Consider the following 57,671-nt stretch of genomic DNA (forward strand, 5'->3'; position numbering starts at 1 on the left):
AGGTCCACTTCGCCGACTGCCAGCTCCGGGCTGTCCGCCAGCGCTTCAAGCATGGTGACGTAATGGCCGGCCAGCCGTGTGATCGTCGCGGGCTCGAACAGCGCTTCGGCATAGATCAACGTCGCCGCGATCCCGCCGTCAGCGTCCTCGATGGTCTCCAGGCTGAGGTCGAACTGTGCGTCGCCCTCGCTGATATCCAGCCGCCGCACGGCCAGGCCGGGCCACGTTGCCAGCGACCGGTGATCGCGGCGCAGGTGGTTGAACATGACCTGGAACAGCGGGCTCTGGCTGAGACTGCGCTCAGGCTGCAGCGCCTCCACCAGATGTTCGAACGGCAGGTCCTGGTTCGCTTGCGCGCCAAAACCGGCTTGCCTTGCCTGGTCCAGCAACTGCGCCAGGCTCATACGCGCAGTCACTTCGGCGCGCATAACCTGCGTATTGACAAAAAAGCCGACGATGCCCGCGGTCTCGCTGCGGTTGCGATTGGCGTTGGGCACGCCGACGCGGATGTCCGACTGGCCGGCATGGCGAAACAACAGGCCCTGGAACGCCGCCAGCAATGCCATGAAGACCGTGCCGCCCATGGCCCTTGCCTGCTGCCGCAACCGCCCGGCCAGCGCCGGCGGCAGCGCGAACCCGTGCTGCGCGGCGCGGGGGCTGGCAAACGCCGCCAGGGCTTTGCGCGGCCGGTCGGCCGGCAGGACAAGCGCGGGTTGCGAGCCGCCGAGCTGCGTGCGCCAGTAGCGCAACTGCTGTCCGCCCTCGCCCGCCGCGAGCCAGCCTCGCTGCCACACGGCGTAGTCCGCATACTGCAAGGGCAACGGCGGCAGCGCGCTCGCTTGGCCAAGCACCTGCGCCCGGTATAGCACCGCCAGCTCGTCCAGGATCAACTGCGTGGACCAGGCGTCCGACACGATATGGTGCAGGCAGACCAGCAGCCGGTGCTCGTCCACGCTGACGCGGATCAGGACCGCCCGCAGCAAGGGACCGGCCTGCAGGTCGAACGGCGCCTCGCACAAACGCGTCTCTTCGTCGAACAGGCGCTGCGCGAGTTCCGGCGGCGCATGCGGACTGAGATCGGCCAGCGGGACATCAATGCGCACGCCGGCCAGCACCTCCTGCTCCGCACTGCCGTCCTCGGTCGCACGGAACACCGTACGCAGCGACGGATGGCGAACCACCAGCGCCTGCAGGCTGGAGCACAGCGCCTGCACATCGAGCCGGCCCGTAAACCGCAGGCCGCCACGCAGATGGTAGGCGGAGCCCTGCGGATCCAGTTGCCAGAGGAACCACTGGCGCTGCTGGGCAAAAGATAGCGGAGCCGAGCCGCCCTGGGTGCGTGGGGCGATGCGCGCCACGGGGCGGGCGCCGGCCCCGCCCAGGCGGGCGTCGAGCAAGGCGCGTTGCTCGACGCTCAGGCGCGCGCGGCGTTCGGAAAGTTGTCGGGATTCAGGCATGGCGGGCATGTTCATACGTTCGCGGGAGACGCCTCGGGAGCCGATGCCCCCGCCGCAGCGCCCTCGATGTCTTCGATCATCTTGGTTTCAACGAGCACGGCCGCATCGCTGACGCATGGGCTCAGGAAGAACTCGGTGGGTAGCACGTCCACCCCGAACTCGCCGCGGATGCCGGCGAGCAACTGGATCGCCAACAGCGAATCGCCGCCCAGTTCGAACAGGTTGTCGTCGACACCGACCGGGAAAATGCCCAGGCTCTCGGACCACAGGTCCGCAAGGCGTTGCTCCAGCTGGCTCGCGGGCGCGGCGAACGCGGTCGTCAACGCGGGGCGCGGGTGCAACTGCCGCGCGGCAGCTGGGGCCGGCAACGCGTGGTCCGCCAGCGCCAGGCTACGGGCGCGCTCCATCTGGCGGCCTAGATCTAGCGTGGACACCAGGGTCTGCGCGGCGACCGGCCCGTTGACGATGCGCTCGAACAGCGCGGCGCCATCGGCCGGCGCGATGCCGCTGCCCTCGGGCAACCGTTGTGCCCCCGCCATCCCGACACCGCGCCAGGTATCCCAGTTGATGGCAAAGACCGGCACGCCGCCCTGCCGACAGGCTTGCGCAGCGAAAGCGTCGAGATAGGCATTGGCCGCGCAATAATCGATCTGCCCGAAGCCGCCCGTGAGTGCGCTCAGCGATGAGCACAGGCAAACGAAATCCAGTGGCTCGCCGCGCACGGCCGCCATCAGCGCCACGGTGCCGGCGAGCTTGGGCGCAAACACGGCTTGGACCTGCGCGCGCCGGCGCGTTGCGATCATGCCGCCGCCCGCCACCCCGGCGGCATGGATCACGCCGTGGATGGCGCCAAAATGCTCACGCGCTTGCCGGACCGCGGCCCGGACGCTGGCGGCATCGGCCACGTCGGCCTGGAGCGTCAGCACCTCGGCACCGCGCTCCTCCAATGCGACGAGGCGCTGCAGCGCCTCGCGCAGCGTCGGCTCGCTCGTTTTGCTCTGCGCCAGGCGTCGCCACTCGGCGCGAGGCGGCATCTGCCGCCGCGTCAGCAGGACCAGCCTGGCCTGCCATGCCTCGGCCAGGTGTTGCGCCAGGACCAAGCCGATCCCGCCCAGGCCGCCGGTGATCAGGCAAACTCCGCCCTTCCGCAAGCGCGGCTGCGCCGGGATGGCGAGGGGCGCCGGCGCCCAGGACCGCAGCCAGCGATGCGCGCCACGATAGGCCACCAGTGCCTGGCGCGCATCGCCGGACGGCGCGCCCATCTCCGCCATCACGTGGTTGACGGCCTGGCTCAGCGCCACTCCGTCCGCGGGCGGCAGCAGCACATCGACCAGCCGGCATGCCACGCCCGCCATCTCCTGCGGGATCACCTTGCAAGGGCCGTGCAGCGTGGCCTTCTCCGGGCATAGCGGCTCGCTGCCGGTGACGTCCTCCAACTGGTCGGTCACCACCGTGAGAGCCAGCTCGCCGGCGCCGGTGGCTTGCAGGGCCTGCGCCAGCGCAAGCAAGCTGTAGAAGCCGCGCTGCTGTGCATCGTCCTGCGCCGCCTGCGTCAGGCCGAGGCTCCACAAGTGGCAGATACGGGATACCGGCCCGGTTTCGGCGGCAATCGCGCGCAACGCCTGTTCGTGGTCGGCGGCTTCGGCTGGGCGCAGTACGTAGCGTGTCCCGTCGACGCGGGCGTAGTCCGCGCCGGGCGCTGCGCGCACCACGCGCGCCCCGCCGGCGGCCAGGCGCTGGCTGAGCAGATCGGCGAATGCGTCCGGGCCACCGAGGACCAGCGTGCAACCCGCTGGCGCTTTGCCCGCCGGCGAGAGCGGCGCGCTGCGCTGCCAGCCCGGGACGTGCAGCCAGTCCTTGCGCTCGCGCCTGCCGTCGTCCGTCACGGCTACCGCGGCCGTGTCCGGGCCGCTCGTTGCCGCCACCCAGTACGACTGGCGCTCGAACGGATAGGTGGGCAACGCAACCCGGCGGCGCGGCGCGGCACCAAGGCAGGCGGCTTCGGCCGGCTCGACGCCGGCTACCCAGAGCCGTGCCAGGCAGCGCGCCGGCTGGCCCATGTTCGATGCCAACCGCTTCGGGTGGCACTGGCTGGCCAGCACGGGACGCAGCGGCCCCAGTGCCGGACTGCCGCGCACCAGGCTGCTCAGCGTCTCGCCGGGCCCGACCTCCAGTGGAACTCGCCCGGGCTGGGCAAGCAGCACCTCCAGACCCTCGGCAAAGCGCACGGTCTGGCGCAGGTGCCGCACCCAGTAGGCCGGGTTGCATGCCTCGCCGGCCGTGATCCATTGGCCGGTGACATTGGAGACGAAGGGGATCGTGGGCTCGTGCAGTACGAGCCTGTGCAGCAGGGCCTCGAACTCTCCGAGAATCGGCTCGGCCAGCGCGGAGTGGAACGCGTGCGAGACATGCAGCGCCCGCACGGCCACGCCCTGGGCAGTCAATGCCCGGCTGGCGGCTTCGATGGCCTCGAGTGGCCCGGACAGCACGCACAGGTCGGCCGCGTTGACGGCCGCCAGGTCACAGCCGGCATCCAGGTAAGGCCGCAAGGCCGCCTCCGGCAGGCTGACCGCCAGCATGGCGCCCGGACGGGTGGCCTGCAGCAAGCGGCCACGTGCGGCCACCAGCGCGAGCGCGTCGTCCAGCGAGAAAACACCCGCCAGGCAGGCCGCCACATACTCGCCGATGCTGTGCCCCAGCATCGCTTCGGGCTGCACGCCCCAGCTTTTCCAGAGCTGTGCCATGGCGTACTCGATGACGAACAGGGCCGGCTGCGTCAGCGCGGTCTGCGCCAGCCGCGCCGAGGCTTCGGCCTCGTCTTGCACGGCGGGATAGAGCAGCCTGCGCAGGTCCAGGCCAAGTTCACCGGCCAGCGCCGCGCAGCAGTGGTCCACCATGTCGCGGAAGACAGACTGGGCTGCGTACAGCTCGCGCCCCATACCAACGTGCTGCGCGCCCTGGCCGGGAAACAGGAAGGCCACGCTCGGCGCGTCGCACAGCGCAGTGCCGCTGACGAAGTCGGGGGCCTGGCGCGCATTGAGTACCGCAACCGCCTGCGCCTGGTCCTGCACGATAGCGACCGCGCGGTGCGCAAACCGCTTGCGCCCGGCCATCAAGGTATGGGCGACATCGGCCAGTGGCAGCGCCGGATGCTGCGATAGATGCCCGGCGAGCCGCTGTGCGGCGGTCGCCAATGCCGCTTCGCTGCGAGCCGACAGCATCAGCAGCCGCTGTCCCGCCAGGTCCTCGGCGGTGGGCGCCCGCGGCGGTGCTTCTTCCAGCACCACATGCACATTGGTGCCGCCCATGCCGAACGCGCTGACGCCGGCACGGCGCGGCGTGGCGCCGGCGGGCCAGTCGCGCGCCTCGGTGTTGACATAAAAGGGGCTGCCGTCGAAGTCGATGCGCGGGTTCGGCGTCACGAAGTTCAGGCTCGGCGGCAGCGTGCGGTGCCCGAGCGCCAACACGGTCTTGATCAGCCCCGCCACGCCCGCGGCGGCGTCGAGATGACCGATATTGGTCTTGACGGCGCCCACGGCGCAATAGCCGCGCCGCGCCGTGCCGGCACGAAAGGCTTGCGTGAGTGCCGCGATCTCTATCGGATCGCCCAGGGTCGTGCCGGTGCCATGGGCTTCCACATAGCCGATGGTATCGGCGCCCACACCGGCGATAGCCTGCGCGGCGCGGATGACGTCGGCCTGGCCATCAATGCTCGGCGCGGTGTAGCCAACCTTGCGGGCACCGTCGTTGTTGGCTGCCGAACCCTTGATCACGGCGCGGATGGCATCGCCGTCACGCAGCGCCTCGTCCAGGCGCTTGAGCACAACGATGCCGGCGCCGCTGCCGAGCACGGTGCCGTCCGCGCTGGCGTCGAAGGCACGGCAATGCCCATCGGATGACAGGATGGCGCCAGGCTGGTGGCGGTAGCCGCCGTCCTGCAGCAGGTTGAGCCAGACGCCGCCGGCCAGCGCCATATCGCACTCGTGACTAAGCAGTGCCTGGCAGGCGATGTGCACTGCGGCCAGCGAGGTTGAGCAGGCGGTTTGCACGGTGACCGCCGGGCCGCGCAGGTCCAGCTTGTAAGCCACCCGGGTGCTTAGCGAATCGGCCGAATTCCCGTTGAGCATGCTGATCAGCCCGGCGATTCCGTCCGCGCCCAGCGCATGGCGCGGCAGCAGATGCCGCATCAGGTAGAGATTGGCGCCCGCGCCGGCATAGACCCCCACCGGGTAGTCCACCCGGGCGGCGTCATAGCCGGCGTCTTCCAGCGCCTGCCACGCGCATTCGAGGAACAGGCGCTGCTGCGGGTCGAGCTGCTCGGCCTCGCGGGGGGTGTAGCCGAAGAAGCCGGCGTCAAACTGGTCGAAGTCGTCGAACCGCACCGCCGCCTTCACATAGGCCGGGTCGTCCAGGCTCGCCTGCGGAATCCCGCGATCGCGCAACTGCGCATCCGTGAGTGCGGCAACGGACTCAACGCCAGCTTGGATATTGCGCCAGAATGCTGCGGCGTCGTCGGCGCCGGGAAAGCGCCCGGCCAGCCCCACCACCGCGATCTCGATGCCGCTGTCTTGCGGCAATGCTTCGTGTATCGGCATCAGTTCACCCTTTGTGCCGCATAGCGGCGCCGCTGCAGCGCCGCGCGTTGCCGCAGCGCCCGTTCTTCGCTATCGGCCGCGCCCGGCGCCGGCGCCGCTCCTTGCTCGATGCGGCGCGCCAACCCGTCGATGGTCGGATGACGAAACAGGTCCACCACTGAAATGCCCGCATGCAGCCTGTCCTCCAGCAGCCTGTGCACGCGTATCAGCGTCAGCGAATGGCCACCCAGATCAAAGAAATTGTCCTGCGCACCAACGCGCTCGACGCCTAGCACTTCCGCCCAGATCGCGGCCAGCGCCTCGGCCGCCGCGCCGCGCGGCGCTTCGTAAGGCTGGCTGCTGGCGGCCTCGGGCGCGGGCAGCGCGCCGCGGTCGACCTTGCCGTTGGCGTTGAGCGGCAGCCGGTCAAGCCGCACGAACAGTGACGGCACCATGTAGTCGGGCAGCAAGCGACCCAGTTGCGCCTTCAGCCGGATCGGATCGGTGGCGGCCGCATCGGCCGCCACATAGGCCAACAGGCGCGCCCCGCCGCTGTCCTGCCGCGCTACCACCACGGCCTCGCGCACGCCGGGCTGGGCCAGCAGCGCGGCCTCGATCTCGCCCGGCTCGATGCGCAAGCCGCGGATCTTGACCTGGTGGTCGATGCGGCCCAGGTACTCGAGTTGCCCGTCAGCACGCCAGCGCACCAGGTCGCCGGTGCGGTACAGCCGCTCGCCCCCGGCATCGAGCGGGTCGGCCACGAAGCGCTCCGCCGTCAGCCCCCGCCGACCCAGGTAACCACGCGCCAGGCCGGCGCCGCCCAGGTAGAGCTCACCGGCCACGCCCTGCGGCACGCGGTTCAACTCGGTATCCAGCACACAGGCGCGCGTGCGGGCGATGGGCCGGCCAATCGCCACGTGGCCGAGCCCGTCGTCGCGGCAGGTCCAGTGCGTGACATCAATGGCGGCCTCGGTCGGGCCGTAGAGGTTGTAGATCGTGGCTTGCGGCAGTTGCTCGCGCGCCTTGCGCAGCAGCTCCGCAGGCAGCGCCTCGCCGCTGCACACGATGCGCCGCAGGCTCGTGCAGTCCGAGCTGCCCGGGTACGCCAGGAACGCCTGCAGCATCGACGGCACGAAGTGGATGGTGGTGACGCCGTGGCCCCGGATCTGCGCGGCCAGGCGCGCGGGATCGCGATGATCCTCCGGTTGCGCCACCACCAGGCGCGCGCCCAGCATCAGCGGCCAGAAGAATTCCCATACCGACACGTCGAAGCTGAATGGCGTCTTCTGCAGCACCGTGTCGCCCTCATCCAGCTGGTAGGCGGCCTGCATCCACGCCAGGCGGTTGAACAGCGAGCTGTGCCGGTTGGCCACGCCCTTCGGCTGGCCGGTGGAGCCCGAGGTATAGATGGCGTAGGCAAGGTGGTCGCCGTGCAGCGCCACGGCGGGGTTCGCATCGGGCCCGGCCGGGCGCGCAGGCCGGTCCAGCGCGACTACGTGCACGCCGGCCAGCTGCGGCAGCCCGGCGACCACCTTTGCCTGTGTCAGCAACAGCTTCACGCCGCTATCCTTGGCCATATAGGCGATCCGCTCGCTCGGGAAAGCCGGATCGATCGGCACATAGGCGCCGCCGGCCTTGAGGATGGCCAGGAGCCCTGCCACCATCTCCACGGAGCGCTCCACCGCGATGCCCACCAGCGTATCGGGGCCCACGCCGAGCGAGACCAGCCGATGCGCCAGCCGGTTGGCCATGGCGTTCAGCTGCGCGTAGTCCAGCGACGCCTCGCCGAACACCAGCGCGGTGGCCTGCGGCGCAACGCGCGCGCGGCGCTCGAACGCGGCATGCACGGTGTCCGCGATGTCACAGGCGGTCTCGTCGCGCTCCCAGCCGTCAAGTGCGGCTCGTTCCGCGTCCTCGAGCAGGTCTACGTCGCCCACGGCCAGGCGCGGCTGCGCGGCGAGCGCCCCAAGCATGCGCAGGTAGTGCGCGCCCAGCCGCGCGATGGTCGCGGGTTCGAACAGCTCCCTGGCGTAGCAAAGCCGCGCGGAGAACCTCCCCCCCGCGCGTTCTCGGATTTCCACAGAGAGTTCGAACTGGGCGGCCTGGCCTTCCACCAGAAGACTGGTTGCGGCAAGGCCAGTCAGCTGCTCGAATGCCCGGAAGTCCTCGCGCAAATAGTTGAACAGCACCTGGAACAGCGGCGTGTGCGACAGGCTGCGCGCGGGCTGCAGCGCCTCCACCAATTGCTCGAACGGCAGGTCCTGGTTGGCCTGCGCGCCCAGCGCGGCGGCCCTTGCCTGCGCCAGCACTTGCGCCAGCGGCATCCTGCCACCGATGACGTTGCGCGCAACCTGCGTGTTGACGAACAGGCCGATGGCGGACTGTGTGGCGGCATGGTGCCGGTTGGCGACGGGTACGCCGAGCCGGATGTCTTCCTGCCCGGTATGGCGAAAAAGCAGCGCCTGAAACCCGGCCAGCAAGGCCATGAACAAGGTCGCGCCGTGCTCGGCGGAAACCCGCTGCAGGCCCGCCAGCAGTTCGGTGGGCAGCTCGATCGCGTGGTGTGCCGCCCGGTAGCCGGCCACCGCGGCGCGCGGATGATCGGTGGGCAGGGACAGCACCGGATGCACATTGCCCAACTGCTCGCGCCAATAGGCCAGTTGCCGCTTGCCCACGCCGCCGGCCAGCCACTCGGCCTGCCACTGCGCATAGTCGGCGTACTCGATGGACAGGCCGGGCAGCGGCGCGTGCGTGCCGGGGGCCGTGCGCTCGCGGTAGAGCACGCCAAGTTCATCTACGAGGGTCTGCATCGAGACGCCATCGGAGATGATGTGGTGCATGACAAGCACCAGCCGGTGGACGTCGTCCGCCAGCCGGATCAGCGCCACGCGCAGCAGCGGACCACGCATCAGATCAAAAGGCTGCCCATTGAGCTGGCATGCTTCGTCGCGCGCGCGAGCCTCGAGCATGTCGCAGGCCATGCCGGACAGGTCGAGCGTGGTCATGGCGACAGCGGGATGCGGTTCTGGAATCCACTGCTGCCCGGTGCCGTCGGGTGCCGCCCGGAACACCGTGCGCAGGGCGGCATGGCGGACCACGAGGTCACTGAACGCGCCGCGCATCGCGCTGGCATCCAACTTGCCCGCAAGGTCCAGCACTGCCGCTACGTGGTAGGCCGTGCTGGCCGGATCCAGGTGCCATTGGAACCACTGGCGCTGCTGGGCGTGCGACAGCGGCAGCGGGCCCGCGCGGCGCAAGGCTGGCAGCGCCGGGATGGTGGTCCGACCCTGGCGTTCGCCCTCGGCCAGGCGCCTGCGCACCGCGTCCGCGCACTGATGCAGTAGCGGCTGCTCGAACAGCTCGCTGACGGGGAACGCGATCTCCCAGTGATCGGCAATGCGAGCGGCAGCCTGCACTGCCGCCAGCGAGTTGCCGCCGCTGGCGAAGAAATGCGTGCCGCGGTCCGCGACATGGCTGGCGTCCCAGCGGGCTGCCTCCTGCCAGATTCGCGCCAACGCGATCTCCAGCGGATCGGCGAGCGGATCGCCGCTGCACACCTGCGCGCCGTCGCCATGGACCAGCCTGCCGTGTTCCAGGATAGCGTAGGAATCGAGCGTGCCATCCTGCCAGCCCCGCCTGCACGCCCCGCGCTGGAGCTTGCCGCTCGACGTCTTGGGCAACGCGCCCGCGTTGAGCAGCACGACGACCGCCACCGGCTCGCCGACGACCTCGCCAACCACCGTGCCGAGCGCATCGGCCAGGGCTTGCGGGCTGGCCAGCTTGCGCATGCTGCGCGATACCTCCGCGGCCACGCCGATGCCCTCTCCCCAAGGCCCCTGCACGGCAAACGCCGCCACACGGCCCGGCCGGACCGCGTCGACCCTGGCTTCGATGATGCGCTCGATGTCCTGCGGATAGAGGTTGTGGCCGCGGATGATGATGACGTCCTTGATCCGGCCCGTCACGTAGAGCTGTTCGTCATGCACAAAGCCTAGGTCGCCGGTGCGCAACCACTGGCTGCCGTCGTGCTCGACGAAGGTTTCCCGCGTGGCCTGGGTGTTGCCCCAGTAGCCGTGGCCGATGCTGGGCCCGCTAGCCCAGATCTCGCCAATCTGTCCCGGCGCCTGCGCCCGCAGCGTTTCCGGGTCAATGATTTCGACCCGGTGGGCGCAAGCCACCGTGCCGCAACCGACCAGCGTGGTGTCCTTCTCGTCTTTCTCGTCTTTCTCGTCCAGGCGGGCCGGCACCCCGGCGCCCTGCGCCAGCCCGTCGGCGGCAAACCGGCGCGCAACCATGCCGGCGCCCCGCCGGCCGCCAGTGACGAACAGCGTGGCTTCGGCAAGCCCGTAGCAGGCGTACATCGCGCCCGCGTCCAGCCCCGAGCCGGCAAAGCGCTGGACGAACGCACTCACGGTATCGCTGCGCACCGGTTCGGCGCCGGTGTAGGCGACGCGCCAGGCGGACAGATCCAGTTGCGCGAGCTGCGCGTCCTTCACCCGGTCCAGGCAAAGCCGATATGCGAAATCGGGACCGCCGCTGACGGTGCCACGATGGCGCGAGATCAGCTCCAGCCAGCGGAATGGCCGTGCCAGGAAGTATCGGGGCGAAGTCAGCACCAGCGCGATGCCGCTGTAAAGCGGTTGCAGCATGCCGCCGATCAGGCCCATGTCATGGTAGAGCGGCGACCACGATACGAACTTGTCGTCCGGCCCGATACCCAGCCCTTCGCGAATGGCCTGTTCGTTGGCCATCAGGTTGCCGTGGCTCACCATCACGCCCTTGGGCGCCGAGGTCGAGCCGGAGGTGTATTGCAAAAAGGCAATATCGTCCGCAGCGGGCTCGCATGGCATCCAGGCATCGGCCAGCGCGGCATCGACGGTGTCGACGACGATGGCGGCCATCGCGCCAAAGCCAGCGTCGCTGGCCTGCATGGCCGCCTGCAGCTCAGCCGAAGTGAGCACGCAGCACGCCTGCGCGTCGGCCGCGATTCCCAGCAGCCGTTCCAGATGCTGTGGCCGCATGGATTCGGGCGGGAACACCGGTACGGCGATCACACCCGCATAGAAACATGCCAGCATGCTCACGGCGTAGTGGTCGTCGTTGTCGAGCATTAACAGGGCGCGCTCTGCCTTGCCGCATTGCGCCTGCAAGCGCGCGGCCAGGGCGCGCACCCGGGACTCAAAAACCGCATAGGTAAAGGTCTGCTCGACGGTCTTGCCGTCAGCTTCGCCCACCGTGGTGAGCCAGGCTTCGTCGGGACGCTGCCGTGCCAACGAGCGCAGGTGCGCTACGAAGTTCTCCGGGCGCACGTATTCCGACGCCGGCGCGCCTGTCTTGTGTTCCATGTCACTGACTCCCGATCGTTATGCTTTAAGCGTTATGCGCGGTCATGCGTGGTCCAGGTCGCCGTGCGTCTCGGCCATGGCCACGACCACCTTGCGTGGTCCCTGGAACGGCGAGCGCGCATGGGCTACCAGCATGTTGTCCAGCATCAGCACGTCGCCCTGCTGCCAGGGAAAGCTCACGGTCTGCGCATCCAGGACGCCGCGCACCTCGGCGAAGATGCCGTCGGCGATCGGCTTGCCGTCGGCGTCGTAGACATTGCGCGGCAGGTTCTCCACGCCGAGCATGTCCTCCAGCGACTCGCGCACCTCCGCCTGGAGGTTCGAGACATGGAACAGATGGCCCTGGTTGAACCACACCGGCTCACCGGTCACCGGATGCGTTTGCACCGCCTGGCAAAGCTGCGCGGTGCGCAGCTCGCCATCCGGTTTCCATTCCCATCGGATGCCGGCGCGCCGGCAGAAGGCCTCCACTTCGTCTCGGTCCCCGGTATTGAAGACCTGCTGCCACGGCAGGTCGAATTCGCCGTAGTTGCGCGTGTAGATCAGGCCCCGCGCGAAGCGCTCGCGGATCCACGCCGGCATCCCGCGATAGATCTCCCGGCTGTCCGCGATCGGTGTCTCGCCGCCAACCGGTGATGCGGTGATGCAATGGAACCAGATCTTCATCGGCCATTCGCGTGTGTAGGCCTGCTCGTTATGCAGTGGGATGCTCTGGTGAGCCGGATACTCCGTGGAGGTGTACACGCCCGCCGACGACAGGGCACTGCGCGGCGTCGACGCGAACTCGTAGCTGAGCAGCGAATGTCCGAAAGAAGACGCGAACTGTTGGAACGCATCCACCGAGGGCACGGTGAAATCGCGCAGCAGTACGCCGCCCACCGAGAGCAGAGCTTTGTCGATCTGCAGCCGAAGTTCCGGGGTAGCCTCCATCAGTGCCTGCCCCGGCCGGGACGGCGTGAACAGCGCAGGCAGCGCCGAACCCGCCGGTGCCCGGCGCTCGGGCCAAGTGGCCATGTCATTCATATCGATTCCTTGGTTCGCCATGCCAGCGCTGCGGCGTAGCCGGCAGGAGCGCTAAGCGCCATGAGCCGGGGGCGTGCCCACCCTGGCAGGTCGCAGCGCGCCGCCAGCGCCTGTCCGGACGCACAGTGGATGGCAACGGATTGCAGATGCGCAGCCACGCCGACGCCGATGGCCTTGAGAACCGCCTCCTTGCCCACCCAATGCAGGTAGAACGCCGCGAGCGGATCGGGCGCGGCGCTGACCGCGGCGCGCTCTTGCGCGGTAAGGGCGATATCGAGGATGGCCTGCGTGTCGACGCCGGCGTCGCAACGCTCGATGTCGACGCCGACATCACCTACCAGCCCGGCATCGGCGATGGCGATGACGGCATACGCGCCGGCGTGGGAGACGTTGAACAGCAGCAGGCCCTTTGCCTCGCCGCCGAGCAAGGGCTTGCCATGCGCGCCCAAAGCGAGAGGGACATCCTCCGGGCCGCAACCTAGGCGCCGCGCCAGCAGATGGCGCAGCGCGGCGCGCGTGGCCCCGAAGCGAATGCAGTCGGCTCGCCGCGCGAAGCGGCCCGCGCGAGCGCGCTCCTCCGAAGTCAGCTTGGGCCAGAACCCGGTGGGACCGTCACCCGGTTCGTGATCGAGATCGAGCCGGTAGGCTTCTATGCCCGCAGGCAGCGCATCACGCAGTGGCAAGAGCTGCATGGCGCCCTCCCGCCATGGCATGGGCCAGCCGCTGCACGATGGTAGCGAGCGCCGCATCCTGGCTCTGCCTGATAAAGAAGTGGCCGCCGTCAAACCAGTCCAGCGTGAAGCCGTCCCTAGCTTCGGCGGACCATGCCTGCATGCGAGCGGACGCGATATCGTCCTGGCGCCCGCCCAACACATGGATCGGCATGGGCAACGGGGCCTGCGCGGCATAGCGAAAGCTCCCGCACAGGCGGTAGTCGGCACCCAGCACGTCCAGCGTGATGCGCATCAGTTCGGGGCTGGAGAAGACTTCCTCCGGCGTGCCGCCCTGCTTGCGCAGATCCGCGATCAAGGCGGCGTCGTTATCCTTGCCGGAAAACCGTGCGGGATCACGCTGCGATGGCGCGGGGCAACCGGAGGCCAGCAGCGCGCCCGGCAGCGGGCGGCCCAGCGCGCCGAGCCGCCGCGTCATGCCATAGGCGAGCAGCGCGCCCATGCTGTGGCCAAACAGGGCGAAGCATCCCGCCATGACGTGCTTCTGCTCCTCGCACAGCTGAACAACCAGAGCGTCGAAATCCTCCACGCACGGCTGTGCCAGCCGACTACCGCGGCCCGGCAACTCGACTGGAACGATTTCGATCCAGTCGGGCACCAGCCTGCGCCAGCGCAGGTACATCGTCGCACTCGCGCCCGCGCACGGCAGGCACAACAGCGAAACCGCCGCCGGCATTCGGCTTATTCCACCGCGGCCGCGCGGGCCGGCTGCTGGTCCATCCAGTCGCGCAACGACCTCGGACGCATATCGGTCCAAGCCCGTTCGACATATTCCAGAACGGTTTTCTTGTCTCCCTTGACACCATCGACTGCCGTCCAGCCGCCGGGCACGGCCTTCCAATGAGGCCAGATGGAGTATTGCTCTTCGTGGTTGACGAGGACGATAAAGATCTCATCCTCGCGGTCAAAGCAGCTTGTAGACATGCATAGTCCTCAGGTAATGGGTCCAGAAAAGGTAGGCGGCGGGCGCGGCGTCCTGTGCCTTCCGTGTAGAAGACGGGGCTGGTGCGGATCTGTTTAGTCGTGCCATCCGCTTGCGCTCCAACTCAGCCCGTGGTCTCCAACAGATAGCGGCAGTCCTTCAGCGCAGCGTCGGCCTCCTTGATCATGAAGTTCACCAGGGTCGCGGAGCATCCCAGTTGCTTGCCAATCTCGCGCTGCGTGACGCCGCCCAGCCGGTTCAGCTCGAACGCCTTGCGGGTCCTGGCTGGCAAGTCGTCCAGCACCCGGTCGATCATGTCGAGTACCTGACGCTCGCCCACGACGCATTCGGGCGCGACGCATCCCGGAACATTGAGGAACTCCACATCGTCACAGTAGATGCGATAGGTGGATTCCACGGAAACGTGCCGGTGGTAGTCGAAGGCCACGTTGCGTACCACCTGGCAGCAGTAGCAAAGCGGCTGCCTGACATCCCGGGCCAATACCCGGCCCGCCACCTTCAGGTAGGCGTCTTGCATAACCTCATCAGCCAGATCTGGCGTACGCACGATTTTTTGTGCCACACGCCAGAGATGAGCGCGGTGGGTAATAAAGGTTTCTCCGAGCGAGGACTCGAGTGAACGCAATGGCATGGTGCAGCATCTTCCTGTGAGCAAGACGGATGGCCGAAACCCTGCCTGTCAGCGTGGAACCGCAGCCACGGTGAGGTAGGCAGGTAGCCGGTCACTGGGTTACCGGAGCGATGGGGGACACGTCCGAACGAACAGAGCCCGCCATCCGGCGCTGCCAGCGGTAGGGATACTTGGTAAAGGAGACGGCTGGCCAGACCCGCTGGGATCTATCCAAGTGCAAGTAATCCGCATGCTGCGCCCGGTAGTGAATGAGATGTATTCCCGTTTATGAATGCATGAGGTCCGCGATCTTCATGCTCTTGCTCAGGTAGACGTTTCGGAGAACGAAACTAAGACAGGTGCTCGCGCGAATCTCTTAAAAGAGGCCCTTACGACACATAACGGAGTGCAACGAGCATCCGTGTATCCAATAAACAGTACCGAGCAGGCGCTGCGTGCGCAGTTGGCTGGGTTCCCCGGCAGGCGGCGCGCCGCCGGATCTGCTGGCAGACACCCTGCGTGCGGCCGTGGCAGCGACCGTCGGCGAGGGATTTGGGGAAGGGTTGTGCAACCACTGAAGCACTGGATGTCGAACCGAGGGTCAAAAGTCACGCCGTGCTGGGCCATCTGGATGCGGACCCAGGTGATCGCTTCCGCACGCTAGATTTCGATTGACACGGATTTGGCACGGCGTCGAATCCTGCGTTGTGCCGTCTTCTAAGAGCGCCGGGCTTCCAGGTCGTACCGGAAGATAGCTGTTGTGGAGAACCGCGCCCGCAGGCAGGCCGGTCGCCCTCGTTGCTTAAGTTTTAGTCAAATCCGCCGACGCCATCGGCACTCGCCCCCCGCGCTGCTTGTCCACAGGTGCCGATCGGGCAAGGACGGATCGCCGGCACATCCGGCAGCACCGACACCCGCGTGGACGTGGTTGCCGCTACGGCGCGCAGCTTGCCATCCTTGATGAACTGTAGCACCGCGTTCAGACTGCCCGACATCATGAAATCAATGCGCCCGACCAGCAGGTCCGGCAGCGCGGCAGCATTGCCCTTGTATGACACGTGATTGAACCTGGTCTGCGTCTTGTCGGCAAACACTAGACTGCTCAGTTGGTCGATGATGCCATTGCCAGACGACCCGAAATTGAGCCGACCCGGCCTCTCTCTGAGCAGCTTGACGAAGTCAACCGGTGTCTTGACTGGCGACGCGGGTTGACGACCAGCACAAGCGGGACCTACGCAGCATAGACAACGGGCGCGAAAATCTGCTCCGGATCGAGCCTTGTGTTCTTGAACAGCGCCGGAGAGATCGCGATCGACGAACTGTTATACAGCAGCGTGTAGCCATCCGCCGGAGACTTCGCCACGAACTCAGCGGCAATACTGCCACCAGAGCCTGGCCGGTTATCGACAATAATCTGCTGTCCTAGCCGGGTGCTCATATCGCGCGCGATCACTCGGGCGTTGATGTCAGTCGGCCCTCCCGCCAAAAATGCCACCACCTGCCGAATCGGCTTGTCCGGGAACGTTGCTGCCTGCGCGCCAAGCATCGCGCCAGCAAGCAGGCCCAGCGCCCGGCCGCGCCCGACGCAAAAAATGGGGTTCATCGGTAACTCCACATATCCATGGATCGTCTAGGTCGCAGTGGGTCCAGGATCACTCAGTCGCAGCGTGCCTATTTGCCGCCGCCGACGTTCGCGGGGCAATTGCGGGCGATGATATCGAAGTCCCATCCTGCCCTTCGCCACTTCGCTCAATACAATGCCGCCCGGGCCGCAGTCGCGGGAGACAGGCCCAGTATCGCCCTGGCTTCCGCCACGGTCGCCACCCGGCGGCCGTACTCCTGGCACAGCGCCGCCACCTGGCTCACCAGCGCCGCGTTCGACGGCGCCAGCGTGTGCTTGTCGAGCCGGACGTTGTCCTCCAGCCCGGTGCGGCAGTGTCCGCCCATCTCCAGCGACCAGCGCGCCATCGTGAGCTGGTCGCGGCCGATGCCAGCGCCTGTCCACGTCGCGTCGGGCGCGAGGCGGCGCAAGGTCTGCACGTAGAACACGAGCACCTCGCGGTCCACTGGCATCGCGTTCTTGATCCCCATAACGAACTGGATATGCAGCTCCCCGTGGATCTTGTCGGCCTTCTGCATGGCCACGGCCTGGAAGATCATCGAGAGGTCAAAGGCCTCCACCTCGGGCTTGACGCCGTAGGCCTTCATCTCGGCGGCGAGCCAGTCGACCAGGTCGGGGGGATTGTCGTAGACGCGTGTCGGGAAGTTGACCGAGCCCGTGGCCAGCGAGGCCATATCGGGACGCAGGGAGATCATTCCGCCCCGCTCCCGGCCGGCGCCGGAACGGCCGCCGGTGGAGACCTGGGTGATGATGCCGGGCGCGTATTTCCGGATGCCCTCCAGCACACGGGCAAAGCGGTCAGGGTCGGACGATGGCGTCTCATCGTCGTTGCGCACGTGCAGGTGGACGAGCGTGGCGCCGGCCTCGAACGCAGCCTGGGTGGACTCGATCTGTTCGGTCACCGTGATCGGCACGGCCGGATTGTCTTTCTTGCGCGGCAGCGAGCCGGTGATGGCGACGGAGAGGATGCAAGGATGTGTCATGACGAGGAACTTCAGGAGAACGAAGCAAGTTTGGCTGGTCTGCAGCCGGCTGCGAATTACGCTACCGGGAAGCGCGCCAGCGAGCTTCCCGATTACGGGCTATTGAGGGGTCGAATACACGCGGCGTGCGAAAGCCGCGATCGCATCGGCCATTGCTTTGGGCTGTTCCGGCGCCAAGGCATGTCCGGCGTTCGGAATGACCACCACCGTCACCCGGTCGCCCAGCATTGACTTCAGCACCTGCGAGAAGCGCCGGGGCGCCACCGCGTCATGTTCGGCCTGAAGGTCAAGGATCGGTGCCGTGCCCGCGGCAAAATACTCGTCCACAGGGGTCACATTCCGTGCATGCGATTCGGCTTCGTGCGTTGCCTCATGCCAGCCATCGAGCCACACCCGGGGATCGTTACCGGGCGCAAAGAAGGCTTCGCGCAGGTAGGCCAGACGCTGGGACTCCGGCAGCCGCATATCGCCAGCGCCATCGATGGCTTTACGCATCTCCGCACTGATCGGCTTCTCGGTTGAGCCGGGCGGTACCTTGCCGGCAGAGGCCCCGGCCAGCACTACGCCACGGACGAGTGCGGGGCGGTCCACAGCCAGTTGGCGTGCCGGGAAATTGCCCCATGCGTGTCCGACCACTACCGCCGGCCCGGCGTTTTCGTGCTCGATGACAGCCGCAACGTCAGCAGAGAAATCGTGCACGTTCAGATTTTCCATCGGTCCGCTGCTTTGGCCGATGCCACGCGGCTCGGGACGCAAGACCCGGAAGCCCTCGGCCGCAAGCTGCGCGGCGACCACATCGTAGTCGCGCCCAGAACGACCCAGCGATGGCAAGATGACGATGAGTGGACCCTTCCCTTCCCGCGTCACCTCTATCTGCACGTTGCGGTATTTCACAAGTTCGTGGTCGACCGGGGCGGCGCCGGTCGCCGCGTACGCGGAGAAGGAAAAGGCCGCTGCGACCAGGGCAGCACCGACAAGATTGACGAATTTCATGATTCAGACCTTGGACAAGAGAAACGGCGGATGGCGCTCAGGGGTGGATCGGATCGAGACCACTGCGGAGCAGCGCGGCGGTCACCGATGGCGACCGCAGGTATTCGATAAAGGCCTCCGCAGCCGCACGCTCATTGGCCCGCGCGGCAATTGCAGCGGCCACCACGTTGACCTTCTGGACAGCCGCAGGCAGCGGCCCGACGTACTGAATGCCAGGAATGGCGCGCAGCTCGCTGATCTGCTGAAGACCCAAATCGGCGTCGCCACGCTCCAGGGCATGGCCAACCAGTTCCCGCCCCTTGATCAGCACGCTCTTTCCCTTCATCTGCTCGGCGATGCCGAGCTCATTAAAGAGGGTTCCGGTGATGTACGTTCCACTGGCGCCTTCCGAAAATGCGACCGACTTCGCCGACAGCAGGGCCCGACGCAATTGCTCCACGGTCTGGATCGACGGCTTGTCGAGCCCTGCCCGTACCGCAACGCCAATGCCTGTCGAAGCCAGATCGATGCGTGATCCCGGATCGAACGCGCCGTGCTTGATCTGCTCGTCGAGTGCCGCGGCAATCATGAGGCAGACATCCATCGGCTCTCCATTCCTGATACGTATGGGCAACGCGTCCGGCGAGATGCCGTAGGACGGCCCCCAAGAAATGACCAGATGATGGCCCGTCTTCTGTTCAAAGGCCGGCACGACTTCCTTGAAGGCGGCCGAGAGCGCCCCCGTCGCAAGGACATGGACTTCGGCCCCCTGACTGCCGTGGACCAGTGCGCAAAGGGGGAGCACGCACAGCGCGCGAAGCGCCGCGCGCTGGATGATCCTGAATACTGGCATGACTTGTCTCCCTTGTATGAGGTGTAGGAATTAGGGCTAGGCGGCACCGCGCGTATTGACGTAGAGTGCGTACAGCGACGAGGTCGCCGCCATAAACAGGCGGTTTTGATGTCGACCACCGAAACACAGGTTTGCGCACCGCTCGGGCAAATCGATGTGTCCAAGTGCGATGCCATCGGGCGCGAAGACCCTCACGCCATCGAGCGCGGCGCTTCCGGTCCCCCAGCCGCACCAGAGGTTGCCATCGACATCCACGCGGAAACCGTCCGGCGTACCATCCCCCGCATCGATCAGCACACGCGGACGACGCAATGCCCTGCCATCGATGACATCGAACGCAAGAATGGTGCGGGGCCTGGCCCGCGATGCGACGACATAGAGCGTGCGTTCGTCCGGTGAGAGCGCCAGCCCGTTGGGACCCGGCACATCGTCTGCCACGCAGACCAGCGAGCCATCGCCGGGATCGAGGCGATAGATGCCGGCCGGCAACTGCGGCTCCGCGATTTGCCCCATGTAATCGCTCACAAGTCCAAAGGGCGGGTCGGTGAACCAGACCGCCCCGTCGCTGGCCACGATCACGTCGTTCGGCGAATTGAGCGCCTTGCCCCGGTAAGCACAGGCCAGTACCGTGGTGCTGCCGTCGTACTCGATCCGCGTGACGCGGCGCTCGCCGTGCTCGCAGACGATCAGACGCCCGACGCGATCTCGCGTCAGGCCGTTGGCCTTGCTCGCGGGCGAGCGATAGGCTGCCACCTCGCCAGTGACTTCATCCCAGCGCAGGATGCGGTCATTCGGCAGATCGGTCCAATACACGGCGCGTGCATCTCCGAACCAGACCGGCCCTTCGGCCCAACGCGCTCCGGTCCACAGGCGTTCGACCCGCGCGTGGGCCAGCCGGTAGCGCTCGAATCGCTCATCCAGGATGCGGATAGCCGGATCTGGCGTGCGCAGACTTGGCTGCCAGGAATCGATCGTCATGTCAGGCCTCCTCAATCTGGCGCTTCAGCACAACAGACAGCAGCGTGGCGAGCACGAGCATGGCGCCCATTCCGATCAACCCCGCCTTAAACGAACCGGTGACATCCCTCAGCCAGCCGACCATATAGGGGCCGACCAGACCGCCCAGACTACCCACCGAGTTGATGAATGCGAGGCCACCTGCAGCCGCCTCGCGGTCGAGGAACGTTGCCGGAATGCTGTAGAAGCACGTCCGCACCGACGACAGCCCAACCACCGCCACAGTCAGTCCAAGCATTGCCGGCATCAGCGCATCGGACGCCACGGATGCGAAGAACCCGATCGCCGCCAGCCCGCACGTCAGGATCAGATGCTTCACATAGCGGCGCCGGCGGGCCAGCACCCGTGCCCATGCCAGCATGGCGAGACTGCCGATGGCATAAGGGAGTGCCGTAGCCAGGCCAACCTGGGTATCCGAAAGCTGGTGGCCCTTCAGGATGGTCGGCATCCAGACACCGATCCCAAGAATCCCGATGATGTAACTGAACAGGATCGCGGCCAGCAGCCACACGCGCTTGTCCTTGAGCGACTTTCCGAAGTGGCGCTCAAGCGCCGGCTTCCGATCGCGCTCCAGCGCGGCTGTCAACGAGGCTTTTTCTGCCTCCGAAAGCCACGCTGCGCGCTCAGGTCCATCCGCGAGCATGCGCAGGCACAACAGTCCCATAACGCATGCCGGCAAGCCTTGCAGGATAAAGAGCCATTGCCAGCCGTGGACACCCAACCATCCGTCAAGCTTCAGCATCGACACGGACAGCGGACCGCTGAAGACCGATGACAGCGGAATGGCGGCCAGAAACCACCCCATCATTCGGGTCCGATACTGCGACGGGAACCACAGCGTCAGGTAGAAGATGACCCCGGGAAAGAAGCCAGCTTCACCAATTCCGGCAAGCAAGCGAATCAGAGCATAGCTGGTCGGCCCCACCGCCAGGCTCGTCGCTGCGGCGAACAGACCCCATGTGATCATGATGCGCGCCAGCCATCGGCGTGCGCCGTAGCGATATAGCGCAAGATTGCTTGGGACCTCGAACAGGCAATAGCCAACGTAGAAAATTCCGGCCGCGAAGCCGAACTGCGACGCGCTCAGCCCCAGGTCATGGTTCATCGTCAGCGCTGCGAAGCCGACGTTGGTGCGATCCAGGTAATTGATGAAGTAAGCCACAGCGAGCAGCGGCACCAGCCGCCAGGCAGCCTTCTTGCAAGCGCGCTGCTCGGCAGTATCATGCTCGGGCGTGACGTCAAGTGTTGATGCATGCATGGAACACCTCGGTCAGAAGTACAGGCGCTGGGGGTTATGGATGAGCACCGCCTCCGCAAGCGTCTGGACACCGCACACTTCGCGCACGAAGTCCAGCAGGTCGCCGTCGTCCGGGGTGTCACCCTGGATGTTCGGATGCGGCCAGTCCGTCCCCCAGATCGCGCGCTCGGGCGCGGCATGCAGCAGGCGACGGGCCAGCGGCAGGGCGGCGTTCCACGGTGGAGCAGCCCCCTGCATCAGGCGATCGACACCCGAGAGCTTGATCCAGCGCAGCGGATGCCGCAGGTGTCCCTCGAGCGACCGTACCTTAGCTTCGTCAAGCGGCGCGGTAGCATCCTGCCGGGCCATGTGGTCGATCACCAGCGCCGTATCCAGGTCTTTCCACTCCTCCAGCACAGGCAGGAGCTGGTCGAGTCGCCCGTGCAACAACACGTGCCAGCCCAACGACGCGATCCGCTCGGCGAGCACGCGCAGCCGATCGAGGTCCCGGTCCCCCGGCAGATGCCCCATGAAGTTGAATCGGATGCCCCGCACCCCCCCGTCGTGGAGCGCCCGCAACTCGTCATCCGTCGTGGCATGGTCCAGCAGCGCGATGCCGCGATACCGGCCGCCCGAAATTGCCAGGGCCGCCAGCAACGCACTGTGGTCGTTCCGGTAGCACGCCGCCTGGACCAGCACGCCATGCGTAATCCCGAGCCGTGCATGGACGGCCAGGAGCCGCTCCATCGGCGCCTCGGCCGGCTGGTAGGCCGCATCGCCGGGGAGTGGATGGATCTCCCACGGGCCATAGATATGGGTGTGGCAGTCCCACAGACCGCCGTTCAGTTGCGCCTGCATGGTCAATCGCAGCGCGCAATCATGCCGCCGTCAACCACCACTTCCGTGCCGGTGATGAAGCGTGCCTCATCGGAAGCAAGGAACAGCGCCGCGTTGGCGGTATCGCGGCCATCTCCCATGAAGCCGAGCGGGATGCGTGCCACACGGCTTTCCAGAAGCTTGTCGACATCACCGCCAAAGCGCTGGCCGGCAAGACGCGCCTCAACCATCGGCGTGTGCAACTGACCAGGTACGACAGTGTTGACCCGGATTCCCTTCTTGGCGTATTCCACCGCCACCACCCTGGAAAGATGGATGACCCCGGCCTTGCACGCCGCATAGGCCACTTGGGCCGATCCAGTCCAGCGCAGCCCCGAGGTCGAGGCGGTATTGACGATCGCGCCGCCACCAACACTTTCCATGGCCGGAATCACGTGCTTGCAGGTCAGGTACACGCTCTTCAGGTTGAAAGCGACCTGGGCATCCCACTTCTCTTCCGACAGATCAACCGGCCCGCCCGCCGCGGACCCGCCGACGTTATTCACGAGAATGTCGACACGTCCGTATTGTTCAACGCACGCATCCACCATGGTCTTCACCGCCGTGCTGTCGGTGACATCACATGTGTACGGCGTAACGTCGCCACCTGCGTCGCGCACCCGGCGCAGCGTTTCTTCCATCGCCTCCATGCTCTTGTCCACGGCGAAAACGCGTGCGCCAGCCATGGCGAACAGGACAGCGACAGCCCGGCCGTTGCCCCAGCCGGGCCCGATGCAGCCAGCGCCGGTCACGATTGCCACCTTGCCTTGCAGGCGGCCGGCGGACGAAGAAGTTGTCGAAGGGTTCATGGTATCCACGGTATTCACAGCAGGTTCCTTGTCAGAGAGTCGTTGGCAGTTCAGGCGTCGCACCGGCGGGCGGCGGAACATTGAAGACCTTGATGGTCATCGAGATGAGCGTGTAGTAGCCGGCAACGCCGACCAGGTCGACAACACCGTCCTGCCCGATCGCATCGACGAGCTCGGCGTAGAGGACATCATCCACGGCGCGCTGTGCATGAAGCTGGGCGAGAAACTCGTACACCAGTGCCTCGTCCCGCTGGGCGAACGGTGGCTCGGTGCCATCCCGGATCGCATCGATGACTGCCGGCGCAACGCCCGCCTCCAGGGCAAAGGGCTTGTGCGCGGCCCATTCATATTCGGCGAGCCAATGCCGGCCCATGAACAGGATCGTAAGTTCCGACAGGCGCGGCGGGAGGCTGCTGTCATAGCGACAGTACCGGCCCAACGCCTGGGCGCGGTCAGCCAGTTGCGGGCGATGCAACCAGACAGCGAGTGGTCCACGGACGCCCTTGCGCGGGCCGCTCGCGATGGCGTCGTACACCGTGCGCTGCGCCGCATCGAGAACTTCTGGGTTGAGGGGTGAAATACGTGGCTGCATGACAAGACCTTGGTGAAGTTCAGTTCGCTTTGGGTGCGGCAGTACTCGTTGCCGCGGTCGTATTCATTGATAGAAGAGGAGTTCGGACACGACCACCAGTCTCGCGGGTGAAGGCGTCTGCATCGAACGCCCCTTCCCAGCGCGCGATGGTAAATACAGCCATGGTGTTACCGACAACATTGACTAATGCCGTGGCGACGGCCATGACGCGGTCGATGCCGAACAACAGGCCCAAGCCGGCAAGGGGCAGGGAGTTCACGGATTGAAGCGTCGCAGCCAGCTTGACGAAGGCGCCGCCGGCAACGGTGGTACCGCCCTTGGAGGTCAGGCTCAGGATCGCCAGAAGCCCGAGCTGCTGCCAGAGCGAGAACGGCGTATCGGTCGCTTGCGCGATGAAGCCGATTGCAATCGCCATGTAGATCGACGTGCCATCCAGGTTGAAGCTGTAGCCGGCCGGCAGAACGAACCCCACCACGGCTTCATCGCAACCCGCGCGCTGGAACTTTTCGACCAGCCGCGGGAACGCGACCTCGCTCGAAGCCGTCCCGAAAATCAGGAGCAATTCTTCACGGATCAGCTTGAGGATCGAGAAATAGGGCAAGCCGATCATCCAACTGACCGAGCTCAGCACGCCAAACACGAAGATCAGCGACGCGGCGTAGTACAGCACAATCACCTTGAGCAGATACACGAGCGTCATGCCGCCATAGCTTCCGACTGCCGCCGCCATGGCGCCGAAGGCCCCGAGCGGCGCCAGCTTCATGATGAAGGCAAGCATCCGGAAAAGCACCGACTGGGCCTCGTCAAGGCCGCGGAGCAGCACGGATTCCGACCCCACCGAGAGATTCAGTGCCAAGCCCGCCAGAATGGAGATAATCAGCACCTGGACGATGTCGCCCTTGGCAAAAGCATCCACCAGCGTGTGCGGAATCAACCCCAGGATGTAGTCGATAGCGGAAATTCCACCTGCATTCGCTGTGGCCTTGACGGCATCAACGCTTTCGGCGAGGTTGGTTGCGTGCAGCCCGAGGCCGGGCTGGAATACATTGACCAGCACGAAGCCGAGGACCATTGCCACGGTGCTCAGTACTTCGAAGTACACAAGCGATTTCACGCCCATACGGCCCAGCATGCGCAAGTCACGGACATGGGCGAGACCCTGAACCAGAGTACAGAAAATGATGGGGGCAAGCATCATCTTCAGCAAAGCGATGAAGCCCTGCCCTAATGGCTTCATTGCGATCGCCCACTGAGGAGCAACAAGGCCGAGGATGACTGCACAGACGAGTCCGAACAGCACCTGGACGTGCAGTTTCTTGAAATGCTTCATTTGATTACGTCTCCTGTGCCCGGTGCAGTCTTACCAACCGCGAATGCTCTGCGGCGGTGTCACCGGGCCTTGTACAAAGTCAAAGGGCTCCCCGCTCGCCAAATGGCAAGGCGGAACTCTCGTGCAGCGGCGTTCCAGGAATGCTGGTTGCTCGCCCGGTTACGTCCGGGCAGGCCGCATGGCGGTGGCGGCTAGGGAAGGAATGAGGGTCGCAGGAGTGCGAAGGGCAACATGGATGTCTCCGACTGATCTTTTGAGTACTTCGTATCTGTCGGAAGCATAGATTGCTGCTATTCGCTTGACAAAGACCGTATAAACATACAAAGCTATGCCGTACAGGCATCGCTCATCGTACACATGGATATCCGCGAACTCAGAAGCTTCATACACGTTGCACGCGCCGGCAGCTTCAGTCGGGCCGCGGCCGAGCTTTACATTGCGCAACCAGCACTTAGCCGGCAGATAGCCAAACTGGAAACGGAGATTGGCGTTCCACTGCTTGTTCGCCATGGACGTGGCGCAAGAGTCACTGCCGCGGGATCGCGATTGCTCGAACGAGCGGAAATGATCACGCACATGCTTGCGGAGACCGGTGAGGCCGTTCGCGCCAGCGCCGATGAAGAACGGGGCCATCTGGCTGTGGGCCTACCACCGACTATTGGCCTGCTTGTCGGCGCCGAGTTAACTGAAGAATTCCGCGCCCGATGGCCGCGAGTTTCTCTGCACGTGCGCGAGGGATTGAGCAGTTCGCTGCAGGAATGGGTGCTTGACCGGCGCGTCGACCTGGCGGTGGTCTATAACCAGCCGCCGCTGGACGCATTCGACGTTCGGCCGCTATTCAACGAGCCGATGATTCTGGTTGGGCCACCGGGATCCGGTGCCAGCAAATCGGAGTTGCAAATCCGTGACCTGGCCGACATCCCCCTCATCCTGCCCGGCCTTCCCCACAGCAACCGGCGTCTGGTCGAGCAGGCGGCGATTCAGCACGGGGTGCGCTTGCGCGTGGCGCTCGAAGTGGATAGCGTTGCGCTAACGAAGCGGCTGGTCAAGGCTGGATTGGGGTACTCCATACTGACCTATGTTGCAATCCAGCAAGAGATCGAATCGGGAGAGTTGGTGGCGCACCGTATAGAGCGGCCAGCGATTCGCTCTACGGTCGCGATCACAACCCTGCGTGATCAGCCTCCCTCGCGCTTCGCAGAGGCATGGATGACAATGATGCGCGAGAAGCTACACGACTTCATCGCGAATGCCACCTGGAAATCAGACGTGGCGTGGCTGGACGATGGCGGTTCCTGAACGCGCGCACCGACTCGGAAGAGACGACATGCACAGATACATTGCTGCACCCGAATGACATTTCCAGATCGAGCATATCTGGTGAGCCTTGGTTGTTGGCCACACTCTCCGAACGTCGCAGTCGGCGGATCGCGCCCCAGTCAGCCAAGGCTGGCCGAATGGCCGTTGTAACTCCTGGCCGCACACCGGATGATCTGATCAGTTATCTCGCGCGGCAGCGCCAAAGCGATTGCCCGGAGGGAATCTGAACGCGGGCTTCGACGACCTGACGTCTGCCCCCTCTCCTGAAACCTAGGCCCAGGCACCAGAGAGGGAAGTCTCGCGCTTCACGCAGATCAAGCATCGAACGAAACCAGCGATTCGACTGCCCCACAGTCCCCCAAAAAAGGCACGTTCGTGCTGACATTTGAACCTAACTGGCGCGACAATTCAAGCCAACCTTGACATTTTCTGTCAGGGATAAATATTAACGTCGTACTTGAGCCAAATAGAAAAGTCGTACCCGTAGGCTAACGCGAGCGTGCTGGCGCTCTATCCGTTTGGATTGGAGCGCCAGCCATGCCGAAGCCCGAGATGGTCACCATGTCGATGCGCGAACTGGACCGGTTCAAGGTGATTCAGGCCCGCGCGCCGCAGCGTTTCGGGTCAGGCCGTCATATAGGGGAAAGTGTCACTACCCCAAGATCGCTAGTCCCTATGACGGCCATTCGAAATCGTCTACCATACTCTACCTCGTTTACAACAGACTTTTGAGCCTCACGCTTTCATCACTCAGCCGCTCAGGCGCAACCGCCGTGCCGCGATCGACCAGCATTCGTGCAAGCTTCATATCTTTCGCGAGACTGTTAACGGGACCGAAGCCACTCGCGCCCACAAGCGTGGCATTCGCATCAAAGTAAAAGTGGATTTCCGCATGGCAGGCCAGCGTCCGCGTGACCGATCGAGCAGCCAGTGCCGGCTCGCCGGTCACCTGCAGTTGATGATCATACTGATCGGACCAGAACCATGGCAATTCGCGATAGGCGTCCCGCCCGCCCAGCATGTTGCGTGCCGCCACGCGTGCCTGCGTCTCGGCGTTGTGCCAGGTCTCCTGCCGAATGTGTTGAGATGAAAAGCGGCTCGGAAACACCGCGACGTCCCCCGCCGCGAATATCCCGGGTACTGAAGTTTCGAGTTCCGAATCAACGACGATCCCGCGGTCGACTTCGATTCCAGACGTACGTGCGAGCTCGTCGGCCGGATCGATACCGATTCCGACGACGATCGTATCAGCTCGTGCGACGTCGCCGTTCTCGAGAAGTACGGCGAGTGTGCTGTCCGGCAGCCGCTCAATCGCGCGCAGCGAAACTCCCGTCTCGATACGCACGCCGTTGCGCTCATGAAGTGCGTGCACGCGCGCCGCTACCGACGGCGGAACGACTCTCGCGAGCAGCCGTGGCCCGCCTTCGACGATGGACACGTCGCAACCGCGCGATCGCGCCGACGCCGCAACTTCGAGTCCGATAAATCCGCCTCCGATCACGACTATTCGCGCGCCCGGAACGAAGCGCGGCGCGAGCGAGATCGCATCGTCGATCGTACGAAGCGTAAAGACGCAATCATCGGCCGCACCGGGGACGGATAGGCGTCGTGCACTGCCGCCCGTCGCGAGCAGCAGCGATTCGTATCCGATCGCCCTGCCGTCATGCAAATGCACAACGCGCTCGTCCGTATCAATCTCTTGCGCCATCGCAACAACATGCTCGACATTGGCGTCACGCCATGCTTCTTGCGATTGCAGTTGACATTGCGCAGCACTCTGCTCGCCCGTCAGCAACCCCTTGGACAACGGTGGCCGCTCGTACGGCAGATGCGATTCCGCGCCGATCAGCACGATCCCACCCTGCCAGCCATATTCTCGCAGCGCCTGCGCGGCGCGTCCGCCGACATGCCCCGCCCCGACGATCGCCATCACACGTTCGGATGCCATTGCGTCAGACCTCGATCAGAATTCGACCGCCCTCGACTTTCGTCGGATAGGTCCTGAGTTTCTCGCAGACCGGCGCGCCGAGCGGCCGGCCGTCGCGCACATCGAAGCGTCCGTTGTGTTTTGGGCATTCGATTACGTGTCCGATCACGAGTCCGTCGCCCAGATGAACGTGCTCGTGCGTGCACATCCCGTCGCTCGCATAGACCTCGCCGTCGACCCGGTAGATCGCGTAGGTCCGCTCCGCGTGATCGAAGCGCATTACGTCTTCTTCGTCGATATCGTCCAATGCGATTGCGTCAATCCATTGACTCATGTTGCGTCTCCCTGGTTCATGTCGTTCGTTCGGTCGGCCGGAGATCGACCGCCTCGGGTATCGGTCGCGCAATCCGATATGAAGGATCGCGCGTCTGCCGCACGAGCGCTGGAATGATCTCGGCGTAGGCGGCAAGACTGCTCGGGTACGGCGGCGGCATATCCGCCCTCACGGTTTCATGCAGTTTCGGCAGCGCGTGAAACGGCACCATCGGAAACATGTGATGCTCGACGTGATAGTTCATGTTCCAATAGAGAAACCGGAACACCGGATTCATCATCACCGTGCGACAGTTCTCGCGATGATCCAGCACGTTCTCCGGCAAGCCCGCATGCTGCGTCAGGCCGAAGTACACGTACAGCCATGCACCGTAGAGGCTCGGCAAGCCGATATAGAGCAGCGGCAGAATCGACTGAAAATACATGCATGCGCCGATCACCACCCCATAAACGGCGAGGGAGATCCGGGCCTCGCGGAAAATCTTCGGCCATTCCGATTGCGGAATGTACGTCTTCTCGTCATCGCTAATGCGGCCCAACGTCGCCGACGCCATCTTGCGAAACTCGCCCGCGACATGCTTCAGCGCGATGACGCTCAGCGCGAGGCTCATCCAGTCGGTCGGCTTCTGCGCGCCAATTTCCGGGTCCCGGCCGACGATCAGCGTATCCGTGTGGTGGCGCGCATGACTCCAGCGCCAAACGGTCGCGCGCCGGAAGATCTGAAACGACGCGAGCTGATACAGTACGTCGTTCATCCAGCGCGTTCTGAACGCGGTTCCGTGTCCCGTCTCGTGCCAGCGCGAATCCGCCGGGCTGCAGTAAAGCGTGCCATACAGCAGGAATGCGGGAATCGCCCAGAGCGAATGGCGGTCCCACGCAAGCCACGCGAGCGCGCCGCTCGCGACGATCGCCGCATACCAAATCAGCGTGTCGCGAATTGCGAGCGCGTCATTTCGCTGCATCATCTGCTTCATGACCGGACGCGGCACCGGGCACTTGTACCAGTTCGCGTTTACGAGGCCTTCCGCTCGCGCAAACTCGCCTGCGCCACCGATGAGGCGATAGGCCTGACGTTGCGCGGCGGCCGATCCCGCAAAGGGGTGGACATTGCTGTCTGACACTTATGTCTCCTTGATTGAACTGAAGCGCCTCGAATGCAAGGCGTCGCGTGTGATCAGAATAAGCACCGGCCAGATCTCGCTCAACATTTATCTTGACGAAATTTCGTCATCTCTTTAGCGTGTCATTCTGAACACAATACGCGTCGAAGCGAAAGAACTGGAGGAGACATGGCCGGAGAGACGGCGCCCCGGTGGCGCAAGCGAACCGCGCGCTTCGCGGAAATCGCCGAATTAGCCGGCGTCAGCACAACGACGGTCGACCGAGTGTTGAACGAACGCGGTAGCGTATCGGCGCAAGCGCGCGAGCGCGTCGTCGTCGCGGCCCGGCAACTCGGCGTGCCGCGGATGCTGCCTGACACGCGGCACGGGCTAGTACACGTCGACGTGCTGCTGCCGGACACAGACGCGTTCTTCTTCAAGCGGCTGCAGCAAGCGCTGCAGCGCTCGCTGCAAATGCTCGACCGGCGCGTGGTCGTGCATCGGACGATCCTGCCGGCGGGCGACGACAGCCGGATCGCTGCGCTTATCGAGCGGCCCGCGTACCGGCGCGCGGCGATGATCGTCACGGCGCGCGACACCGCGCGCGTGCGCGATGCGCTGGCGCGCGCAATCGCGCGCGGCGAGACCGTCGTCACGATGGTCACCGACATCGGCGGCATCGCGCGCGTGCACTACGCGGGCATCGACAACTATCGCGCCGGCCATACAGCCGGCTACTACATCGGCCGCCTGCTGCACCGGCCCGGCCGGGTGCTGCTGCTGGGCGGGCAGATGGACTATCGGGCACACATGGACCGGATCGCCGGCTGCCGCGACCAGCTGACGCGGGCGTTTTCTGATCTCGTGCACGACGATCCGATTGAAACGCACGACCAGGACGATCGCTGCTACCGGGCCGTGACGAAAGCCCTGCAGAGGCACGACGATGTGGTCGGAATCTACAATAGCGGCGGGGGCTCGGTCGGTATCGAGTCGGCTCTGCGCAACTCAGGCGTGCTCGGCCGCGTCGTCTGGGTCGGGCACGAGATGCTCGACCTGCATCGCACCTACATAGAGGCGGGAGCGATGGACATCGCGATCGATCAGGACCCGGATGGACAGGTGATCTCCGCGTTGCAGCATTTGCTGCATGCCTGCGGCGTGGTCGAGGAGCCGCCACCGGACAACCCAGTCGAGTTTCGGGTGTTCTGCTCGGCGAACGTGCGAACCAGCCCTTACCTGCAAACCTGAGCCGCGCGTCCGCGTCTCATGCAGGCCGCTGCACGCATCAGGCGAAGCGGCCTGCCAAACGTAGCGACGCGTCCACACCGACGCCGCGATCCGGTGTCGCTCCCCGCTGCCGAAAAGTCGATCTTTATCTTGCCGATTTTTCGCCAACGCCACGCGTGCAGAGCATCGTCCGAGTCCGTACATTTGACAGCCATCCACGGCAACAACGGAAGGGAGACGATGGCTGAACCGATTCTCATTGGCGTGAACATTGACGGCGTGCTCGAGCACGATGGCTTGCCGTCGCCGACCGCCGCGGAACGCTTCCGGATGATCGCCGACGCCGGCGCATTCGACTACGTCGAGAAGAACCCGATGCCCGGCGAGGACCTGACGCCCTATTTTTCGCTGGTCGAACGCCACGCGCTGCCAATTCGCACGATCGGCGGCATCTGGCGCGCTGGCCTCGACGAAGCGCACGTCGTAGAGATCATCGACGCGGGCGCCCGCTTTGGCAGTAAAGTGCTGAACTGCCAGTTGCACGCGACCCACGCGGACGGACACCCACTGTCGGACGACGAAGTCGCGTCTTTCTATCTTCGCGCCTGCGAGCACGGCGAGCCAGTCGGCTGCCTGCCGTGCCTCGAAGTGCACGTCGACATGTGGAGCGAGGACTTCACCCGCGTTGCGCGGGTCGCGAGACGGGTCGAGCAGGCCGGCGCGACGTTTCGGATCACGCTCGATCATTCACACCTGCTGTTCAAGATCGGCAATCTCGCCGAGCTCGACGCATCGGGCATTCGCGAGCAAGTCCGGACCGGGCAGCTAGTGCTGGACCCGGCATCGCCCGCGGCTATATACGCCGACTGGATCGAGCGCGGCTGGGTGCATCACGCCCACGCGCGCAGCGTGATGCCGAACAATCCCGCGAATCGCCGGATGAATCGTCCCGACGGACGGCCCGGACGAGGCATCCAGTATCCGTTCCTCGAGCCCGCGCCCGGCGCCTACCACGACACATGGTGCGCAGCGAATCTCGAGACATGGAAGGACGCACTGCGCCAGTTGCTGCAATGGCAGGTGTTAGCGCGACCGACGCGACTCGAGCAGATAAGTTGCGAATTCATCCCGTTTCCCGACTATGGTGGAGGCGCACGCTATTCGATCTTCGACAACAACGTCGCTTGCGCACGATGGCTACGCGATACCTGGTTCGACTTGATGGCAAGACAAGCCGGTCCGTCGCGCGAAGACGCCGTGAACGCCAGTTTCTGATTCGATATTCGAAAAAGCCCCCTCCAGGACATGACGATGACTCATGCATTCGAATTTTGCCTGAACAGGTTGAGTTCCCGGTCGCGATCGCCGCAGGCAACACCTTCGTGCCCAAGCCAGGCGAATGCGATCCGCCGGCCACTCTGTCCATCGCAGATCTACTGACTCAGGCGGCTCCGCCTGCCAGGACGTTCAGCGTCCTGCGGTCGACTCCACGCCGATCGCATTCTGTGTTCAAGAACGCGGCGTTCAGCACGATAAGCGCGTGCAGGCGCTCGGCGAGGCGAAGAATCACCTCATCGGTGCCACCTACGGTTCAGCTGGCGAACGATGACGGGCTACTTCATCGGTGGAACGCTGTTCGACCACGTTACGCCCGACGCTTGCATCTGCATAAGGAAGAGAATTTCGGCCCGCTGCTCGCCTGCGTGCGCGTGAGGGACTTGTCCGAAGCGGTGACGCCGATCAGCGTGCACGAATTCGGCAACAGCGTATCGTTGTTCACCATCGCTCGCGAATCCTGGCGCCGCGTCCAGATCGGTATCAATGCGTTCCGATTCCGATGGCGTGGCATAGCTTCGGCGACTGGAAGAAGAGCCTCTTCGTCGACATGAATGCATGTGACGAGGAAGGCGTGCGGTTCTATAGACAGCGGAAGTCAATCATGCAGCGCCGATCGGCGAGCAAAGAGGGCCGAATTTGCGATGCCGACCACCTGGATATCGCCCGCCGATGCCCGTCGCCATGCACATTCATTCGCATAGCGGCGGGCATTTTAGATTGTTTCTTCAGTGCCGCGCGTGCCGGCAGGCGTCGTGGTCGGTCGATATGAAAGCTCGAGCCGATAAGCGAGCGCGACGAAAAGGCTCTGCGCGAGCCCCATCGTCGCCGTTAGTGCCCGGAAACCGAAAGTCGCGCTGTCCTGTACCAGCAGCGTCGCCTCGGCTTCGCGAGCCAATGGACTCATACGACTGTCGGTAATGGCGATCAGCCGTGCGCCTCGTTGCGTCGCGTGTTGTGCGACCTGTGTCGTCTCTTCCGCATAAGGCACGAAGGAAATCGCAATCAGCACGTCTCCCTTGCATACTGATCGGGTTTGCCCCTGCTGCATGCTCCCGAGCGCACTGAAGAGGCCAATGCGCTTGTCAGTGTGCTGTAGCGCATAGTCGAGATAGACGGCGATCGGAAAGGATCGCCTCGATCCGGCAATCCAAATCGCTTGCGTTTCCGCCAGCATATGAACAGCGTGCGCAAACGCATTCTGATCCAGCGTCTGGCGCAATTGCTGCATGCCGGCAATGCTGCCGTTGAAAAATTCGTCGGCGATCTGCTCGGGTTGGAGGCTGGAAGAGCCAGACTCGATCATATCGCGAAGCCGGAGGTTGTAGGCTCGCCCCGGCGCGATCTGTTCCGCCAGTCCGTCACGGAACAAACGTTGCATCTCGGAAAAACCCGAGAAGCCGAAATGCTGCGCGAAGCGCACGATCGCGGACGGCTGCGCGCCACACTCGTCAGCCAGAGACTGGATGCCTTCGAGGCCTAGGTGGTCGCGGTGTGTCTCGACATAATGAGCAATTGATTTAAGTCGCTTGCTCAGACCGTCGTATTCTCGTGTGATGCACTGCAGGAATTCGTCGACGGTTGCAGGTGGGTTCTGGAATGGGCTCATTTGAGGCGAGAAAGTAGCGATCCCGAATTCGTGACTCCATTGGTCAGGGCTCGACCGAAAAATTTCCATCAAATAGTGAAAAACGCCCCCATGATGCCACGAAGACCAGTGCGTCAACCAGGTCGCCCCTGGGTACGCGTCTACGCCGGCTCGGAGCATGGACAGTTCGCCCTTGTTCCGAGCCGGCGTGGGCCGGAAATCACCGGCCACGCGGTCAACGGTAGTCGACCCAAACGCCGCCAGCATCGGCTGAGCGCACACAGTTCTCCACCCAGCGCACGCCCTCCACCCCTGCGTGGACGTCCGGATAACGGATACTGCGCAACGCTTCCTCGTCCTGACGATCGGCGGCATCCATCGCGAGCGCAAACCTGTAGTACAGGTTCGACCATGCCTCGAACAATCCTTCGGGGTGCCCGGCGCCGATACGGTCGTCGTGCACTGCCTTCGGATGCAGATAGCCCATCCCGCGCTCGAGAATCTGCACAGGCTGTCCTTGAATTTCGTAACGCATCTGGTTCGGTTGCTCGTCCCACCATTCGAGGCTTGCCTTCGATCCGATCACGCGAACCTTTTGTCCATGCATCGAACCTGCGTTCACTGCTGACGACCACACGTAGCCGATCGCGCCGCCGCGGTATTCCATTATCGTAAACGCATTGTCCTCAAGTGGCGCGCGGCTCTTGACGAAACTCTGCCGCGAACACAGGAGCCGCTCGATCTTCAGATCGGGCAGCATCACTTCCGCGATGTATAGCGGATGCGTTCCGATATCGCCGAGAACATAGCTCGGGCCGGCAAATTTCGGATCCACGCGCCAACGGGTGGCCGGATTGGCCATTTCAACCGCTTCGCTATGGAAACCGTGAGCGAACTGCATCTGTACGATGCGGATCTCGCCGAGGTCACCGCGCGCGATCATCTCGCGCGCCTGCTCGATCATCTGATGTCCGGAATAGCCGTACGTTACGCCGACGATCTTGTTTGTTTCACGCGCAAACTGCAGCAGTTCCTCCGCCTCGGCGACTGTGAAGCAAAGCGGCTTCTCGCAGACCACGTGCAGCCCGGCATTCAGCGCCGCCTTGCAGATTTCAAAATGTGTGTTGTTCGGCGTTGCGATTGACACCGCGCGAATGCCGTCCGGACGGCTTGCTTCTGCCTCGAACATCGTCTTGTGGTCCGCGTAGCAGCGTTCTACGTTCACCCCCAATCGCTGGCCGAAGTTCCTGCCGCGATCCGGATCGATGTCGAATGCACCCGCGACGAGCTGAAAGCTGCCGTCGCGCAATGCGGCCGATCGATGGATGTAACCTATCTGGCTGCCCAGCCCGCCACCGACCATCCCCCAAGGAATGGATTTTCCAAGCAAAATTTGTCCGTCGATCATGGTTCTAGCGCTCCTTCATTGTGCTTGTTTAGGCGAAGCCCACCGATGCGAGGAATTCGCGACTGGCCGCTACGTCGCGCAGGCTGGTGCCGGCGTTGCGGGGATCGCGCTCCTGCTCGATCGTGATATAGCCGGAGTAGCCTAGATCATCCAGCGTCTGTTTGATCTTCGGATAGTCGAGCACGCCCTTGCCGATCGGGCACATTACGCCGCGCGCGCAGGCCGCGAAAAAGGCAATGTGTTCTCCCATCACCTGTTCGTACGTTGCGAGATCGATATCCTTGAAGTGGACGTAGTCGAGGCGGTCCGCGTGCCGGCACAGCCACGTCGTCGGATCCATGCCCGAGTAGTAGAGATGGCCAGTGTCCAGGCACAGGCCCGCGATATCCGATGGAATGTCGGCGACGATGCGATCGATTTCGTCCGCAAACTCGATGTAGCCGCCTGCATGTGGATGAATCACCGCGCGCACGCCAAATTCGTCTCGCGCAATCTCGGCGATCTTCCGGATATGATCGACCATGCCAGCCCATTGGGAGGCTGACAGCCGGGGCGCACGATCCGAATGGCCGGCCGCGTAGTCGCGCTCCGCGTGCCCCCAGTCCATCACCACCAGATAAGGCGCCGGGAAACGCTGGCCGGGCTGCGTTGGCAGCTGCGGCAGTTGTTTGATCAGCGCACAAATCTCGCGCGTTTGGCGCAGCAGGCTAGACAGGTTCTCCGGCGACACGAGATCGTCAAAGATCGTCCCGGCAGTGATACTCAGGTGCCGCCGATCAAGTTCGCCACGCACGAGATCGAGCTCCAGAGGAATGTACCCGTAAGGGCCGAGCTCGATACCTGAGTAGCCTGCTTCCGACGCCTCGGCTAACACGTGCCGCCACGACGGAAGGTGCGGATTCCTCACATCGTCCACGCCCCAGCAGCAAGGCGCACAACCAATCTTCATCGTCATATCAGTAGAAAATAGAGTCCGGGTTCCGGACAGATTGAAAGAAATATCGGTGAACTCGGGGATCGATCAATGGCGCAACGCAATGGTCAAGCGTGATAGAACTCCGGCTGCGCCGCCAGGTCGATCTGCTCGACCTAGCCGCTCTTTTGCGCGAGCACGCACGCATCCGCGACAACTGCGGCCGCGTACCCGTCCTACGCAGACGGCCCGGTCAGCGTGCTGCCGCGCACGCAGTCGATGAAGGCCCGCAGTTCGATGTCGTAGGACCCGATAAGCCGCTCCTTCCAGTCGGTAGATCACCATCGCATGCTTCATCGATACCGCCAGCGGATCCGGCAGTTTCGCAATGCCGTTCTCGCCCACCACCTCACACTGGATATCGTAGACATACTGGCAGTTGACGAAGAGCTCTACGTCATCGCGCACGCCGCCCACCGTCTCGAGCACGACGATCTGCGGATCGGCGAGGTGCGACGAGGCGTAGCGCGTCTTCTTCGGATAGACAACCTGGGCGCTCACGTAGTCTTCTCCGAGCAGCCAGCGCAGCACGTCGAGCTTATGGATCAGCGTATCTGTGATCGCCATGTCGGTCATATAGCGCTCGCCGACGGATTCGTTGCGGTGCGCGCAGTGCAGCATCAGAGGTGCGCCTATCCGCCCACTGCCGATCACCTGCTTAAGTGCAGGATATCCTTCGTCATACAGACGCATGAAACCGACCTGCACGAGACGGCGGCCGTGCGCATGTTCGGCCTCGACAATCCGCATGCAGCCGTCAGCAATCATTGCGAGCGACTTCTCGCAGAAAACCGGCTTCTCGCGTGTGATCGACTTCAGCACGAATGCCACATGCGTCGGCACCCACGACGCAACCGGCACCGCTTGCACGTCGTACGCCTCGATCAGCTCGTGGCCGTTCGCGAATACCTCAGCACTCAGGCCAGACATCGACACTGCGTTGCGTGCCAGTTGCGGATCGATGTCGGTCACCCCCACCACGCAGGCACTGGACAGCGTGCGGGTCAGCCGGCGAATGTGATCCCGCCCGATCGCGCCGCAGCCGCTCACACCAATTTGCAGAGCCATACCAATTGCCTCGTTGTCCGGGATGTCAGAACACTGCACTGCGGAAATAAGCGACTCTCTTCGCGATCAAGGTTTCGCCATTGATCTCGGCCATGATTTCGGCCGCGAACGGTTCGAGCTACACGGAGCCCGAGTAGCCGCGATCCGGCATCGTGCGCATCTGGCCGATACTGCCAAGCCAGGTCATTGTGTATCTCGACCGCCGAGACGCCGAGACGCCGGTACATCGCGAAATAATCGGCGACCAGCCGGCGCGGTACGCTGATCCGGTTGACTGCGAATTGAATTGATCGGCTCATGTTCGGAGTACGGTCGGGTTCAGCGGGCAGTGCGGTGGAAGTAGCGATCGACGTAGCGCTGCATTTCACTGCGCATGAAACGGGACGAATCTTCCGCGCGGTCCTCCCACGCGAACACGCACGACGACATCACTCCGTCGAAGCCGACCTCGCCCAGCGTGCCGAAGAACACGTCCCAGTCGATCTCGCCCTGGCCAATGTCGAGGTGCTGGTGTACGCGAATGTTGTTCGACCCGGGAGGATTGACGATGTAGCGCAACTGGCTGCTCTTCTTGGGGTCGAACGTGTCGGCAACGCGCACGTGCGCGAGAACCGGCGCAGCCTCACGAATCATCGCAGCCATGTCGTCGCCGTAATAGAACGTATGCGGCGCGATGTAGGACAGCTTCAGCGCTTTCGACCCGATGTTGTTCACGATGTCGATGGCAGGCTGAAGCTGCTCGATCCAGTCCTCGGGATGCGGCTCAACCGACAGAGTGATGCCTTCGCGCTCGAAAATCGGCAGCAGTTCGTCCATCGAGCGGAACCACGCAGCTTCACACATCTCCTTCGGGTTCGCACCCGGCCGCTCGCCGACGGACCGTTCCGGGGACGCGCCACGGCCGAATTCCGACACCATCAGCTTGCATTCCATTTCGACAGCGACTTCGATGGCCTTCTTCCAGCAGCGCACTGCCCATTGCCGCTCGTCCTCGAACGGGCTAGCCCAGCGATACATCGGCTGCAGCGAGACCAGCCCAACGCCGTTCACCCTCATCGCCTGCTTGAACGCCGCCATGCGTCCCCGGGTCGCGCGCGGCATGACCCACCAGTCGAGGAAATCGCTGCGCGGCGAAAGCTCAATCTGGTCGTAGCCGAGTGCCGCCACGACCTGCGGCAAGGTGTCGAGTGACAGGTGACGGATCATATAAGGATCTAGAGCAATCTTCATGACAATCCCTTTGGTGATTTGAAAGATCGACGGCGAGGCGCGATTGGCCCATTCCGTCCGTGCTGTTACGTGTTCGATGATTCGGCAATGCGCGTTCGGTAGTAGATACAGTCCGTCTCCTGGCCCGCGCGCATGCACGCGCGCGGTGGAGAACCAATCTATGCTCAGAAACTTGCCCACGTTTGCTGCGGCGAATTCTTAAAGGGAAGTCTCCGCAACTGCAATCCACCGTGGGCGATCAACGGCGCTTTTTCTTGTTTCGATACTGGTCCACAACGACAGCCGCGACAATGATCGCTCCCTTAACCATCTCTTGGTAGTATGTGTCAATGCGGATAAACGTGAAACCCGACGTCATCACGCCGAGGATCAGCACGCCTATCACCGTGCCGGTGATGCGCCCCAACCCGCCCGACAGCGACGTGCCGCCGATAACAACCGCTGCAATCGCGTCGAGTTCGTACATCATTCCCATACCGGACTGGCCGGAAATCGCGCGCGCCGCCGTGACGCTTCCTGCTATACCACTCAATGCTCCGGCGATCGCATAGACAAGTAACAGATGACCCGTCACGTTGATACCCGAAACAATCGCGGCCTGACGGTTCGCACCGATTGCATACGTAAACTTGCCAAAGCGCGTATAGCGCAATACCACGTGAAAGATCGCGGCGATTGCCAGAAAAATGATCACAGGGTTCGCACCCGCGCCGATCGCTGCGAACTGGTCGGTCAGCATCGAGACCGGCATGCCATCCGTAAACCATTTCGCGAAACCGCGTGCTGCGACCATTGTGCCGAGTGTCGCAATGAACGGAGGGATGCCCGTAAATGCGATTAGCGAGCCGTTTATCAGCCCTACCATCAAACCAACAATAATGCCAGCTAGCACGGGCCATATCACCGGCAAGTCCGTCAGGTGCGGAAACACAGCACGTGGGAAGTCGGAAACTTGAGCGAGACTTGCTGACACGACCGCAGCTGCAGCGACTACCGACCCTGGAGACAAGTCGATACCACTCGTGATAATGACGAGGTTCGCGCCCACTGCGATGATGCCAATCACCGCCATCTGCAGAATAATAATTTCGAGCCGTTCCGCGTTGAAGATGAAACTCTGGCCGACGACGCTCCAGCCCACCGCCTCGAAGAACAGGCTGATCCCGATCAGTACCAGAAAGATGCTCAGCTCTGGCGGCCACTTGAGGCGCCGCGACCTGGCTGCGACGGACTGCGGGCCCGCGACCGAATTGAAGTTGCTCATTGCTTTGTCTCCGTACAGTGTTCTTGCTTAGCGGGATGCCAGGTCCATAATTCGTACCTGATCCGCGTCTTTGCGGTCCACGATGCCGGTCATCCGCCCGTCGTGCATGACCATCACGCGGTCGCTCATGCCCAACACCTCTGGCATCTCCGACGAAATCATCAGCACCGCCACGCCCTTGCCAGCCAGCCTTGAGACGAGGCGGTGAATCTCGGCCTTCGCACCGACGTCGATGCCGCGTGTCGGCTCGTCGAGGATCAGAATCCGCGGCCGGGTTAGCAGCCAACGGCCAATCAGTACCTTTTGTTGGTTGCCGCCAGACAAGTTCTGAATTTCCTCATGCAGCCCGGGCGTCTTCACGCGCAGCGTGAGGCTCATCTCTTCGCAATCGCGCTTGAGCTGAGCCCGTTGCACGAAATTGAACTTCACGTAGCGGCTCTTGAGCACTGCCGCTTCCATGTTCGCAAGCAGGTCGAGACTCAGGAAGCAGCCCGTGTCTTTTCGATCCTCGGTCAGAAAGGCCATCCCATGCTTCATCGCCTTCGCGGGCGAGTCGATCCTCACCCGCTGATCATCGATGCAGATTTCGCCGGACGTCGCCGGCACCACGCCGAACAGCGCCTCAGCGACATTCGATCGCCCGGATCCAACAAGCCCCGCCACACCGAGTATCTCTCCCGCGCGCAGATCGAAGCTCACGTCGCGAAACACACCGTCCACGGTCAGGTTCTTCACGGACAGCACGACGTCTCCAATCGGCGCCTCCTCCTTCGGAAACATCTGCGTGATCTCGCGCCCGACCATCATGCGAATGATGTCGTCGCGTGTGACATCGGTCGACGCGTGCGTACCGATGTACTTGCCGTCGCGAAACACCGAGAATTCGTCGGCGATTTCGAACAGCTCGTTCATCTTGTGCGTGATGTAGACGATGCCTTTGCCTTGCTCTCGCAGCTGGCGAATGATGCGAAACAGGTGACCGACTTCCTTGTCGGTCAACGCTGACGTCGGCTCGTCCATGATCAGAATGTCGGAGTCGAACGATACGGCCTTCGCGATTTCGACCATCTGGCGGCTCGCGACCGTCAACGTCCGCACTTCGACCTCCGGATCAATGTCGATCGAAAGACGCTCGAAGAGGGCCAGCGTGCGCCGACGTAATTCCGCGTGATCGATTAGCCCAAAGCGATTTTTCGGCTCGCGGCGGATCCAGATGTTCTCCGCCACTGTCATGTAGGCCATCAGATTTAGTTCCTGATGGATCATCGCGATGCCGCGATTGAGGGCATCGAGCGGGCCGTTCAGCGTGACCGGCTCGCCTTTCAGGTGAATCTCGCCCTTGTCCGGCGTATATACGCCGGCAATAATCTTCATCAGCGTCGACTTACCCGCACCGTTCTCGCCCATCAGCGCATGCACGCTGCCTCGGCGCACGCGGAACTCCACGCCGTCGAGCGCGACGACACCTGGGAAAGACTTGCCCACACCACGGACATCCAGCAAAACGTCCTGATCGGGCAGGGCGATCGAATCAGGCGACAGTGCGTCCAGATTGGTCACGGTCGACGCCATCTTGGCGGTGAACATGTTCGCTCCTCAGAATAAGCCCGTGGCCGGCGACACAGCAGCCGGCCCGCTGGCCTTCAACACTCGGCCGATTAGGGCTTTCCCGCGTACTTGCTCATGTTGTCGAGCGTCACGAGTTCGAACGGTACATTCACGAAGCGATCCACCTTCTGCTTCTTCGCGAGCTTGAGCGCCGTCTCGACCGCCTGCGAACCTTGCCCCGCCGCGTTCTGATACACAGTCACCTTCAGATCGCCGCTCTTCATCGCGGCGAGCGCGTCAGGCGTCGCGTCAATCCCAGCGACGACGGTCTTCGGCGTCAGCTTGCGCGCCGCCTTCAGCGCGTTGATCGCGCCGATCGCCATTTCGTCGTTGTTCGCGATAATCGCGTCGAACTTCACGCCGGAGCTCAACCAGTTCATTGTGATGTCCTGCGCTTGCGTGCGACTCCACTTCCCTTCGCGCTTGTCGACGATCTTCATGCCGGAACAGTCATTCGTCCCAAGCACCTCTTCGATGTCCTTGGTCCGCGTGCGGGCTGCCTCGTTGGACATCTCGCCCATCAGCACCAGCACGTTGCCCTTGCCGTCGAGCAGCTTGCACACTTCACGCGTCTGGAGCGTGCCCGACAGCTTCTCATCGGACGCGACGACCGCAACGCCGGCCGGCAGCTTGTCGAAGTCCACCGGCTTGCGGTTCACGTACACGAGCGGAATGTTCGCCGCCGCCGCCATCTTCGTGATCTTCGGCGTCGCATCAGTATCGACAGCGTTCACGATGATCGCATCAACCTTTTGCGCAATCATGTTCTGGACTTGGCTGAGCTGCTTGCTGACGTCGTTGCCGGCGTCCTCGATCTGAACGGTTGCGCCGTCCTTCTTGGCCGTGTTTGCGATGCTGTTGCGCAGGATGGTCAGGAACGTGTCGTCAAAGAAGGCCATCGTCACACCGATCTTCTCTGCGTGGGCCAGCGGCGTCGCCAAAACGGCGGCAGCGGCAACGGCCATCAACTTGATCTTCATGCTCACTCTGTCTCCTATATATAGAGGGCGAAGGGCGGTGTGCGGTGCACGGCCCTGCCGGGGCTCGAATTGCGTTGCATCTTCAGGACGAAACTGTAGTTCATGCCGGACTCGATTTGGAATTTAATTTCTAAGTAATTTTACCTAGAGAAACACATTTCCAAAATGACTAAACTTCATCCGCACACTGGATTTCCCGGGAAACGGGCATCCGCTGCCCTCGACACCCGACGTGACCGCCGATCCGCCGAACCTGTCCTCAATTCACCGGCGCCGCCAGACGTCGGCCGCGAGCGTGACCATGGATATGAGCCTGTTGAACTTTCCGAGTAACCGCCCCATTGACCTAGCCTGCTTGGGCCAGGAAGCCACGGATGTCTATTCGCAGCAGTTTGGTAACCGCATCGAGGACGCGCGCAGCCTCGAGATGTGTCTGGGTGGCTCGTCCGGGAATCTGGCGTTCGGCGTCGCCGGACTCGGCGAGGCATTGCAGGCTGAAAAGGACCGACTGCAAACGCTGAACGCCCATCACTAGCGAGGCATGGCCAACGCGGCGGTAGCGTTTGCGAAAGCCAATTTCCGCCAGTGCGTGATGGCTGTGTCTTCCAGAATTGGTCCGTGGCGCGACAAACATGCTGACGTCGGCCGTACTCGCGCAAGTGGCGCGGCTGCCACTGTTACTGCTGCTCCTGAAGGGCGACTTCACTGATCAGCTCAACACCGGCCTCGACAACTGGACGCTCCGCCAGCCGCTCGACTTCGTCGCCGGCATCACGCCGTTCAACTTCCCTTGCATGGTGCGGTGCTGGATGCTCCCGGTCGCGATCGCCGCGGGCAACACCTTCGTGTTGAAGCCGAGCGAACGCGATCCGTCGGCCTCTCTGTTCCTCGCCGACCTGCTGACGCAGGCCGGGATGCCGGCTGGCGTCTTCAACGTCGTGCAGGGCGACAAGCGCGTCCAGGTCGGCATCAACGTGCCAATCCTTGTGATGGCCAGGCATAGCTTTGGCGGCTGGAAGAAGAGCCTGACGACATGCATGCGTAGGCGAGAAAGGTGTGCGGTTCTACACGCAGTAGAAGTCAGTGATGCAGCGCTGGGCGTCGAGCCTCGACAAGGGCGCCGAGTTCTCGATGCAGACGGCGAAGTAAAGCATGGGAGGTTTGCTCCCCGCTCCCACTTGCGCGAGAGGGGGGTACCAAAGTCAGCCATTCCAACTCTGTCAGTGCACGCAAGCGTGGGCCCGGAAGATGCCGCCTTCAGGTCGCCTCTTCGGCGCCCTCCAGGCCGTCTGGCGCGCCAGTGGGCCGGTATGAAAGCTCGAGCCGGTAGGCCAGCGCAACGAAGAGACTCTGCACCAGCCCCATCGTCGCCGTCAGCGAACGAAACCCGAAGGTGGTGCTGTCTTGGACAATCAGCGCGGCCTCGGCCTCACGCGCGATCGGGCTCATGCGGCTGTCGGTGATGGCGATCAGGCGCGCTCCGCGCTTCCTGCTCTGCTGCGCCACCTGCACGGTCTCCTCGGCGTAAGGCATGAACGAGATCGCAATCAGCACGTCGCCGGCGCGCACCGAGCGGATCTGCCCCTGCTGCATGCTGCCCAGTGCGGTGAACAGACCTATGCGCTTTTCGGTATGCTGCAGCGCATAGTCCAAGTAAGCCGCTACCGGGAACGACCGGCGCGAGCCGGCGATCCAGATCGCCTGCGTGTCCGCCAACAATGCTACCGCATGGGCGAATGCCTGCTGGTCCAGCGCCAGGCGAAGCTGCTGCATCCCGGCGATGCTGCCCTTGATGAACTCGTCGGCAATCCGCTCTGGCTGCAGGCTCGACGAGCCCGCATCGATCACGTCGCGCAGGCGCAGGTTGTAGGCGCGCCCCGGCGCGATCTGCTCGGCCAGCCCCTCGCGGAACAGCCGCTGCATTTCGGAGAAGCCGGAGAAGCCAAAGTGCTTGGCAAAGCGCACCACTCCCGACGGTTGGACGCCGCATTGGTCGGCCACCGACTGGATGCCTTCCAGCCCGAGGTGGTCGCGGTGTGCCTCGACATGGCGGGCAATGACCTTGAGCTGCTTGCTCAGGCCGTCGTATTCCTGCGTGATCCGCTGCAGGAGCCGCTCGACGGATGCGGGTGGCGTCTGAAGTAGGCTCATCGCAAAACGAAAGATATCAAAATGGCGGACCATGTGTTTTTATCGGGTGGCACATGATGCCACGAAGCCCAGCACGGCTGCCAGAGGGGTTTCTCCTGCCCCCGGGAGCCGTCGGCCTGGGTGATCCGGCGGATCTAGGAGATCGTAGCGGCCTGCGCTCGTCGGAGAGCCGCCAGGCGCGGTCCGGATGGCCGGCCTCGTAGTCACACTCGGGGAGGCCCAGTCGATCGCCATCAGATAGGGCACCGAGTAGCGTTGCCCTGCCTCGCCAGGAAATCGGGGCAGCTGCCTGGCCAGCGGCGATAACGAGCCGCCGTTGATCAAGCATGCGCGCACGAGGTCCACGTCGAGCGGGTGGTAGGCCGACGCCCACCAGCCTCGGCGGCCTCAGCCAGCACGCGCTGCCAGGGCGGCAAGTGCTGGTTCGTCACGTCGTCCACGCCCCAGAAGCAGGGCGCGTAAGAACCCGGGCCGCGGCCCGGTCGGGGAACGTCGCCTGCTTCCGACGCTCAGTTGCGGTAGAACCTCGGTCGCGCCGGCATCTCGATACGCTCTATCGCGCCGGACTTCTGTGCCAGCACGCAGGCATCGGCAGCCACGGCGGCGGCATAGCCGTCCCACGCCGAAGGCCCCGTCAACTGCTCCTCGCGTACCCCGTCGATGAACGCTTGCAGTTCGACATCATAGGCGGCAATGAAGCGCTGTTTCCAGTCGGTCAGGATCGACACGGAGTTTTTCGCCGCGCTTCGCATCGGCACCGCCGAAGGTTCCGGCAGCCGGGCGATTCCCGTCTCACCCACTACTTCGCACTGGATGTCGTAGCCGTACTGACAATTGACGAACACCTCGACGTCGATGCGGATTCCGCCCAGGGTTTCCAACAGAATGATCTGCGGATCAGCCAGATGCGACGATGCATGGCGCGTCTTTTTCGGGTACACCACTTGAGCACTCGCGTAGTCGTCGTTGAGCAACCAGCGCAACACATCGAGTTCGTGGATCACGGTATCGGTGATCGCCATGTCGGTCATGTAGCTTTCGCCTACCGACAGGTTCCGGTGCGCGCAATGCACCACGAGAGGCGTGCCGATTTCCCCGTTGGTGAGCACCTGCTTGAGTGCGCGATAGCCCTGGTCGTACGGACGCATGAAGCCAACCTGGACGAGCCGGCGGCCATGCGCCAACTCTGACTCGACGATGCGCATGCAGCCAGCGGCAGTCACTGCCAGCGGCTTCTCGCAGAATACCGGCTTCCCGTGGGCGATGGCCGTCAGCACGAATTCCTCGTGCGTAGGGCCCCATGAAGTAACCAAAAGTGCGTGCACTTCTGGAGCAGCGATCAACGCATCGCCACTGCCGAATACCTCGGCATTCAGGCCACACCTGGCCACCGCGTCGCGCGCCTGTTGCGGATCGATATCCGTCACCGCCACCACCCTGGCACCCGACAGCGTCTGTGAAATTCTGCGGATATGGTCCTGTCCGATCGCACCGCAACCAATAACCCCGATCTGCAATGTCATGTTGTCTTCTCCTCTTTAGGATAGTGAATTGCGAATGAAGTCCATGCTCTGTCTGAGCAAGGCCTCGCTGTTGCTCGCGTCCATGATCTCGGCCGCAAACGGCTCAAACGACACCACGCCGTCATAGCCGCGATCCAAAAGCACGCGCAATTGACGGATATTGCCGAGTCGATCGCCCTCCCCTACCAACACGCGATGGCCGTCTCGCATCTGGTGACTCTCTACCTTGAACGACTCGACACCGGAGATATGCACCAACCCGGTCAGGTCAGGAAAGAAGATGTCCTCGTCGGACAGGTGGTGATGGAAGGTATCGTGCACCAGCTTGAAGTGGCCCTCGCCGGCTGCGTCGTAGATCGCTTCCACGGCGTCGGACTTGCGGCGCAGCGAACACTCGGCGAAGCCAAGTGGCTCGACCAGGCCCTGGATGCCGTGATCATCCAGGATGGCGCGCAACTGCTTGAGCGCGTGCACAAGGTCTTGCCTGCGCTCGCTATCCGTGCGCCTGTCCTCGAGGCTGTTCAGCGGGCACATGACCAGGGCCTGCGCGCCGCAGTCGCACGCATAGGCTGCTAGCTCACGCGCTTTGCGTTCCAGCGCGGCGTCGAAAACGTCGAACGGATAGAGCGCATTGATGGAACGAATGGCGATGCCGGCCTGTTCTGCCGCAGCCTTCAGCACGGCCGGAGCCGTGCCGTCACTGATTTCGGCGCCGTTCAGGTCATTGCGGATCTCGATGCTGGATACGCCCAGGCGCTGGCACATTGCCAGATAATCGGAGAACGACAAGCACGGGGCGCTGATGCGGTTGATGGCGAACTGAATACGATTGTCCATGGCTAAAGGTTCTGTTTGGGGTTAATGCGACGCTTGATGGAAGTACTCGTCAACGTAACGCTGCATCTCCTGGCGCATGAAGCGGCTCGATGCCTCGGCACGCTCCTGCCAGGCGAACACGCATGACGACATCACGCCGTCGAAGCCGCCCACACCCAGCCGCTCCCCGATCGAGCGCTCCGTGGACGCGCCACGGCCGACTCCGACACCATCAGCCGGCAATCCATCTCGACGGCAACCTTGATGGCCCGCTTCCAGCAGCACATAGCCCATTGCCGCTTGTCCTCGAATGGGCTGGCCCAGCGGTATATCGGCTGCAGCGCGGCGAGGCCGACGCCATGGGGCCGCATGGCCTGCTTGAACGCAGCCATGCGCTCGCGGGGGGCGCGGGGCATCACCCACCAGTCGAGGAGGTCGCTGCGCGGCTACAGCTCGATCTGAGCCGTAGCCGAGTTCGGCCACCGCGCTTGGTAGTTCTGTCAGCGGAAAGTGGCAGATCATGTACGGATCCAGTGCAATCTTCATTGGGATCTCCTTGATGATGGAAAAGGTGATGACGCCTCGGTTCTTCTTCAGATACTTGTCCATGTTGGCTGGCGTCACCAGCTCGAACGGCACCCACACCCGCTAAGGCACTGGCTGCCCCTTGATCAGCTTCAAGGCCGCGTCCACGACGCCCCGCCCTGCCCCATGCCATCCTGGAAAACAGTCACCTTCAGGTCGCCGGCCTTCATGGCGGCCAACAAGCCGTCCTGCGTGGCGTCGATGCCCGCCACCACGACCTTGTCGAGCTTGCGTGAGGCCTTTAGCGACTGGGGGGCTCCGATCGCCATCTCCTCGTTGTTGGCGATGATGGCGTCGAACTTCACACCCCTGCTCAGCCTGTTGGTCGTGATGTCCTGCGCCCGCGCACGATCCCAATTGCCCTCGCGCTTGTCGACAATTTTGATGCCCGCGCCCCCCTTCGTCGCCAGCACCTCTTCAATATCCGTGGTCCGCGTGCGCGCCGATTCATTGAGGTGTCGAAGTTGGCTATCGTCACGCCGATCCTCAGGGCGTGGGCAAGCCGCGACGTCAACGCGGCAGCGGTGGCGACGGCCATCAGCATCCTTTTCATTCTGGTTGTCTCCGCGGGGTAGGTGCCTTGGCTGGGCCACGATTGACAGGCGCCTCAGCTGGATGCCAGTGTAGTTCCGTCTCACCTATTTTTAGAAATTTACTTCTAATGGATTTCCACTAGGGAATTTTATTTCCATCGTTGCTAGACTCCATCCGCAGCCCTGACTCTCCGGCGTGGGGTGGCCGTCGCTCCGGCACGGCCGTCCGCCGGACCCGATCCCCCCAGTGCCTGGCGCGTGCGCCGGCCGCGAGCCTGACAAGTGACATGAGCGTCTTGAACTTTCCGAATGGTCGCCCCATCGACCTGACCTGCCTGGGCCGTGTGGCCGTGGATCTCTATGCGCAGCAGTACGGCAGCCGCCTCGAGGACGCGCGCAGCTTCCAGATGTATCTCGGCGGGTCGTCCGGAAACCTGGCCTTCGGCGTGGCCCGGCTGGGCCTGAAGACCGCGATGATCTCGCGCGTCGGCGACGAGCAGATGGGCCGTTTCCTGCGCGAGACCCTGGAGCGCGAAGGCTGCGACACCAGCCAGCTCCAGACTGACCCGGAGCGCCTGACCGCGCTGGTTCTGCTCGGCCTGAAGGACCGCGACACCTTCCCGCTGCTGTTCGTGCGCGAAAACTGCGCCGACATGGCCGTGCGCGCGGACGAGATCCGGGAGGACTTCATAGCCGGCTGTCGCGCGCTCGCCATCACCGGTACCCATCTCTCCACGCCGGTCACCCGTGAAGCGTCTCTGGCTGCACTTAGCTACGCCCGCCGCCACGGCGTCGTGCGCGTGCTGGACATCGACTACCGCCCCGTGCTGTGGGGCCTGACGTCACGCGGTGCTGGCGAGAACCGCTACGTGCCCGACGAGCGCGTCACGCAGCAATTGCAGCAGGTGCTCGGCGAGTTCGAACTGCTGGTGGGCACCGAGGAAGAGTTCCTGATCGCTGGCGGCGTGCCGGGCGACCTGATGGCCTCGTTGCGGGCCGTGCGTGGGATCACCCCGGCTGTGCTAGTCGTCAAGCGCGGCGCGCTGGGCTGCTGCGTGATCGAACACGACCTGCCCGAGCGCATCGAGAACGCCCCCACCTACCACGGCGAGCGCGTCGAGGTGCTTAACGTGCTCGGCGCGGGCGACGCCTTCCTCTCCGGGCTGATGTTCGGTCTGCTGCAAGGCAAGGACTGGGCCGAATCCACCCGCATCGCCAATGCGTGCGGCGCGATCGTGGTGTCGCGCCACGCCTGCTCGGCGGCCATGCCGACGCCTGCCGAACTGGCACACTGGTTCGGTGCTCACCGCAATCCGAAGGTGGATGCCGACCAGCAGCTCGCCCACCTGCATCGCGTCACGGCGGCACGCCGGCAGTGGGACGACCTGTGCGTGATCGCCTTTGACCATCGCAGCCAGTTCTACGACCTGGCCCGCCAGGCCGGTGCCGACGAGGGCCGCATCCCGGTGCTTAAGCAACTGCTGGTGCGCGTGGCCGAGCAGGTGGAGCGCAGCCGCGGCCTGCTCGGCCACACCGGCGTGCTGATCGACGGCGGCCCATACGGCAGCGACGCGCTGGCGCGGGCCACGGGGCGCGGCTGGTGGGTCGGTCGACCGATGGAGCTGCCGGGCTCACGCCCGCTGCGATTCGACGGCACGCGCTCCGTGGGCTCGGCGCTCGTCCACTGGCCCACAGAGCAGGTGGTCAAGTGCCTGGTGCACTACCACCCAGACGATCCGGTGGCACTGCGGCACGAGCAGGAAGAGAAGGTGCTCGAGCTGTGGGAGGCCACGCGCGAGAGCGGCAACGAACTGCTGCTGGAAGTGATCCCGCCGCGCGCGCAGACGCCCGCAGGCAGCGAGGACGACGTGGTGCTGCGCGCCGTCAAGCGTTTCTACAATCTGGGCGTTAAACCCGAGTGGTGGAAGCTCTCCCCGATGCAGCCCGAGGGCTGGACCCGACTGGAGGCGCTGATCGCCGAGCGCGACGATCACTGCCGCGGGGCGGTGATCCTCGGCCTGAACCAGCCGCTGCAGTACCTGGCCGACAGCTTCCGCGGGGCGACCAACCCGGTCGTCAAGGGCTTTATGGTCGGGCGCACGCTGTGGGCAGACGCCTCCCTCAATTGGCTGCGCGGCCAGCTCGATGACCAGGGCTTTGTCGACGAGGTAGCCGGCAACTTCGCACAACTCGTGGACGCCTGGCGGGGACGCCTGGCCGGCGCTGCCGCCACAAAAACCGGGGAATAACAACGATGGAACGAACCGTAAGACTGACCGTGAGCCAGGCGCTGGTGCGCTACCTGGCCGCATTGCAAGCCGAGGTGACCCAACCCGACGGCCGCACCGAGATCCTGCCTTACTGCGCCGGCGTGTTCGCAATTTTCGGCCACGGCAATGTGGCGGGGCTCGGGGAAGCGCTGCAGGCCGAACAGAGCCGGCTGCCGACCTTTCGCGCCCACAACGAGCAGGGCATGGCAAACGCGGCGGTAGCCTTCGCGAAGGCCAACTTCCGCCAGCGCATCATGGCAGTGACCTCCAGCATCGGTCCGGGTGCCACTAACATGCTGACCTCGGCAGCGCTCGCGCATGTGGCGCGGCTGCCGGTGTTGCTGCTGCCGGGCGACATCTTCGTCTCCCGCCTGCCTGACCCTGTGCTGCAGCAGGTGGAGAGCTTCGAGCAGGGTGACGTCAGCGCCAACGACTGCTTCCGCCCGGTGACGCGCTTCTTCGACCGGATCACGTCGCCCGAGCAACTGCTGGTGGCACTGCCGCGCGCGATCCAGGTAATGACCGACCCTGCGCAGTGCGGTCCGGTGTGCCTAGCGCTGCCGCAGGACGTACAGACATTCGCCTACGACTGGCCAGAGGACTTCTTCCATCCACCGGTAATTCGCGTGCGCCGCCCGCCGGCAGAGGCGTTCGAGCTGGCCGAGGCCGCCGCGCTACTGAAGTCCGCGAAGACCCCGCTGATCGTAGCCGGAGGCGGCGTGCTCTACAGCCAGGCCTGGGACGCGCTGCGCGACTTCGCGCAAACGCACGGCATCCCGGTGGCCGAATCGCAGGCCGGCAAGGGCAGCCTCGCGTGGGACCATCCGCTCAACCTCGGCGCGATCGGCGTGACTGGCTCGCCCGCCGCGAACAGCGCTGCCGAACAGTGCGACGTGGTGTTCGCCGTCGGCACGCGGCTGCAGGACTTCACCACAGGCTCGCACGCGTTATACGGCCACGCCAGCCTGCTTAGCCTGAACGTGCAGCCATTCGACGCCGGCAAAAAGCGTGGCAGGCAGCTCATCGCCGACGCCCGCGCCGGGCTGGGGCAGCTCTCGGCTGAACTGGCCGGCTGGCGGACCGACCCGGACTGGACCGTCAGTTGCCTCGATCGGGCCGCGGCGTGGGTGGCGCGCGTGACAGCGCTGACCACGCGCGCCCCGAAGGACGAGTTGCCCTATGACGCCGAGGTGATCGGCGCGGTGCGTGAGTCCGCAGCAGACGCCGGGCTGGACAGCGCGCATGACGACATCGTGGTCTGCGCGGCCGGCACACTGCCCGCCGAGCTGCACAAGCTGTGGCGCAGCGGCCTGCCCGGCAATTACCACATGGACTACGCCTACTCGTGCATGGGGTACGAGGTAGCCGGTGGCCTGGGAGTGAAGCTGGCGCGGCCGGAGCGCGAGGTCATCGTGATCGTCGGCGACGGCTCGTATATGATGCTCAACGCCGAGCTGGCCACCTCTGTAATGCTCGGCCGCAAGATCATCGTCGTGATCCTCGACAACCGCGGCTATGGCTGCATCGAGCGCCTGCAGATCAAGAGCGGAGGCGCAAGCTTCAACAACATGCTCGACGACTGCGTGCCCGAGGGCGGCGAGCGTTCGGCGATCGACTTCGCGATGCACGGCCGCTCAATGGGCGCCGAAGCCGTCCACGCGCGCGACATCGACGAACTGCGCCGCGAGATGCGGCGCGCGCGGGCGGCCACGAAGAGCCAGGTGTTGGTGATCGACACCACCCACCATCGCACCACCGGCGATGGCGGCGCCTGGTGGGAGGTGGCGATCCCACAGATCTCTACCCGCCCCGAGGTAGAAACGGCGCACCGCAGCTACCTCGACATCAAACGCCGACAACGGCGCTGAGGCACACATGCCCGACGCGCATCGTTCCACACTGAATCCTGAACCCCCACCCCCACGCGAACTTCTCATGACCTGGAATGTCCGAATCGGCATCAATCCGCTGTCCTGGATGAACGACGACCTGCCTTCGCTAGGCGGCGAAACCCCGCTCGAAACGGCGTTAAAGGAAGGCGCGGAGATCGGCTACGCGGGCTTCGAGCTCGGCAACAAGTTTCCGAAGGAAGGCCCGGCGCTCAAGGCCAAGCTGGCCGAGTATGGCCTGGTCTGCGTCTCGGGCTGGTACTCGGGCTTTCTCGCCGAAGTGGCGCCCGGCCAGAGCGACGCCGATGCGGTGGCCGCCGAGATCGAACGCTGCCGCGCCCACATGACCAAGCTGCAGTACAACGACGTGAATGTCGTCGTCTACGGCGAGTGCGCGGGCACGATCCAGGGCCAGATCGACACGCCGGTCGGCAAGCGCCCGCGCTTTACCGATGACGAGGCGTGGCGGCGCTACGCCGAACGGCTCAACGCATTCGGCGCGCACCTGCTCAATACCTATGGCATCCGGCTCGCCTATCACCACCATATGGGCGCCTACGTCGAATCTCCGGCGGATGTGGACCGCCTGATGGCGCTGACCGACCCGGCGAGCGTGTTCCTGCTGTTCGACACAGGGCACGCCTACTTCGGCGGCGCGGCCGACCCGGTGACGCTCTTGAAGAAGCACGCCTCCCGCGTCGTGCACGTCCATTGCAAGGACGTGCGCGCCGCCGTCATCGCCCAGGCGCGCAACGACAGCTGGAGCTTCCTGAAGGGCGTGATCAACGGCACGTTCACCGTGCCCGGCGATGGCGAGATCGACTACGAGCCCGTGCTGCGCGCGCTGAAGGAAGCCGGCTACGAGGGCTGGATCGTGGTGGAGGCCGAACAGGACCCCGCGGTCGCGCCGAGCTACGCCTATGCGAAAAAGGGCTATGAGACACTTCGCACGCTGGTCAACCGGCTGAGCGCGTAAGCCGCCGGCAACCCGATACCAGGAGTCCCTCCCATGACGATATCCCCCCTGCTGGTCAAAGCCGCGCGCGAGCGCGAGATCTGCAACGTCACCCCCGCGTCCGCCGGCTGGAAGCATGTGGGCTTTCGCGCGCTGCGCATGCGGGCCGGCGATCACGAAACCATCGAGACCGGCGCGCGCGAGCTATGCGTGGTAGTGCTGACCGGCACCATCGAAGCGGAAACGGGCGGCCAGCGTTTCGAAGGACTGGGCAAGCGCGACAGCGTGTTTGACGACATCTCGCCCGATGCACTGTACGTGCCCGGCGGCGAGGCGGTGACGATCACGGCCTCGCGCGATGCCGAGGTTGCATTGTGCACGGCGCCCTATGCGAGCAGCGACAAGACAGTGCGCCGCCTCGATGGCGCCAGCATGCGCCGCTCGGTGCGTGGCGAGGGCAGCAACACGCGCTACGTCTGCGACATCCTGATGGGCGACAACCCGGCTGCCGACCGGCTGCTCGTGGTGGAGGTCGTCACGCCCGCCGGCCATTCGAGCAGCTATCCGCCACACAAGCACGACATCGACAACGCGCCCGAGGAAACCGCGCTCGAGGAGACCTACTACCACCGGCTCAACCCGCCGCAGGGCTTCGCATTCCAGCGCGTCTACACGGACGACCGTAGCCTCGACGAAGCGTGCGTGGTCGAGGACCACGACGTGGTCATGGTGCCGCGCGGCTATCACCCGGTGGTCGCACCGCACGGCTACAACCTGTACTACCTGAACGTGATGGCCGGCCCGAGCCGCGCCTGGGCCTTTAAGAACGACCCGGCGCACGAGTGGATGTTGAAGCTTCCCTCGCGCTAAGCGCCTGATTCCCCCCCTTCCAACGTCCCACGCGTGCCAGCGGCGCACGCGTGGAGGGCGCCCCTGCGCCGCATTTTTGTGCCGCCACTCAGAAAACAAAGAGGAGACAGTCAACATGAGCCTTGCAGCCCACGGAACCGCGCCACGCGGCACCGCGAAGATCGCCATGCGGTTCGCCATCGCTTCCGTCCTTGCCGGTGCAGCCGGTGGTGCGACGGCGGCGAGCGGCGTACAGCTGTACGGACGCATCGTCAATGGCGTCGACTACATGAACAAGATCGCGACGGGACCGGGCCAGTCCGCGAGCAACGCCCGGGTCGGCGGCCAATGGGGAGCCAGCTGGTGGGGCTTGCGCGGCATCGAAGATCTGGGCGGAGGATTGAGTGCTGTGATGAATCTCGAGAGCCAGTTCTCCTCGGCAGACGGCACCACAGGCGACAGCCTCTTCAGCCGCTATGCGGCAGTGGGGTTGTCGAGCCAGGCCTATGGCACGCTGCTGCTTGGCCGGGCAATGAGTCTCCCCGATGGAGAAGTCTGGGCGGTGGACCCCATGGGCCTCCAGTCAATCAGTGTCGGCACGCTGCAGGGCAACAGGACCTGGGGCTCGCGCCCGAAGACCATCACCTATAACTCGCCGAACTGGGGCGGCCTGTCGTTCCGCGCGCAGGCCGGGTTGAACGGCACGGCGGGCAGGTTCAGTTCGGGCCGGCAGCTTGCGGGAAGTGTGAGTTACCAGGGCGGCCCGCTGGTGCTCAAGGCCTTCTATGAGGAGATTCGCGACAGCAATGCCGAGTTCACCAATCTCTATACGGCATCCCGCCTTTACACCGCCGGCGGCGCCTATCAGATCGGCGACCTCAAGCTGTTCGCGGGCTACAGCCTGATCCGCTCGAATGGCAGCACCGTTGTCGACGCCGATAACCCGACGGGCGCCACGAAACAGCAGACCTACTGGGTCGGTGCCAACTACGAGCTCACGCCGGCCCTGACATTGATTGGCGGTGCCTATCGGGCCAACCGGAACAACGGTGCCGGCAACGGGACCTTGCTGAGCGTCGGCGCCAACTACCACCTCTCCAAGCGCACGATGCTGTATGGCACCGTCGGTACCGTCTTCAACGGCAGAAGTGCATCGTTCTCGGTGGAAGCCAATGGCGGCAAGCCGCTGCCGGGTTCCAACCAACAGGGTGTCTATACCGGCATCGTGCACTCGTTCTGACGCCCCCTTCGAAATGACATGCATGCGCCATGGCCCTCTTGGTACTTGAACGTAAAGAGCATGGCGCCCGTCGCCGAGCCCGTACCCCGGCTCTTACTTGCCGCGACGCTGTAGTAGCAGCCGGAGCCATATCGGTAGGTCGCGTGCACGTCGGAAGAAATGCTGCCGAGCGCATTGCGGGTCTGCAGCGGTACCAGGGCGAAGGCGCCTGGCCGTCGATCGGCGCCCCCAGGCGCTGTCAACTTGACGATGTGGTCGTGTAGAGTTGGACCATGACCCAGACTAAATCGCTGTACCATGGCCACCGTTGCCCGGCCGCGATCATCAGCTGCGCGGTGCCTTCCGATTTCAACTCAGCCTGCGCGAGATCGAGGAACTCCTGTTCGACCGAGGCATCGCGGTGAGCTACGAGACGATCGGGCGCTGGCGCGATAAGTGCGGCCACGGTTGCCCGGTGCGCCAAATGGACGCGTCCGCATTGTGGCTCGACCTGGCACTTCATTACACGGGCAAGAAGTCCGTACAGAACCCGATGACGATGCGCTTTGGCGGCGCGAGTGGGTGCGCGACGTGCAGATCACCATCGCCGATGAAATCCGCGTGGAAAAGCGCAGCGCGTTCCAGGACGGTATCGGCGCGCTGCGCGACACGATGCAGAACCACCTTCGACAGCTGCTGCGCATGGTGGAAATGGAGCCGCAGGCCAGCCTATCGAAGGACGCGATCCGCGACGAGAAGCTGGAGATCCTCAAGGCGCCTAAGCCCATCGAGCTGCACGGGTCGCCGAGAAAGTGGTGCGCGGACATTGCGGCCGCGGCCTCCTAGTCTCGCCCCTGCCTTGCCGTTACATAGACACGCCCATCCTTAGGCCATTTCCACAGTGTTGGCCTCGCTTGTCTGCCATTCTCGCAGGTAACGCTGCCCTGGCACGTCCCGTAGTAGATGTCGGGTGTACTCACTGACCGGGGATTCAAAGACTTGGTGTGAGGTGCCTTGCTCGACTACACGTCCGGCTCGCATTACCACCACTTGGTCAGATATCTCCCTCACCACTGCCAGATCATGTGAGATGAACAGGTAGCTCAGCCCGAGTTCCCGCTGCAGCTCGGCCAAGAGGGTGAGGATTTGCTTTTGCACTGATGCGTCTAGGGCTGAAAGCGGCTCGTCGAGCACTACCAATTGTGGCTCCAATGCCAGTGCACGGGCTATCGCCACCCGTTGGCGCTGACCTCCGGATAGCTCATGCGGGCGACTGTGCAGCAGCCGGGCAGGAAGGCCGACGCGCTCCAGCAGGAGACCCGCCAGTTTCCGCCGACTGGCACGATCACCAATAGCGAAGGCTTTAAGCGGTTCGCTGATGATCTGCTCCAAGTCAAAACGCGGATCAAGAGAGGCATATGGGTTTTGGTAGACCACTTGCACCTGGCGACGGTATTCGCGCAGTTGCTGGCGCGAACAGTTCAATACGTCGATCCCTTCGAAGCGGACTTCTCCGGCGCTGGGTCGTTCCAGATGCAATATCATCCGGGCCGTAGTCGACTTTCCGGAGCCGGACTCTCCGACTAGGCTAAGGGTGGACTGACGATAGATATCAAAAGAAACATGCTGCACTGCTGGTGGACGCTCATGGCGCCAGGTGGAAAATTGCTTACTTAGTCCACGCACACGCAAGAGCGGATCTTGCCGCTCCCTCCCGGGCGAGTGTTCTCGGGTGATTGCCCGGGGCGGCTCGACCCGTCGCGCGCGAGCAAAGCTGGGAGCTGCCGCGAGCAACTGGCGAGTGTAGGCATGCCGCGGCCGCTCAAATATCTGTCGCGCGCTGCCAGCTTCGACGATTCGGCCTTGCTGCATCACCACTATTCGGTCAGCACGATCCATAGCTACGCCGAGGTCATGTGTAATCAGCAGTACAGCGGTACCCTTGTCGCGAGCCAGCGTTTGCAAATGATCGAGTATCTGCCGCTGCACGCTCACATCAAGAGCGCTCGTCGGCTCGTCGGCTATCAGCAGCGAAGGTTCGTTGGCAAGCCCAATGGCGATGAGTACCCGCTGGCGCATGCCACCAGATAGCTCGTGGGGATAACGCCGCACGAGCGTATCAACATCTCGCAGCCCCACCTGGTGGAGTATCTCAACGGTCCGTTGGCGTGCGGCGCCTTTTGGGATCCCATGTAGGGTCATGGCTTCCATGACCTGGCTACCAATACGTTTGACGGGATCGAGGGACAACCCAGGATCTTGCGGCACAAAGCCTACCGAGGCACCGCGCAGGTGTCGCCATTCACGCTCGTTGAGGTGTTCCAAGCTCTGACCGTTGAGGCAAATCCTTCCTGCTGTGATGAACGCATTGCTCGCCAGCAGTCCGATCAAAGCAGTCGCGGTGGTGGACTTACCAGAGCCGGATTCGCCGACGATAGCAACGAACTCGCCGGGCAGTATCTCCAGGTCAAGATCGCATACAGCAGGAATGTACTGCTCTCGGGTACGATAGTCGATCGACAGTCCATCGATCGTCAATAGTGG

At 64.0% G+C, this 57,671-nt stretch carries 40 protein-coding genes and 9 pseudogenes (1 of these 49 running past the window's edge); 13 read left to right on the top strand and 36 right to left on the bottom strand.

What is annotated here, in order from left to right; translation table 11 throughout:
- The 19 genes and pseudogenes from AC1RQC_RS33090 to AC1RQC_RS33180 all read right to left on the bottom strand — a co-directional run.
- A partial coding sequence (locus AC1RQC_RS33090) for a condensation domain-containing protein (RefSeq protein ID WP_492885806.1) occupies positions 1–1,457 on the bottom strand: 1,457 nt, incomplete at its 3' end.
- An 11-nt stretch (positions 1,458–1,468) separates the two neighbouring features.
- Positions 1,469–6,052: a type I polyketide synthase gene (locus AC1RQC_RS33095; RefSeq protein ID WP_492885808.1), complete on the bottom strand. Its 4,584-nt coding sequence runs from the start codon at positions 6,050–6,052 to the stop codon at positions 1,469–1,471.
- Entirely contained in the window at positions 6,052–11,376 is a 5,325-nt protein-coding gene (locus tag AC1RQC_RS33100; protein ID WP_492885810.1) for a non-ribosomal peptide synthetase, read from the bottom strand. Before AC1RQC_RS33100 ends, AC1RQC_RS33095 begins: the two co-directional genes overlap by 1 nt.
- A gap of 42 nt (positions 11,377–11,418) precedes the next feature.
- The gene (locus AC1RQC_RS33105) at positions 11,419–12,399 is read right to left on the bottom strand and encodes a TauD/TfdA family dioxygenase (RefSeq protein WP_492885812.1); all 981 of its coding nucleotides are present in this window, start codon (positions 12,397–12,399) and stop codon (positions 11,419–11,421) included.
- Positions 12,396–13,091, bottom strand: a complete 696-nt coding sequence (locus tag AC1RQC_RS33110; RefSeq protein ID WP_492885814.1) for a 4'-phosphopantetheinyl transferase family protein — start codon at positions 13,089–13,091, stop codon at positions 12,396–12,398. The genes AC1RQC_RS33105 and AC1RQC_RS33110 overlap by 4 nt, the downstream gene beginning before the upstream one ends.
- Positions 13,069–13,806, bottom strand: a complete 738-nt coding sequence (locus AC1RQC_RS33115) for a thioesterase II family protein (protein ID WP_492885816.1) — start codon at positions 13,804–13,806, stop codon at positions 13,069–13,071. Before AC1RQC_RS33115 ends, AC1RQC_RS33110 begins: the two co-directional genes overlap by 23 nt.
- Positions 13,807–13,811: 5 nt before the next feature.
- Positions 13,812–14,054 carry an MbtH family protein gene (locus tag AC1RQC_RS33120; protein WP_492885818.1) on the bottom strand — a complete coding sequence of 81 codons (243 nt, stop codon included), beginning with the start codon at positions 14,052–14,054 and terminating at the stop codon, positions 13,812–13,814.
- Positions 14,055–14,176: 122 nt separating this feature from the next.
- Positions 14,177–14,704, bottom strand: a complete 528-nt coding sequence (locus tag AC1RQC_RS33125) for a sigma-70 family RNA polymerase sigma factor (protein WP_492885820.1) — start codon at positions 14,702–14,704, stop codon at positions 14,177–14,179.
- 788 nt (positions 14,705–15,492) lie between these two features.
- A pseudogene (locus tag AC1RQC_RS33130) lies at positions 15,493–15,882 on the bottom strand (Bug family tripartite tricarboxylate transporter substrate binding protein); the annotation flags it as partial.
- A gap of 32 nt (positions 15,883–15,914) precedes the next feature.
- Positions 15,915–16,286, bottom strand: coding sequence for a Bug family tripartite tricarboxylate transporter substrate binding protein (locus tag AC1RQC_RS33135; RefSeq protein WP_492885822.1), 372 nt, complete (start codon positions 16,284–16,286; stop codon positions 15,915–15,917).
- Positions 16,287–16,432: 146 nt separating this feature from the next.
- Entirely contained in the window at positions 16,433–17,287 is an 855-nt protein-coding gene (locus AC1RQC_RS33140; protein ID WP_492885824.1) for a 3-oxoadipate:acetyl-CoA acetyltransferase, read from the bottom strand.
- A gap of 99 nt (positions 17,288–17,386) precedes the next feature.
- On the bottom strand, positions 17,387–18,280 hold the full coding sequence (locus AC1RQC_RS33145) for an alpha/beta fold hydrolase (protein WP_492809458.1): 894 nt from the start codon (positions 18,278–18,280) through the stop codon (positions 17,387–17,389).
- 37 nt (positions 18,281–18,317) lie between these two features.
- Positions 18,318–19,112: a substrate-binding domain-containing protein gene (locus tag AC1RQC_RS33150; protein ID WP_492809457.1), complete on the bottom strand. Its 795-nt coding sequence runs from the start codon at positions 19,110–19,112 to the stop codon at positions 18,318–18,320.
- Between the two features lie 36 nt (positions 19,113–19,148).
- Positions 19,149–20,090 (bottom strand): SMP-30/gluconolactonase/LRE family protein, encoded by a 942-nt coding sequence (locus tag AC1RQC_RS33155; protein WP_492809456.1) that lies wholly within the window; start codon positions 20,088–20,090, stop codon positions 19,149–19,151.
- 1 nt (position 20,091) lies between these two features.
- Positions 20,092–21,387 (bottom strand): MFS transporter, encoded by a 1,296-nt coding sequence (locus AC1RQC_RS33160; RefSeq protein ID WP_492809455.1) that lies wholly within the window; start codon positions 21,385–21,387, stop codon positions 20,092–20,094.
- A gap of 12 nt (positions 21,388–21,399) precedes the next feature.
- Complete coding sequence (locus tag AC1RQC_RS33165; RefSeq protein WP_492809454.1) at positions 21,400–22,224, bottom strand: amidohydrolase family protein; 825 nt, start codon at positions 22,222–22,224, stop codon at positions 21,400–21,402.
- Positions 22,225–22,226: 2 nt separating this feature from the next.
- Positions 22,227–23,051 (bottom strand): SDR family NAD(P)-dependent oxidoreductase, encoded by an 825-nt coding sequence (locus AC1RQC_RS33170; protein WP_492809541.1) that lies wholly within the window; start codon positions 23,049–23,051, stop codon positions 22,227–22,229.
- A 31-nt stretch (positions 23,052–23,082) separates the two neighbouring features.
- Positions 23,083–23,643 (bottom strand): carboxymuconolactone decarboxylase family protein, encoded by a 561-nt coding sequence (locus tag AC1RQC_RS33175; RefSeq protein ID WP_492809453.1) that lies wholly within the window; start codon positions 23,641–23,643, stop codon positions 23,083–23,085.
- Between the two features lie 19 nt (positions 23,644–23,662).
- Positions 23,663–24,973, bottom strand: coding sequence for a cation:dicarboxylate symporter family transporter (locus tag AC1RQC_RS33180; protein WP_492809452.1), 1,311 nt, complete (start codon positions 24,971–24,973; stop codon positions 23,663–23,665).
- 357 nt (positions 24,974–25,330) lie between these two features.
- On the opposite strand from AC1RQC_RS33180, the gene AC1RQC_RS33185 reads away from it, so the two are divergent.
- Positions 25,331–26,272 (top strand): LysR family transcriptional regulator, encoded by a 942-nt coding sequence (locus AC1RQC_RS33185; protein WP_492809451.1) that lies wholly within the window; start codon positions 25,331–25,333, stop codon positions 26,270–26,272.
- A gap of 736 nt (positions 26,273–27,008) precedes the next feature.
- Here AC1RQC_RS33185 and AC1RQC_RS33190 read toward each other — a convergent pair.
- From AC1RQC_RS33190 to AC1RQC_RS33200, 3 genes are read right to left on the bottom strand one after another with little or no spacing between them, the layout of a single operon-like run.
- The gene (locus tag AC1RQC_RS33190) at positions 27,009–28,241 is read right to left on the bottom strand and encodes an NAD(P)/FAD-dependent oxidoreductase (RefSeq protein ID WP_492809450.1); all 1,233 of its coding nucleotides are present in this window, start codon (positions 28,239–28,241) and stop codon (positions 27,009–27,011) included.
- A 4-nt stretch (positions 28,242–28,245) separates the two neighbouring features.
- Entirely contained in the window at positions 28,246–28,554 is a 309-nt protein-coding gene (locus AC1RQC_RS33195) for a non-heme iron oxygenase ferredoxin subunit (protein WP_492809449.1), read from the bottom strand.
- A gap of 16 nt (positions 28,555–28,570) precedes the next feature.
- Entirely contained in the window at positions 28,571–29,674 is a 1,104-nt protein-coding gene (locus tag AC1RQC_RS33200) for a fatty acid desaturase family protein (RefSeq protein WP_492809448.1), read from the bottom strand.
- A gap of 168 nt (positions 29,675–29,842) precedes the next feature.
- Between AC1RQC_RS33200 and AC1RQC_RS33205 the strand changes: the two genes are divergently transcribed.
- The 3 genes and pseudogenes from AC1RQC_RS33205 to AC1RQC_RS33215 form a co-directional block, all read left to right on the top strand.
- The gene (locus tag AC1RQC_RS33205; RefSeq protein WP_492809447.1) at positions 29,843–30,904 is read left to right on the top strand and encodes a LacI family DNA-binding transcriptional regulator; all 1,062 of its coding nucleotides are present in this window, start codon (positions 29,843–29,845) and stop codon (positions 30,902–30,904) included.
- Between the two features lie 219 nt (positions 30,905–31,123).
- Positions 31,124–32,158, top strand: a complete 1,035-nt coding sequence (locus AC1RQC_RS33210) for a xylose isomerase (protein ID WP_492809446.1) — start codon at positions 31,124–31,126, stop codon at positions 32,156–32,158.
- 74 nt (positions 32,159–32,232) lie between these two features.
- Positions 32,233–32,922 (top strand): annotated as a pseudogene (locus tag AC1RQC_RS33215) (aldehyde dehydrogenase family protein); the annotation flags it as partial.
- A gap of 11 nt (positions 32,923–32,933) precedes the next feature.
- On the opposite strand, the gene AC1RQC_RS33220 reads toward AC1RQC_RS33215, so the two are convergent.
- From AC1RQC_RS33220 to AC1RQC_RS33255, 8 genes and pseudogenes are all read right to left on the bottom strand, one after another.
- The gene (locus AC1RQC_RS33220; RefSeq protein ID WP_492809445.1) at positions 32,934–33,827 is read right to left on the bottom strand and encodes a MurR/RpiR family transcriptional regulator; all 894 of its coding nucleotides are present in this window, start codon (positions 33,825–33,827) and stop codon (positions 32,934–32,936) included.
- 214 nt (positions 33,828–34,041) lie between these two features.
- The gene (locus tag AC1RQC_RS33225; RefSeq protein WP_492809444.1) at positions 34,042–35,214 is read right to left on the bottom strand and encodes a Gfo/Idh/MocA family protein; all 1,173 of its coding nucleotides are present in this window, start codon (positions 35,212–35,214) and stop codon (positions 34,042–34,044) included.
- A 28-nt stretch (positions 35,215–35,242) separates the two neighbouring features.
- The gene (locus tag AC1RQC_RS33230; RefSeq protein WP_492809443.1) at positions 35,243–36,169 is read right to left on the bottom strand and encodes a TIM barrel protein; all 927 of its coding nucleotides are present in this window, start codon (positions 36,167–36,169) and stop codon (positions 35,243–35,245) included.
- Between the two features lie 134 nt (positions 36,170–36,303).
- A pseudogene (locus AC1RQC_RS33235) lies at positions 36,304–37,255 on the bottom strand (Gfo/Idh/MocA family protein).
- Between the two features lie 318 nt (positions 37,256–37,573).
- Positions 37,574–38,485, bottom strand: coding sequence for a sugar phosphate isomerase/epimerase family protein (locus tag AC1RQC_RS33240; protein WP_492809539.1), 912 nt, complete (start codon positions 38,483–38,485; stop codon positions 37,574–37,576).
- Positions 38,486–38,723: 238 nt separating this feature from the next.
- Positions 38,724–39,749, bottom strand: a complete 1,026-nt coding sequence (locus AC1RQC_RS33245) for an ABC transporter permease (protein WP_492809442.1) — start codon at positions 39,747–39,749, stop codon at positions 38,724–38,726.
- A 27-nt stretch (positions 39,750–39,776) separates the two neighbouring features.
- On the bottom strand, positions 39,777–41,321 hold the full coding sequence (locus AC1RQC_RS33250; protein ID WP_492809537.1) for a sugar ABC transporter ATP-binding protein: 1,545 nt from the start codon (positions 41,319–41,321) through the stop codon (positions 39,777–39,779).
- Between the two features lie 86 nt (positions 41,322–41,407).
- Positions 41,408–42,337 carry a sugar ABC transporter substrate-binding protein gene (locus tag AC1RQC_RS33255; protein ID WP_492809441.1) on the bottom strand — a complete coding sequence of 310 codons (930 nt, stop codon included), beginning with the start codon at positions 42,335–42,337 and terminating at the stop codon, positions 41,408–41,410.
- Positions 42,338–42,644: 307 nt separating this feature from the next.
- Between AC1RQC_RS33255 and AC1RQC_RS33260 the strand changes: the two are divergent.
- Both AC1RQC_RS33260 and AC1RQC_RS33265 read left to right on the top strand, forming a co-directional pair.
- Positions 42,645–43,023: pseudogene (locus AC1RQC_RS33260) on the top strand (thiamine pyrophosphate-binding protein); the annotation flags it as partial.
- Positions 43,024–43,290: pseudogene (locus AC1RQC_RS33265) on the top strand (aldehyde dehydrogenase family protein); the annotation flags it as partial.
- 304 nt (positions 43,291–43,594) lie between these two features.
- Here AC1RQC_RS33265 and AC1RQC_RS33270 read toward each other — a convergent pair.
- From AC1RQC_RS33270 to AC1RQC_RS33290, 5 genes and pseudogenes are all read right to left on the bottom strand, one after another.
- Positions 43,595–44,488: a MurR/RpiR family transcriptional regulator gene (locus AC1RQC_RS33270; protein ID WP_492809440.1), complete on the bottom strand. Its 894-nt coding sequence runs from the start codon at positions 44,486–44,488 to the stop codon at positions 43,595–43,597.
- A gap of 509 nt (positions 44,489–44,997) precedes the next feature.
- Positions 44,998–46,011 (bottom strand): bifunctional inositol 2-dehydrogenase/D-chiro-inositol 1-dehydrogenase, encoded by a 1,014-nt coding sequence (iolG, locus tag AC1RQC_RS33275; RefSeq protein ID WP_492809439.1) that lies wholly within the window; start codon positions 46,009–46,011, stop codon positions 44,998–45,000.
- A 15-nt stretch (positions 46,012–46,026) separates the two neighbouring features.
- Positions 46,027–46,848, bottom strand: coding sequence for a TIM barrel protein (locus tag AC1RQC_RS33280; RefSeq protein ID WP_492809438.1), 822 nt, complete (start codon positions 46,846–46,848; stop codon positions 46,027–46,029).
- 152 nt (positions 46,849–47,000) lie between these two features.
- Positions 47,001–47,373: pseudogene (locus AC1RQC_RS33285) on the bottom strand (TIM barrel protein); the annotation flags it as partial.
- A gap of 105 nt (positions 47,374–47,478) precedes the next feature.
- A pseudogene (locus AC1RQC_RS33290) lies at positions 47,479–47,864 on the bottom strand (substrate-binding domain-containing protein); the annotation flags it as partial.
- A gap of 368 nt (positions 47,865–48,232) precedes the next feature.
- Here AC1RQC_RS33290 and AC1RQC_RS33295 point away from each other — a divergent pair.
- The 7 genes and pseudogenes from AC1RQC_RS33295 to AC1RQC_RS33325 all read left to right on the top strand — a co-directional run.
- Positions 48,233–50,194: a bifunctional 5-dehydro-2-deoxygluconokinase/5-dehydro-2-deoxyphosphogluconate aldolase gene (locus AC1RQC_RS33295; RefSeq protein ID WP_492809437.1), complete on the top strand. Its 1,962-nt coding sequence runs from the start codon at positions 48,233–48,235 to the stop codon at positions 50,192–50,194.
- 5 nt (positions 50,195–50,199) lie between these two features.
- Complete coding sequence (iolD, locus tag AC1RQC_RS33300) at positions 50,200–52,083, top strand: 3D-(3,5/4)-trihydroxycyclohexane-1,2-dione acylhydrolase (decyclizing) (RefSeq protein ID WP_492809436.1); 1,884 nt, start codon at positions 50,200–50,202, stop codon at positions 52,081–52,083.
- 67 nt (positions 52,084–52,150) lie between these two features.
- Positions 52,151–53,080: a myo-inosose-2 dehydratase gene (iolE, locus tag AC1RQC_RS33305; protein ID WP_492809435.1), complete on the top strand. Its 930-nt coding sequence runs from the start codon at positions 52,151–52,153 to the stop codon at positions 53,078–53,080.
- A 33-nt stretch (positions 53,081–53,113) separates the two neighbouring features.
- The gene (gene iolB / locus AC1RQC_RS33310; protein WP_492809434.1) at positions 53,114–53,929 is read left to right on the top strand and encodes a 5-deoxy-glucuronate isomerase; all 816 of its coding nucleotides are present in this window, start codon (positions 53,114–53,116) and stop codon (positions 53,927–53,929) included.
- Between the two features lie 166 nt (positions 53,930–54,095).
- Complete coding sequence (locus AC1RQC_RS33315; RefSeq protein WP_492809536.1) at positions 54,096–55,148, top strand: porin; 1,053 nt, start codon at positions 54,096–54,098, stop codon at positions 55,146–55,148.
- A 272-nt stretch (positions 55,149–55,420) separates the two neighbouring features.
- Positions 55,421–55,590: pseudogene (locus AC1RQC_RS33320) on the top strand (IS6 family transposase); the annotation flags it as partial.
- Positions 55,591–55,647: 57 nt separating this feature from the next.
- A pseudogene (locus tag AC1RQC_RS33325) lies at positions 55,648–55,972 on the top strand (glucose-6-phosphate dehydrogenase); the annotation flags it as partial.
- Between the two features lie 40 nt (positions 55,973–56,012).
- On the opposite strand, the gene AC1RQC_RS33330 reads toward AC1RQC_RS33325, so the two are convergent.
- Positions 56,013–57,671 carry the 3' portion of a dipeptide ABC transporter ATP-binding protein gene (locus tag AC1RQC_RS33330; RefSeq protein WP_492809433.1) on the bottom strand. The gene runs 12 nt beyond the window's last position, so 1,659 of the gene's 1,671 nt are visible here — the last part of the coding sequence; its start codon lies off the right edge, out of view; its stop codon occupies positions 56,013–56,015.

Source organism: Cupriavidus sp. GW822-FHT03E04, from assembly GCF_058801495.1.

Coding starts and splice junctions, on each gene's coding strand:
- AC1RQC_RS33095 (WP_492885808.1), bottom strand. CDS start 6,052: ATGCCGATACACGAAGCATTGCCGCAAGACAGCGGCATCGAGATCGCG.
- AC1RQC_RS33100 (WP_492885810.1), bottom strand. CDS start 11,376: ATGGAACACAAGACAGGCGCGCCGGCGTCGGAATACGTGCGCCCGGAG.
- AC1RQC_RS33105 (WP_492885812.1), bottom strand. CDS start 12,399: ATGAATGACATGGCCACTTGGCCCGAGCGCCGGGCACCGGCGGGTTCG.
- AC1RQC_RS33110 (WP_492885814.1), bottom strand. CDS start 13,091: ATGCAGCTCTTGCCACTGCGTGATGCGCTGCCTGCGGGCATAGAAGCC.
- AC1RQC_RS33115 (WP_492885816.1), bottom strand. CDS start 13,806: ATGCCGGCGGCGGTTTCGCTGTTGTGCCTGCCGTGCGCGGGCGCGAGT.
- AC1RQC_RS33120 (WP_492885818.1), bottom strand. CDS start 14,054: ATGTCTACAAGCTGCTTTGACCGCGAGGATGAGATCTTTATCGTCCTC.
- AC1RQC_RS33125 (WP_492885820.1), bottom strand. CDS start 14,704: ATGCCATTGCGTTCACTCGAGTCCTCGCTCGGAGAAACCTTTATTACC.
- AC1RQC_RS33135 (WP_492885822.1), bottom strand. CDS start 16,286: ATGAACCCCATTTTTTGCGTCGGGCGCGGCCGGGCGCTGGGCCTGCTT.
- AC1RQC_RS33140 (WP_492885824.1), bottom strand. CDS start 17,287: ATGACACATCCTTGCATCCTCTCCGTCGCCATCACCGGCTCGCTGCCG.
- AC1RQC_RS33145 (WP_492809458.1), bottom strand. CDS start 18,280: ATGAAATTCGTCAATCTTGTCGGTGCTGCCCTGGTCGCAGCGGCCTTT.
- AC1RQC_RS33150 (WP_492809457.1), bottom strand. CDS start 19,112: ATGCCAGTATTCAGGATCATCCAGCGCGCGGCGCTTCGCGCGCTGTGC.
- AC1RQC_RS33155 (WP_492809456.1), bottom strand. CDS start 20,090: ATGACGATCGATTCCTGGCAGCCAAGTCTGCGCACGCCAGATCCGGCT.
- AC1RQC_RS33160 (WP_492809455.1), bottom strand. CDS start 21,387: ATGCATGCATCAACACTTGACGTCACGCCCGAGCATGATACTGCCGAG.
- AC1RQC_RS33165 (WP_492809454.1), bottom strand. CDS start 22,224: ATGCAGGCGCAACTGAACGGCGGTCTGTGGGACTGCCACACCCATATC.
- AC1RQC_RS33170 (WP_492809541.1), bottom strand. CDS start 23,051: ATGAACCCTTCGACAACTTCTTCGTCCGCCGGCCGCCTGCAAGGCAAG.
- AC1RQC_RS33175 (WP_492809453.1), bottom strand. CDS start 23,643: ATGCAGCCACGTATTTCACCCCTCAACCCAGAAGTTCTCGATGCGGCG.
- AC1RQC_RS33180 (WP_492809452.1), bottom strand. CDS start 24,973: ATGAAGCATTTCAAGAAACTGCACGTCCAGGTGCTGTTCGGACTCGTC.
- AC1RQC_RS33185 (WP_492809451.1), top strand. CDS start 25,331: ATGGATATCCGCGAACTCAGAAGCTTCATACACGTTGCACGCGCCGGC.
- AC1RQC_RS33190 (WP_492809450.1), bottom strand. CDS start 28,241: ATGGCATCCGAACGTGTGATGGCGATCGTCGGGGCGGGGCATGTCGGC.
- AC1RQC_RS33195 (WP_492809449.1), bottom strand. CDS start 28,554: ATGAGTCAATGGATTGACGCAATCGCATTGGACGATATCGACGAAGAA.
- AC1RQC_RS33205 (WP_492809447.1), top strand. CDS start 29,843: ATGGCCGGAGAGACGGCGCCCCGGTGGCGCAAGCGAACCGCGCGCTTC.
- AC1RQC_RS33210 (WP_492809446.1), top strand. CDS start 31,124: ATGGCTGAACCGATTCTCATTGGCGTGAACATTGACGGCGTGCTCGAG.
- AC1RQC_RS33220 (WP_492809445.1), bottom strand. CDS start 33,827: ATGAGCCCATTCCAGAACCCACCTGCAACCGTCGACGAATTCCTGCAG.
- AC1RQC_RS33225 (WP_492809444.1), bottom strand. CDS start 35,214: ATGATCGACGGACAAATTTTGCTTGGAAAATCCATTCCTTGGGGGATG.
- AC1RQC_RS33230 (WP_492809443.1), bottom strand. CDS start 36,169: ATGACGATGAAGATTGGTTGTGCGCCTTGCTGCTGGGGCGTGGACGAT.
- AC1RQC_RS33240 (WP_492809539.1), bottom strand. CDS start 38,485: ATGAAGATTGCTCTAGATCCTTATATGATCCGTCACCTGTCACTCGAC.
- AC1RQC_RS33245 (WP_492809442.1), bottom strand. CDS start 39,749: ATGAGCAACTTCAATTCGGTCGCGGGCCCGCAGTCCGTCGCAGCCAGG.
- AC1RQC_RS33250 (WP_492809537.1), bottom strand. CDS start 41,321: ATGGCGTCGACCGTGACCAATCTGGACGCACTGTCGCCTGATTCGATC.
- AC1RQC_RS33255 (WP_492809441.1), bottom strand. CDS start 42,337: ATGAAGATCAAGTTGATGGCCGTTGCCGCTGCCGCCGTTTTGGCGACG.
- AC1RQC_RS33270 (WP_492809440.1), bottom strand. CDS start 44,488: ATGAGCCTACTTCAGACGCCACCCGCATCCGTCGAGCGGCTCCTGCAG.
- iolG (WP_492809439.1), bottom strand. CDS start 46,011: ATGACATTGCAGATCGGGGTTATTGGTTGCGGTGCGATCGGACAGGAC.
- AC1RQC_RS33280 (WP_492809438.1), bottom strand. CDS start 46,848: ATGGACAATCGTATTCAGTTCGCCATCAACCGCATCAGCGCCCCGTGC.
- AC1RQC_RS33295 (WP_492809437.1), top strand. CDS start 48,233: ATGAGCGTCTTGAACTTTCCGAATGGTCGCCCCATCGACCTGACCTGC.
- iolD (WP_492809436.1), top strand. CDS start 50,200: ATGGAACGAACCGTAAGACTGACCGTGAGCCAGGCGCTGGTGCGCTAC.
- iolE (WP_492809435.1), top strand. CDS start 52,151: ATGACCTGGAATGTCCGAATCGGCATCAATCCGCTGTCCTGGATGAAC.
- iolB (WP_492809434.1), top strand. CDS start 53,114: ATGACGATATCCCCCCTGCTGGTCAAAGCCGCGCGCGAGCGCGAGATC.
- AC1RQC_RS33315 (WP_492809536.1), top strand. CDS start 54,096: ATGCGGTTCGCCATCGCTTCCGTCCTTGCCGGTGCAGCCGGTGGTGCG.